General features: G+C 65.2%; 56 protein-coding genes, 2 pseudogenes and 2 riboswitches (1 of these 60 running past the window's edge). Of the genes and pseudogenes, 30 read left to right on the top strand and 28 right to left on the bottom strand.

Annotated elements, in window-relative coordinates; all coding sequences use genetic code 11:
* Together sigE and PCK14_RS05035 are read left to right on the top strand one after the other, a co-directional pair.
* Positions 1 to 198, top strand: partial view of an RNA polymerase sigma factor SigE gene (sigE, locus tag PCK14_RS05040; RefSeq protein ID WP_269937382.1) — the end only. The gene continues 444 nt to the left of window position 1, outside the view; only the last 198 of its 642 coding nucleotides appear in the window; its start codon lies off the left edge, out of view; it ends in the stop codon at positions 196 to 198.
* A 112-nt stretch (positions 199 to 310) separates the two neighbouring features.
* Positions 311 to 742: a Sec-independent protein translocase TatB gene (locus PCK14_RS05035; protein ID WP_269937381.1), complete on the top strand. Its 432-nt coding sequence runs from the start codon at positions 311 to 313 to the stop codon at positions 740 to 742.
* A gap of 151 nt (positions 743 to 893) precedes the next feature.
* Here the strand turns inward: PCK14_RS05035 and PCK14_RS05030 are convergent, their stop codons facing one another.
* From PCK14_RS05030 to PCK14_RS05020, 3 genes are read right to left on the bottom strand one after another with little or no spacing between them, the layout of a single operon-like run.
* Positions 894 to 2,021, bottom strand: coding sequence for an Mrp/NBP35 family ATP-binding protein (locus tag PCK14_RS05030; protein WP_269937380.1), 1,128 nt, complete (start codon positions 2,019 to 2,021; stop codon positions 894 to 896).
* Positions 2,022 to 2,028: 7 nt separating this feature from the next.
* Positions 2,029 to 2,613, bottom strand: a complete 585-nt coding sequence (locus tag PCK14_RS05025; protein ID WP_442864664.1) for a DUF1003 domain-containing protein — start codon at positions 2,611 to 2,613, stop codon at positions 2,029 to 2,031.
* Positions 2,606 to 3,889: a magnesium transporter MgtE N-terminal domain-containing protein gene (locus PCK14_RS05020; RefSeq protein WP_269937379.1), complete on the bottom strand. Its 1,284-nt coding sequence runs from the start codon at positions 3,887 to 3,889 to the stop codon at positions 2,606 to 2,608. The genes PCK14_RS05025 and PCK14_RS05020 overlap by 8 nt, the downstream gene beginning before the upstream one ends.
* 135 nt (positions 3,890 to 4,024) lie before the next feature.
* Between PCK14_RS05020 and PCK14_RS05015 the strand changes: the two genes are divergently transcribed.
* From PCK14_RS05015 to PCK14_RS05005, 3 genes are all read left to right on the top strand, one after another.
* Positions 4,025 to 4,930 (top strand): general stress protein, encoded by a 906-nt coding sequence (locus PCK14_RS05015; protein WP_269937378.1) that lies wholly within the window; start codon positions 4,025 to 4,027, stop codon positions 4,928 to 4,930.
* A gap of 199 nt (positions 4,931 to 5,129) precedes the next feature.
* Positions 5,130 to 5,585: a hypothetical protein gene (locus PCK14_RS05010; RefSeq protein ID WP_269937377.1), complete on the top strand. Its 456-nt coding sequence runs from the start codon at positions 5,130 to 5,132 to the stop codon at positions 5,583 to 5,585.
* Positions 5,582 to 5,887 (top strand): transcriptional regulator, encoded by a 306-nt coding sequence (locus PCK14_RS05005; RefSeq protein ID WP_269937376.1) that lies wholly within the window; start codon positions 5,582 to 5,584, stop codon positions 5,885 to 5,887. Before PCK14_RS05010 ends, PCK14_RS05005 begins: the two co-directional genes overlap by 4 nt.
* A gap of 214 nt (positions 5,888 to 6,101) precedes the next feature.
* On the opposite strand, the gene PCK14_RS05000 is transcribed toward PCK14_RS05005, so the two are convergent.
* Entirely contained in the window at positions 6,102 to 7,676 is a 1,575-nt protein-coding gene (locus PCK14_RS05000; RefSeq protein ID WP_269937375.1) for an aminopeptidase P family protein, read from the bottom strand.
* Positions 7,677 to 7,781: 105 nt separating this feature from the next.
* On the opposite strand from PCK14_RS05000, the gene PCK14_RS04995 reads away from it, so the two are divergent.
* From PCK14_RS04995 to PCK14_RS04985, 3 genes are all read left to right on the top strand, one after another.
* Complete coding sequence (locus PCK14_RS04995) at positions 7,782 to 8,630, top strand: PHP domain-containing protein (protein ID WP_269937374.1); 849 nt, start codon at positions 7,782 to 7,784, stop codon at positions 8,628 to 8,630.
* Between the two features lie 396 nt (positions 8,631 to 9,026).
* Entirely contained in the window at positions 9,027 to 10,718 is a 1,692-nt protein-coding gene (locus PCK14_RS04990) for a sodium:solute symporter family protein (RefSeq protein ID WP_269937373.1), read from the top strand.
* Positions 10,719 to 10,727: 9 nt separating this feature from the next.
* Positions 10,728 to 10,859 carry a putative transporter small subunit gene (locus PCK14_RS04985; RefSeq protein ID WP_269937372.1) on the top strand — a complete coding sequence of 44 codons (132 nt, stop codon included), beginning with the start codon at positions 10,728 to 10,730 and terminating at the stop codon, positions 10,857 to 10,859.
* A gap of 68 nt (positions 10,860 to 10,927) precedes the next feature.
* Here PCK14_RS04985 and PCK14_RS04980 read toward each other — a convergent pair whose 3' ends face one another.
* Both PCK14_RS04980 and PCK14_RS04975 read right to left on the bottom strand, forming a co-directional pair.
* Positions 10,928 to 12,568, bottom strand: coding sequence for a DEAD/DEAH box helicase (locus PCK14_RS04980; RefSeq protein WP_269937618.1), 1,641 nt, complete (start codon positions 12,566 to 12,568; stop codon positions 10,928 to 10,930).
* A gap of 368 nt (positions 12,569 to 12,936) precedes the next feature.
* Positions 12,937 to 14,457 (bottom strand): RNB domain-containing ribonuclease, encoded by a 1,521-nt coding sequence (locus PCK14_RS04975; RefSeq protein ID WP_269937371.1) that lies wholly within the window; start codon positions 14,455 to 14,457, stop codon positions 12,937 to 12,939.
* A 65-nt stretch (positions 14,458 to 14,522) separates the two neighbouring features.
* On the opposite strand from PCK14_RS04975, the gene PCK14_RS04970 reads away from it, so the two are divergent.
* Positions 14,523 to 15,227, top strand: a complete 705-nt coding sequence (locus PCK14_RS04970) for a ferritin-like fold-containing protein (protein ID WP_269937370.1) — start codon at positions 14,523 to 14,525, stop codon at positions 15,225 to 15,227.
* A gap of 92 nt (positions 15,228 to 15,319) precedes the next feature.
* On the opposite strand, the gene PCK14_RS04965 is transcribed toward PCK14_RS04970, so the two are convergent.
* From PCK14_RS04965 to PCK14_RS04935, 7 genes are all read right to left on the bottom strand, one after another.
* Positions 15,320 to 15,814: an AAA family ATPase gene (locus tag PCK14_RS04965; protein WP_269937369.1), complete on the bottom strand. Its 495-nt coding sequence runs from the start codon at positions 15,812 to 15,814 to the stop codon at positions 15,320 to 15,322.
* Positions 15,815 to 15,884: 70 nt separating this feature from the next.
* Positions 15,885 to 17,900 carry an ABC1 kinase family protein gene (locus tag PCK14_RS04960; protein ID WP_269937368.1) on the bottom strand — a complete coding sequence of 672 codons (2,016 nt, stop codon included), beginning with the start codon at positions 17,898 to 17,900 and terminating at the stop codon, positions 15,885 to 15,887.
* A 121-nt stretch (positions 17,901 to 18,021) separates the two neighbouring features.
* On the bottom strand, positions 18,022 to 18,408 hold the full coding sequence (locus PCK14_RS04955) for a RidA family protein (protein ID WP_269937367.1): 387 nt from the start codon (positions 18,406 to 18,408) through the stop codon (positions 18,022 to 18,024).
* Between the two features lie 87 nt (positions 18,409 to 18,495).
* Entirely contained in the window at positions 18,496 to 19,260 is a 765-nt protein-coding gene (locus PCK14_RS04950; RefSeq protein WP_269937366.1) for an amino acid ABC transporter ATP-binding protein, read from the bottom strand.
* On the bottom strand, positions 19,257 to 20,189 hold the full coding sequence (locus tag PCK14_RS04945; protein ID WP_269937365.1) for an amino acid ABC transporter permease: 933 nt from the start codon (positions 20,187 to 20,189) through the stop codon (positions 19,257 to 19,259). The genes PCK14_RS04950 and PCK14_RS04945 overlap by 4 nt, the downstream gene beginning before the upstream one ends.
* Positions 20,190 to 20,201: 12 nt before the next feature.
* Complete coding sequence (locus PCK14_RS04940) at positions 20,202 to 21,113, bottom strand: ABC transporter substrate-binding protein (RefSeq protein WP_269937364.1); 912 nt, start codon at positions 21,111 to 21,113, stop codon at positions 20,202 to 20,204.
* Positions 21,110 to 22,411: an alpha-hydroxy acid oxidase gene (locus PCK14_RS04935; RefSeq protein ID WP_269937363.1), complete on the bottom strand. Its 1,302-nt coding sequence runs from the start codon at positions 22,409 to 22,411 to the stop codon at positions 21,110 to 21,112. Before PCK14_RS04935 ends, PCK14_RS04940 begins: the two co-directional genes overlap by 4 nt.
* Positions 22,412 to 22,530: 119 nt before the next feature.
* Here PCK14_RS04935 and PCK14_RS04930 point away from each other — a divergent pair, with 119 nt between their 5' ends.
* Entirely contained in the window at positions 22,531 to 24,177 is a 1,647-nt protein-coding gene (locus tag PCK14_RS04930; protein ID WP_269937362.1) for a PucR family transcriptional regulator, read from the top strand.
* Here PCK14_RS04930 and PCK14_RS04925 read toward each other — a convergent pair.
* Complete coding sequence (locus tag PCK14_RS04925) at positions 24,174 to 24,677, bottom strand: winged helix-turn-helix transcriptional regulator (protein ID WP_269937361.1); 504 nt, start codon at positions 24,675 to 24,677, stop codon at positions 24,174 to 24,176. The two genes, PCK14_RS04930 and PCK14_RS04925, sit on opposite strands and share 4 nt — an antisense overlap.
* Positions 24,678 to 24,734: 57 nt before the next feature.
* Here PCK14_RS04925 and PCK14_RS04920 point away from each other — a divergent pair, with 57 nt between their 5' ends.
* Together PCK14_RS04920 and PCK14_RS04915 are read left to right on the top strand one after the other, a co-directional pair.
* Positions 24,735 to 26,156, top strand: a complete 1,422-nt coding sequence (locus PCK14_RS04920) for an MFS transporter (protein ID WP_269937360.1) — start codon at positions 24,735 to 24,737, stop codon at positions 26,154 to 26,156.
* A 73-nt stretch (positions 26,157 to 26,229) separates the two neighbouring features.
* On the top strand, positions 26,230 to 27,642 hold the full coding sequence (locus tag PCK14_RS04915) for an MFS transporter (protein ID WP_269937359.1): 1,413 nt from the start codon (positions 26,230 to 26,232) through the stop codon (positions 27,640 to 27,642).
* 27 nt (positions 27,643 to 27,669) lie between these two features.
* Here PCK14_RS04915 and PCK14_RS04910 read toward each other — a convergent pair whose 3' ends face one another.
* A complete protein-coding gene (locus PCK14_RS04910; RefSeq protein ID WP_269937358.1) occupies positions 27,670 to 28,920 on the bottom strand; it encodes an MFS transporter in 1,251 nt (416 codons plus the stop codon).
* 131 nt (positions 28,921 to 29,051) lie between these two features.
* On the opposite strand from PCK14_RS04910, the gene PCK14_RS04905 reads away from it, so the two are divergent.
* The gene (locus tag PCK14_RS04905; RefSeq protein WP_269937357.1) at positions 29,052 to 29,999 is read left to right on the top strand and encodes a LysR family transcriptional regulator; all 948 of its coding nucleotides are present in this window, start codon (positions 29,052 to 29,054) and stop codon (positions 29,997 to 29,999) included.
* Between the two features lie 42 nt (positions 30,000 to 30,041).
* Here PCK14_RS04905 and purU read toward each other — a convergent pair whose 3' ends face one another.
* Positions 30,042 to 30,947, bottom strand: coding sequence for a formyltetrahydrofolate deformylase (gene purU / locus PCK14_RS04900; protein WP_269937356.1), 906 nt, complete (start codon positions 30,945 to 30,947; stop codon positions 30,042 to 30,044).
* A complete protein-coding gene (gene cycA, locus PCK14_RS04895; protein ID WP_269937355.1) occupies positions 30,944 to 32,422 on the bottom strand; it encodes a D-serine/D-alanine/glycine transporter in 1,479 nt (492 codons plus the stop codon). The genes purU and cycA overlap by 4 nt, the downstream gene beginning before the upstream one ends.
* A 156-nt stretch (positions 32,423 to 32,578) precedes the next feature.
* Positions 32,579 to 32,695: riboswitch (glycine riboswitch) on the bottom strand.
* A gap of 204 nt (positions 32,696 to 32,899) precedes the next feature.
* Positions 32,900 to 32,995: riboswitch (glycine riboswitch) on the top strand.
* Positions 32,996 to 33,145: 150 nt separating this feature from the next.
* On the opposite strand from cycA, the gene gcvP reads away from it, so the two are divergent.
* From gcvP to PCK14_RS04855, 8 genes are all read left to right on the top strand, one after another.
* Complete coding sequence (gcvP, locus tag PCK14_RS04890) at positions 33,146 to 36,025, top strand: aminomethyl-transferring glycine dehydrogenase (protein ID WP_269937354.1); 2,880 nt, start codon at positions 33,146 to 33,148, stop codon at positions 36,023 to 36,025.
* 18 nt (positions 36,026 to 36,043) lie between these two features.
* Entirely contained in the window at positions 36,044 to 37,165 is a 1,122-nt protein-coding gene (gcvT, locus tag PCK14_RS04885; protein WP_269937353.1) for a glycine cleavage system aminomethyltransferase GcvT, read from the top strand.
* A gap of 377 nt (positions 37,166 to 37,542) precedes the next feature.
* Positions 37,543 to 37,926: a glycine cleavage system protein GcvH gene (gene gcvH, locus PCK14_RS04880; RefSeq protein WP_269937352.1), complete on the top strand. Its 384-nt coding sequence runs from the start codon at positions 37,543 to 37,545 to the stop codon at positions 37,924 to 37,926.
* Positions 37,923 to 39,245, top strand: coding sequence for a serine hydroxymethyltransferase (glyA, locus tag PCK14_RS04875; RefSeq protein WP_269937351.1), 1,323 nt, complete (start codon positions 37,923 to 37,925; stop codon positions 39,243 to 39,245). Before gcvH ends, glyA begins: the two co-directional genes overlap by 4 nt.
* A 139-nt stretch (positions 39,246 to 39,384) precedes the next feature.
* Complete coding sequence (locus tag PCK14_RS04870) at positions 39,385 to 40,782, top strand: L-serine ammonia-lyase (protein ID WP_269937350.1); 1,398 nt, start codon at positions 39,385 to 39,387, stop codon at positions 40,780 to 40,782.
* A 49-nt stretch (positions 40,783 to 40,831) separates the two neighbouring features.
* The gene (gene lipA / locus PCK14_RS04865) at positions 40,832 to 41,848 is read left to right on the top strand and encodes a lipoyl synthase (protein WP_269937349.1); all 1,017 of its coding nucleotides are present in this window, start codon (positions 40,832 to 40,834) and stop codon (positions 41,846 to 41,848) included.
* Between the two features lie 2 nt (positions 41,849 to 41,850).
* A complete protein-coding gene (locus PCK14_RS04860; RefSeq protein WP_269937348.1) occupies positions 41,851 to 42,675 on the top strand; it encodes a methylenetetrahydrofolate reductase in 825 nt (274 codons plus the stop codon).
* Between the two features lie 67 nt (positions 42,676 to 42,742).
* Positions 42,743 to 43,147, top strand: a complete 405-nt coding sequence (locus PCK14_RS04855) for a LexA family protein (RefSeq protein ID WP_269937347.1) — start codon at positions 42,743 to 42,745, stop codon at positions 43,145 to 43,147.
* 11 nt (positions 43,148 to 43,158) lie between these two features.
* On the opposite strand, the gene PCK14_RS04850 is transcribed toward PCK14_RS04855, so the two are convergent.
* From PCK14_RS04850 to PCK14_RS04840, 3 genes are all read right to left on the bottom strand, one after another.
* Positions 43,159 to 43,716: a pyridoxamine 5'-phosphate oxidase family protein gene (locus tag PCK14_RS04850; RefSeq protein ID WP_269937346.1), complete on the bottom strand. Its 558-nt coding sequence runs from the start codon at positions 43,714 to 43,716 to the stop codon at positions 43,159 to 43,161.
* A gap of 9 nt (positions 43,717 to 43,725) precedes the next feature.
* Complete coding sequence (locus tag PCK14_RS04845; RefSeq protein ID WP_269937345.1) at positions 43,726 to 44,514, bottom strand: type 1 glutamine amidotransferase domain-containing protein; 789 nt, start codon at positions 44,512 to 44,514, stop codon at positions 43,726 to 43,728.
* Positions 44,515 to 44,590: 76 nt separating this feature from the next.
* Positions 44,591 to 44,905, bottom strand: coding sequence for a putative quinol monooxygenase (locus PCK14_RS04840; RefSeq protein ID WP_269937344.1), 315 nt, complete (start codon positions 44,903 to 44,905; stop codon positions 44,591 to 44,593).
* An 80-nt stretch (positions 44,906 to 44,985) separates the two neighbouring features.
* Between PCK14_RS04840 and PCK14_RS04835 the strand changes: the two genes are divergently transcribed.
* A complete protein-coding gene (locus PCK14_RS04835; protein WP_269937343.1) occupies positions 44,986 to 45,498 on the top strand; it encodes a GNAT family N-acetyltransferase in 513 nt (170 codons plus the stop codon).
* Here the strand turns inward: PCK14_RS04835 and PCK14_RS04830 are convergent.
* From PCK14_RS04830 to PCK14_RS04825, 3 genes and pseudogenes are all read right to left on the bottom strand, one after another.
* Positions 45,482 to 45,763 (bottom strand): annotated as a pseudogene (locus tag PCK14_RS04830) (GrpB family protein); the annotation flags it as partial. The gene PCK14_RS04835 and the pseudogene PCK14_RS04830 overlap by 17 nt on opposite strands.
* 18 nt (positions 45,764 to 45,781) lie before the next feature.
* Positions 45,782 to 45,873 (bottom strand): annotated as a pseudogene (locus PCK14_RS19355) (hypothetical protein); the annotation flags it as partial.
* A gap of 3 nt (positions 45,874 to 45,876) precedes the next feature.
* Entirely contained in the window at positions 45,877 to 46,113 is a 237-nt protein-coding gene (locus tag PCK14_RS04825; protein ID WP_269937342.1) for a hypothetical protein, read from the bottom strand.
* Positions 46,114 to 46,227: 114 nt separating this feature from the next.
* On the opposite strand from PCK14_RS04825, the gene PCK14_RS04820 reads away from it, so the two are divergent.
* The 6 genes from PCK14_RS04820 (at position 46,228) to PCK14_RS04795 (ending at position 51,234) form a co-directional block, all read left to right on the top strand.
* A complete protein-coding gene (locus tag PCK14_RS04820; protein WP_269937341.1) occupies positions 46,228 to 47,529 on the top strand; it encodes a Y-family DNA polymerase in 1,302 nt (433 codons plus the stop codon).
* Positions 47,530 to 47,565: 36 nt separating this feature from the next.
* Positions 47,566 to 47,982: a ribosomal maturation YjgA family protein gene (locus PCK14_RS04815; RefSeq protein WP_269937340.1), complete on the top strand. Its 417-nt coding sequence runs from the start codon at positions 47,566 to 47,568 to the stop codon at positions 47,980 to 47,982.
* A gap of 41 nt (positions 47,983 to 48,023) precedes the next feature.
* Positions 48,024 to 49,139 (top strand): FAD-dependent oxidoreductase, encoded by a 1,116-nt coding sequence (locus PCK14_RS04810; RefSeq protein WP_269937339.1) that lies wholly within the window; start codon positions 48,024 to 48,026, stop codon positions 49,137 to 49,139.
* A 113-nt stretch (positions 49,140 to 49,252) separates the two neighbouring features.
* Positions 49,253 to 50,245 carry an LLM class flavin-dependent oxidoreductase gene (locus PCK14_RS04805; RefSeq protein ID WP_269937338.1) on the top strand — a complete coding sequence of 331 codons (993 nt, stop codon included), beginning with the start codon at positions 49,253 to 49,255 and terminating at the stop codon, positions 50,243 to 50,245.
* A 9-nt stretch (positions 50,246 to 50,254) separates the two neighbouring features.
* Positions 50,255 to 50,617: a VOC family protein gene (locus PCK14_RS04800; RefSeq protein WP_269937337.1), complete on the top strand. Its 363-nt coding sequence runs from the start codon at positions 50,255 to 50,257 to the stop codon at positions 50,615 to 50,617.
* 305 nt (positions 50,618 to 50,922) lie between these two features.
* Positions 50,923 to 51,234, top strand: a complete 312-nt coding sequence (locus PCK14_RS04795) for a hypothetical protein (RefSeq protein WP_269937336.1) — start codon at positions 50,923 to 50,925, stop codon at positions 51,232 to 51,234.
* Between the two features lie 84 nt (positions 51,235 to 51,318).
* Here PCK14_RS04795 and PCK14_RS04790 read toward each other — a convergent pair whose 3' ends face one another.
* Positions 51,319 to 51,861, bottom strand: coding sequence for a GNAT family N-acetyltransferase (locus PCK14_RS04790; protein WP_269937335.1), 543 nt, complete (start codon positions 51,859 to 51,861; stop codon positions 51,319 to 51,321).
* 198 nt (positions 51,862 to 52,059) lie between these two features.
* On the opposite strand from PCK14_RS04790, the gene PCK14_RS04785 reads away from it, so the two are divergent.
* Positions 52,060 to 52,617: a hypothetical protein gene (locus tag PCK14_RS04785; RefSeq protein WP_269937334.1), complete on the top strand. Its 558-nt coding sequence runs from the start codon at positions 52,060 to 52,062 to the stop codon at positions 52,615 to 52,617.
* Positions 52,618 to 52,658: 41 nt separating this feature from the next.
* Here the strand turns inward: PCK14_RS04785 and PCK14_RS04780 are convergent, their stop codons facing one another.
* Positions 52,659 to 53,198, bottom strand: a complete 540-nt coding sequence (locus PCK14_RS04780) for a GNAT family N-acetyltransferase (RefSeq protein WP_269937333.1) — start codon at positions 53,196 to 53,198, stop codon at positions 52,659 to 52,661.
* Between the two features lie 311 nt (positions 53,199 to 53,509).
* Between PCK14_RS04780 and PCK14_RS19350 the strand changes: the two genes are divergently transcribed.
* Positions 53,510 to 53,857, top strand: a complete 348-nt coding sequence (locus PCK14_RS19350) for an immunity protein Imm33 domain-containing protein (RefSeq protein WP_442864663.1) — start codon at positions 53,510 to 53,512, stop codon at positions 53,855 to 53,857.
* Positions 53,858 to 53,938: 81 nt separating this feature from the next.
* Here PCK14_RS19350 and PCK14_RS19345 read toward each other — a convergent pair whose 3' ends face one another.
* The 3 genes from PCK14_RS19345 to PCK14_RS04770 form a co-directional block, all read right to left on the bottom strand.
* Positions 53,939 to 54,106: a hypothetical protein gene (locus PCK14_RS19345; RefSeq protein WP_442864662.1), complete on the bottom strand. Its 168-nt coding sequence runs from the start codon at positions 54,104 to 54,106 to the stop codon at positions 53,939 to 53,941.
* On the bottom strand, positions 54,106 to 54,507 hold the full coding sequence (locus PCK14_RS04775) for a hypothetical protein (protein ID WP_269937332.1): 402 nt from the start codon (positions 54,505 to 54,507) through the stop codon (positions 54,106 to 54,108). Before PCK14_RS04775 ends, PCK14_RS19345 begins: the two co-directional genes overlap by 1 nt.
* A gap of 175 nt (positions 54,508 to 54,682) precedes the next feature.
* A complete protein-coding gene (locus PCK14_RS04770) occupies positions 54,683 to 54,847 on the bottom strand; it encodes a hypothetical protein (protein WP_269937331.1) in 165 nt (54 codons plus the stop codon).
* Between the last annotated feature and the right edge of the window lie 136 nt (positions 54,848 to 54,983).

Here is a 54,983-nt window from a genome sequence, read left to right as displayed (position 1 = left end):
CTGTGCGACATGGAGGGTCTCTCCTACGACGAGGTGGCCCACGCCCTGGACATCAAGCTCGGCACGGTGCGTTCGCGCATCCACAGGGGGCGTGCCATGCTGCGCGAATCCCTGGCCGACCGGGCTCCCGGCCGCACCGGTGTCCGCCCTCCGCGCAAGCCGCTGCTGTCGCTGCCGCGCATGGCCGGGGCGCGCTAGACTTTTCCAGCCGGCAGTTTCGCCGTCCGATTGCAAGCCGCCAGCCCAAAAACGTTCGCTCGTTACCTGTGGGAATCGTTGCTTTGAGTCCTGAGAGGGTAATCTTCCTAACGTGTTTGGTATCAATACCCCTGAGCTAATCCTGATTCTTGTCTTGGCAGTTTTGGTGATTGGCCCCTCCCGGCTTCCCGGTTACGTGGAAAAGCTGAAGAACCTCATTCGCGAGGTGCGCAGGATGGCTTCCGGCGCGCGCGAAACCATCAAGGAAGAAGCCGGTGTCGACATTGACGACATCGACTGGAAGAAGCTTGACCCGCGCCAGTACGATCCCCGGCGCATCATCCGCGAGGCCCTCCTTGACGACGACGACATGGAAACCATCAACTCGCTCAAGACATCGCCCGGCGCGGCGATTGCCTCCATGATGGGCAAGGACTCCTCCGAGAAGGACACTGTGCAGCCCGGCGACGCCGCCCCCGAGATGCCCGAGCTGGTCCGCCTGCCCGACGGCGAGCTGGCCCCCTACGACGTCGAGGCCACCTAAATCCCACCTCCTTCTTCCGACGCCGCATCACTTGATGTCGTGTTTTCACCAACGCTCCAGCAATGATTGCTGGAGCGTTGGTGTTTAAGCGACGTTAAGTGATGCGGCGTCCTGGGAAAAGCGACGTTAGGTGATGCGGCGTCCTGGGGGGTCAGGCCGGGGTGACGCCGAGCTTCAGGCCGGACAGTCCGCGGGGGCGCACGGCGAGCTTGCCGGCGATCGCGTCCAGCGCCTGCGCCGCTGCCGAAGACGGGTCCGCCAGCACAATGGGCATGCCGGCGTCGCCGCCCTCGCGCAGGGCCACGTCCAGCGGGATCTGGCCCAGCAGCTCCACGGGGGAGTTCATGGTCTGGCTCAGGCGCTTGGCAAGGATCTCCCCGCCGCCGGAGCCGAACAGTTCCATGGTGCTGCCGTCGGGCAGGGTCAAAAATGACATGTTCTCAATGACGCCGGCGACTTTCTGGCCGGTCTGGACGGCAATGGCGCCGGCGCGTTCGGCCACGTCCGCCGCGGCCGCCTGCGGGGTGGTCACCACCAGGATCTCGGCCTTGGGCAGCAGCTGCGCCACGGAAATGGCCACATCCCCCGTGCCCGGCGGCAGGTCCAGCAGCAGGATGTCCAGGTCGCCAAAGTAAACGTCGGTGAGGAACTGTTCCAGGGCCCGGTGCAGCATCGGTCCGCGCCAGGCGACGGGCTGGTTGCCGGCCACGAACATGCCAATGGAAATGACCTTCACGTCATGTGCCACGGGCGGCAGGATCATCTCGTCAACCCTGGTTGGCGCCTGGCTGGTGCCCAGGAGCCCTGGAACGGAGAAGCCGTAGATGTCGGCGTCCACGATGCCAACCCGCAGTCCCCGGGCCGCAAGTGCACAGGCCAGGTTGACCGTCACGCTCGACTTGCCCACGCCGCCCTTGCCGCTGGCCACCGCATAGACGCGCGTCAGCGAGTTCTCGGCGTTGAACGGGATGCCGCGTTCGGCGCCGGCGCCCTTGAGCCGTTCCTTGAGCCCGGCGCGCTGCTCGGCCGTCATGACGGTGAGGTCCACGCCAACGTCAGTCACGCCGTCGAGCGCTGAAAGAGCGCTGGTGACATCGCGCGTGATGGTCTCGCGCATGGGGCAACCCGCCACGGTGAGACGGACGACGGCGTGCACCCGGCCGCCGTCGAACGCCTCCACCGACTCCACCATGTCCAGCTCGGTGATGGGGCGGCGCAGCTCGGGGTCGATGACCGTGGCGAGGGCGGCAAGCAGTTCGGATTGGGACGGGGCGTTCATGGGTGCCTTAGGGGTTTGCGGTCCGCTTGGGGGAGACCGTCTTCATGCTGGTGGTGGCGGGGTTGCGCTGGCCGTCGCGGGATTCGACGGCGCCGTCCTCGTCCTGGAGTGCGATGAGTTCCTCCAGGAGGCTGCGCAGCTCGGAGCGGACGAAGTCGCGCGTGGCCACCTCGCGAAGCGTGATGCGCAGGGCCGCAACCTCGCGGGTCAGGTATTCGGTGTCGGCCAGGTTGCGCTCGTTGCGGGAACGGTCCTGCTCAATCTGGACGCGGTCGCGGTCGTCCTGGCGGTTCTGGGCGAGCAGAATCAGGGGTGCCGCGTAGGAGGCCTGGGTGGAGAAGAACAGGTTCAGCAGGATGAACGGGTAGGGGTCCCACTGCAGGCCAAACAGGCCAATGACGTTGATGGCAATCCAGACCACCACAAAGATGGTCATGTAGAGCAGGAAGTTGGCGGTGCCCATGTAGCGGGCAAAGCGCTCGGCAAAGCGCCCGAAGAAGTCCGGGTCGCTGGTCAGGTTGGGCAGGAGCCGGGACCGCAGCTCCATGGGCGTGTCAAGGCCGCCGCCCTTGGTGTGGTGCCGCTCAGCCAATGCGTCCTCCCAGCTTCCTGAACGGGGCGCCGTCCTCGTGGGTGCGCCAGTCTTCCGGCAGCAGGTGGTCAAGCAGGTCATCGACGGTCACGGCGCCCACCAGGCGGCCCTCCTTGTTGACCACGGGGAGGGAGTTCAGGTTGTAGGAGGCCATGATGTGGCTGACCGTGCTGATGTCGTCCTGGTCGGACACCGGCTCAAGGTTCTTGTCCACGATGGTGCCCAACTGTTCCGGCGGGGCGCTGCGGAGCAGCTGCTGGATGTGGACCACGCCCAGCAGCCGGCCCGTGGGGGTTTCCAGCGGGGGCCGGCAAATGAAGATGGCTGAGGCCAGTGCGGGGGAGAGGTCCTCGCTGCGGACGTGGGCCAGCGCCTCGGCCACGGTGGCTTCCGGGGGCAGGATCACGGGCACGGGGGTCATGAGCGCGCCGGCTGTTCCCTCGGCGTACTGGAGCAGGCGGCGGACGTCCTTGGCTTCGTCGGGCTCCATGAGCAGCAGCAGCTCCTCGGCCTTGGCCTGGGGGAGATCGGCCAGGAGGTCGGCGGCGTCGTCGGGGTCCATTTCCTCCAGGACGTCGGCGGCACGTTCGTTGTCCAGGGCCGAGAGCAGGGTGACCTGGTCGTCCTCCGGCAGCTCGGACATGATGTCGGCCAGGCGTTCATCCTGCAGCTCGCCGGCAACCTCCACGCGGCGCTGGTCGCTCATTTCCTGCAGGGCATCGGCGAAGTCGGCGGGCTTGAGGTCCTCGTGGGCGGCAACGAATCCCGTGGCGCTCTGCGGTTCCGCGGACTCGTCGGCACGGGCTTCGGCCCAGTCGATGAGCATGGTGTGGCCGCGCCGCAGCCCGCGCAGGCGTGAGGTGGAGGAGCCACGGCGAACGAACAGCTTGGTCACGAGCCAGTCGCCGTTGCGCTGCTGGTCCATGGCGATGTCCTCGATGACGGCAAAGCCGCTGCCGTCCACAAGCGCCACCTTGCGGTCAAAGATGTTGCCCACCACGAGCTGTTCGGCGCCGCGCTGCTCGAAGCGGCGCAGGTTGACCAGGCCGGTGCAGATGATCTGCGACTGGTCCATGGAGGTCAGGCGGGTCATGGGCACGAAGACGCGCTTCTTGCCCGGGACCTCCACGACGATGCCGACTGCGTGCGGGGCCGTGTTGGGGCCGCGGCCCAGCACCACAACGTCGCGCAGTTTCCCGAGCCGGTCCCCAATGGGGTCGAAGACATCCAGGCCCAGGAGTCGGGCGACAAAAATGCGCGTAGTTTGAGTGCTCACAGTTACAGGCTACTTCCCCCTTCGGGCAATATCCCAAACTTTGCCCCGCCGCACGGTGCCGCTGTCATGGGCCGTCCATTTCACCTCCAGCGATACTCCAGCAAATGTGCAGGAACATGGTGAACAATGGGAAGCATGGCAAACCTTTTTGGACGCACCCGACCCATGGACGAGGCCCGCACGGTTCCCACTGGGGAAACCATTGGCTCCTACACCTCCTATCTGGATGCACAGAAGGCGGTTGACTACCTGGCGGATGAGAAGTTCCCCGTCCAGCATGTCTCCATTGTGGGCAACGACCTGAAGATCGTGGAGCGTGTCACCGGCAGGCTCAACTACCCTCGCGTTGCCCTGACAGGCGCCATGACGGGTGCATGGTTTGGTCTGTTCATTGGCGTCATGCTCTCGTTCTTTGACTCGGCCGCCAACGCCGGCCAGGCCCCGCTGAACGTCATGACCTCTGTGCTCCTGGGCGCTGCCCTGTGGATGCTCTTCGCGATCATTGGCTACGCGGCCCAGCGCGGCAAGCGCGACTTCACCTCGACCAACCAGGTCCTGGCCAGCAGCTACGACGTCATTGTCACCCCGGATGTGGCCGGCGAGGCCCGCCGACTGCTGGCCCAGCTGCCCATGAATTCCAACGCGGTCCGCCCCGGACAGAACCACCCGGGCCAGGGCTTCCAGGGCCAGGGCGGCTACCGTCCGCCGGTCCAGCCCCCGGCCGCAGGCCCCGCACCCACCCGCCCCGAAGGCTGGCACGACCCCTATGCGCCGGCCAACCCGGCAGGCGAGGGCGACGCTGCGGGCCAGGGCACCCCGGCCGCGCAGGGCGACAGCCAGGACCGCCCGGGCCAGGCCCCGCTGGACGGTCCGCGCCGCGGCCAGTTCCCCGACCTGCCCGATGGCCGCCCGCAGTACGGCATCCGCGTGGAACCGGCACCGGCTCCCGCCCCGGCTGCCCCGGCCCCTGCCGCGCCTGCAGCGCCGGCCGAGACCGACTCCCCGGCCGCCCCCGCAGCCACGGAGAACCCGGAAAAGTAGTTCACGGCGCAGAAATGCCGCCGTTGCTGGCAATTGCCGCCCATGTGGTGGTGGCAATTGTCAGTAACGGCGGCATTTTCCATCTGCGGGTTGGGGCGGGCAACACCCACATCTGCCGTCCAACGGAATTGCTGGGACGACTCATCAGGCCCCGATGCCGCATTGACTTTCCGGCATGGAAAGTGATTGACTTTCCACTATGGAAAACCAATCGACCAGTGAAGCACACGAAGCCCTCGATGCCATCGCGGGGGCGCGTGGCAAAGCCGCCGACCGCCTCGTCACGCCCTGGTGGTACCACCCCGCACTGGGGCTGCTGGCCGCCGCGTTCGTGGTTGCCGTGACCGCAGGCGGCACAGCTGTGATGATCGGCGTTTCCCTGCTCTACTTCATTGGGCTCGGCATCCTCATGGGCGCCTACAAGCAAAAAACGGGCGTGTGGATCAACGGTCTCAAGGCCGGCAGGGCCAGCTGGTGGACAGTGCCGCTCATGGTCATCATGGTGGCCTGCCTTGTTGGTCCGTACTACCTTCATGCGGCGCACGGCCTCGTTTGGCCTGCGTGGCTGGCCGGGGCCATTGTCTTTGTTGCCGTGAACGTCTTCGGCCGCTTCTTTGACACGGCCCTGCGCGCCCAGCTTCGGTCAATGCCGTGACGCCGGGCCTGAATGAAGTCATCCACGCCCCGAACCGCCTCCGCATCTGCGCCTTCCTGCGCACCCTGGACCAGGCCGAGTTCGGCACCATCAGGGACATGCTCGGCGTGGCCGACTCAGTGGCCAGCAAGCAGCTCAAGGTTCTCGAGGACGCGGGCTACATGGTGCTCAGCAAGCCCACCGGCAGGGGACGGGTTAAGACGTGGGCGGCGTTGACGGCCGAGGGCCGGGCAGCCTACGACGGGCACGTTGCCGCGCTCAAGGCCCTGATTGAAGGGGTCCCGCTCACCGATGAATACTAGCCGAGGTGCTGCGAAGCCCCCCGGACGCGGCATCACTTAACGTCCCCTTTTGCCCAACGCTCCCGCAATGATTGCGGGAGCGTTCCCGAAAACACGACGTTAAGTGATGCGGCGTCGGGGGTTGGTCGGGGGTTGGTCGAGGGGGTAAACGACGGCGGCACCTGCCTTCCGCTTGATGCGAAAGGCGGGTGCCGCCGTTTGGGACTGCAAGAGGCTAGCCGGAGAGGCGTGCCATCCAGGCCTCGACGTCGTCCGGGGTGCGGGGGAGTGCAGCGCTCAAGTTGACCGGGCCGTTGGCCGTGATCAGGATGTCGTCCTCGATGCGCACGCCAATGCCGCGGAACTCGGCCGGGATGGCCAGGTCCTCTTCCTTGAAGTACAGGCCGGGCTCAATGGTGAAGACCATGCCTTCGGTGATGATGCCGTCAACGTACATTTCGGCACGGGCCTGTGCGCAGTCGTGCACGTCAAGGCCCAGGTGGTGGCTGGTGCCGTGCGGCATCCAGCGGCGGTGGTGCTGGCCCTGGGCGGACAGGGCCACCTCGGCGGAAACGGGCAGCAGGCCCCATGCGGAAAGGCGGTCGGCCAGGACCACCATGGCGGCGGCGTGCACTTCGCGGAACGTGCGCCCTGGGACGGCCACGGCGAAGGCTGCGTCGGCTGCATCCAGCACTGCCTGGTAGATCTTGCGCTGCGTCTCGGAGAACGTTCCGTTGACGGGGATGGTGCGGGTGATGTCCGCGGTGTAGAGGGAATCGCCCTCGACGCCGGCGTCCACCAGGAGCAGCTCGCCCTCGTTGACGGTGCCGGTGTTGCGGTTCCAGTGCAGCACGGTGGCGTTGTTTCCGCCGGCGGCGATGGTGTCGTAGCCCAGCTCGTTGCCTTCCTCGCGGGCACGGGCAAAGAATGCACCCTCAACAACACGCTCGCCGCGCTTGTGGGCGACGGCGCGCGGCAGGGACTTCACGATGTCCTCGAAGCCGTTGATGGTGGCGGCAACTGCGCCCTTCATCTGCTCGATTTCCCAGGCGTCCTTGATCAGGCGCAGCTCGGAGAGTGCCTCGGTGAGTTTGCCATCGAGGTCGTCCAGCTTCTCAAAGTCCATCGCGTCCGGGTTTGCCGAGGTGTTGTAGCGGGCCGTGTCCACGAGGGCGTCAATGTTCTCGTCGACCTTGCGCACCAGGCGGATGGACGTGCCACCCACGGAGGTCTCGCCGACGTTCTTGGTGATGGCAACTTCCAGCTCGGTCACATCTGCCGTGGGCAGGCCCAGCTTGGCTTCGAACTCGGGCAGTGTGGGGCGGCGGCCAATCCAGAACTCGCCGCTGCGGGCATCGGCGTAGAACGCCTTGGTGTCGCGGCCGGCCATGGGACGGAAGTACAGGGTGGCGGCGTGGTTGGAGCCGTTGTCGCCCTCGCCCTCGGCCACCGGGTCCAGCACCAGCACGGCGTCGGGCTCGTGGTCCACGCCCAGGCCCGTCAGGTGTGCGAACGCGGAGTGCGGGCGGAAGCGGTAGTCGCAGTCGTTGGAGCGGACCTTGAGCGGGCCTGCCGGGATGACCAGGCGTTCGCCCGGGAACTGCGCGGAAATGGCGACGCGGCGGCGGGCGGCGTGGTCTGCCACCTCGTCGCGGGCGGGCAGTTCGGCCGAGGACGGCGCCCAGTTGGCGGCCATGAACGTGCGGAAGGCGTCCGAGTCGGGGCGCTGTGAACGGTTGTTCACGCGCTCCTCAAGGGGCTGCTCGTTGGAAGGGTCGGTGTGCGCGGAGGTTTGCTCAGTCTGGTTCACCCCTTAAGTCTCCCACCGCAGGCGCCGCGGGACAAAGGACGCAGGCCACAGCCCGGGTGGTGCGCCGCACGGCATGCGGGCATGCAACGGACGTAGGCTTGGGCTGTGAGGATCGATTTGCATGCGCATTCCAATATTTCCGACGGCACGCAGCCCCCGGCCGAGCTCGTGGCCGCCGCCGCGGCAGCACGCCTGGATGTCCTGGCGCTGACGGACCACGATTCCACCGACGGCTGGACGGAGGCGCTCGCCGCAGCCCGGGTGCACGGCGTTGGCCTGCTTCCCGGCATGGAAATTTCCTGCAAGACCAGGCAGGGCATCAGCGTCCACCTGCTGTGCTACCTCCATGACCCCGCCAACCCGGCGCTGTTGGAGGAGATCACCAGGGCCAAGGAAGCACGCATGACCCGTGCCGAGCGCATGGTGGAACGCCTCGCCGAGGACTACCCGCTGAACTGGGACGACGTCAGCGCGCACCTGGCCCCCGGCGCCACGGTAGGCCGGCCGCACATTGCCGATGCCCTGGTGGCCGCCGGGATCGTGGCTGACCGCAATGAGGCCTTTGCCGGCATCCTGACGTCGCGCTCGCGCTACTTTGTCAGCCACTACGCCGCAGATCCCGCGCTGGCCGTGGAGCTGGTCCGGGATGCCGGCGGGGTGCCCGTTTTTGCGCACCCCATGGCCTCGGCCCGGGGCCGGGTGGCGCCGCCGGAGGTCTTCCATGACATGGTCGACGCCGGTCTGCTGGGCCTGGAGGTCGACCACCGGGACAACCCGCCCGAGGGCCGTGCATGGCTGCGCAAATTTGCGCGGGACTGCGGGCTTTTCACCACGGGATCCTCTGACTTCCACGGGCGGGGCAAGCCCAACCTGCTGGGTGAAAACCTGACGGACCCCGCCGCACTGGAGAGCATCCTGGCCGCGGCATCGGGATCCGCCCCGTACCTGCCCTAGTCCCCGCGGACAAGCGGGGCGATGGTTGCACCATCGTTACCCTTGGGCGCCCTTAAAGTGCACAACTGTGCTTTTTTGGGCTGTTACAGTTGAAAGGAATGTTTGGTTCGCGCGGGCAACTGTTGCCTTTGCGAATTATCATGTCCCGTTGCCGGCTGAACGTCAGCCGTAGATTTTCCGGTAGTGAATTTTCGCTTGGATGCGAGTCACTTTGGGCCGCCACCGCAGATGCGTCTGCCTGGGTTTGGCGGCTGGTCCCGGACGGGAAAGTGCGCCTGCTACGGTCCGTCACCGGATTGCCTTATGCCCCGCGAGGGGCTCCTTGGGCCCTTTTGGGCGGCGCACGTCGAAGGGCGGCGGAATGCCGGTGAATTCCGCCCTAGCGAGAGGATACTGATGGTGCCGGATGGCGCAGGACTCCACCAGCTTGGAAGTTGGACTGTAATTGCATTGCTCGTGCTGTTTTATGGCGGCACACTGCTGATGACGGTGTTCATTGGCCGAAAGAATGAGAACGCCGACGGGTACATGACCGCCGGAAACAAGGTCGGGTTTGGCATCTCGGCCGGAAGCATGACCGCCACGTGGATCTGGGCATCGTCGATGTACGCATCGGACACCTCCGGCTACACCTACGGGATTTCCGGACCCATCCACTACGGCCTGTGGGGTGCCTTGATGATCCTGTTCATCTACCCCTTCGGCAAGCGCATCCGCGCCGTGGCACCCAAGGCCCACACCCTGGCGGAGGTCATATACGCCAGGCACGGCAAGTCCAGCCAGCTCATGCTGGCCGGCTCCAACCTCGTGGGCTCGATGGTCAGCATCACCTCCAACTTCATTGCAGGCGGCGCACTGATTGCGCTGCTCTCGCCCTTCAGCTTCACCCAGGGCATCGTGTTCATTGGCGGCGGGATCCTGCTGTACTCGCTGTGGTCCGGCTTCCGCGCCTCCGTGCTGACCGACGCCGCCCAGGTGTTTGCCATGCTGGGCGCCGTGGTCATCATCATCCCCGTGGTGTTCTTCGCCGCTGGCGGGCCCGACATGTTTGTCACGGGAGCTGCCAACCTGACCCCGCAGCAGTCCAACTTCTTCTCCTCCGACGCCTTCCTGAACCAGGGCGCCCCCTATATTGCCGCCGTGCTGGCCTACGCCATTGGCAACCAGACCATCGCGCAGCGGTTGTTTGCAGTGCGTGAGGACCTCATCAAGAAGACGTTTGTGACCGCCACCGTGGGCTACGGTGCCACCATCATCGGCATCGGCATGCTCGGTGTCATGGCCCTCTACGCCGGCGTTGCACCGCTGGACGGGGACACGAACAACCTCATTCCGCAGATGGCTGCGACCTACCTGAACCCCGTGCTGCTGGGCGTCTTCCTCATCATGATCATCGGGGCGCTGTCCTCAACGGCGGACTCCGATTTGTCCGCCATGTCCTCCATCATGATGGCGGATGTGTACGGCCAAAACATTGCCAAGCAGGGTAAGGCCAACCCCAAGACCATGCTGTTCATAGGCCGCATCACCATGGTGGTGGCCACCGGCGCGGGCCTGTACTTTGCCAGCGGCCGGCTGAACATCCTGGACCTGCTGGTGTTTGTCGGGGCGCTCTGGGGTGCCCTGGTGTTCCCCGTGATCGCCAGCTTCTACTGGCAGAAGGTCACCAACAAGGCGTTCACCGTCTCAGTCCTGGTGGCCCTGGCCATGTTCCTGCCCGTGCGCTTTGGCTGGATCTCCATGGCCGGGCCCGCCGGAATTGTGGTGGACGTGCTGTCCGTTGCCGGCATCGGTGTGGTCCTGGGCCTCATGGCGTTCGGCTTCTTCGGGCTGAAAGTGGCCAAGATCGTTGCCGTCGTGGCCATGGTTGCGGCGGCCCCGTTCGCGATCGGCTTCCTGCACGACTACGCGGTGCTCTCGGGCTCGCTCGTTGCCTATGCCGTGAGCACGATCGTTTGCTGGCTCATGTGCTTCCGCAACACCAAAACCTTTGACTTCAGCACCATCAAGGACCGCATCGGCGACTTTGACAACCGGGCAGAAGCCAACCACGGCACGCCCGAACCCCTTCTCGAAACGAAAGCGTAGGAACAAACCATGAGCGAATTTTGGCTGACTCTCTATGTCCTTGCCTGGCCCGTGATTGTTGCCGGCGTGCTGTACGTGCTCGGCAAGGCCTTCATCCAGGAGATCCTTGAGGCCAGGCGCGAGGGCCGCCCGCTGATTTAGCAGACCACAGGCGCAGACAAGAACAGACCCGCAGCCGAGGCTGCGGGTCTGTCGTTTAATGCGTGGGGTTACTCGCCCGTGGCCGTGCCCTCGCCGGTGCGGCGGCGGGTGCGCGTGCGGGTCCGGCGGGCCCGGGGCTCGCCGTCGGCGGCGGGAGCTGCTGCCGGTGCGGATTCTGCCGGTGCGGCACCCTCGGCGGCCGGACGACGGCGGCCGCGGCCACCCTCGCGCCGCTCGCCTGCGGCTGACTCGTCGCGGCGCTTCTCACCGTGGCGTGCGCCCGTGTGGCCGCCTCCGCGGTTTCCGCCGCGTGCACCCTCGCGGGCGCCGTCGCGGCCGCCGGATTCACGGCCACCTTCGCGGCCGCCGGTCTTGGGTGAGTTGCGCTTGCCGGTCTCGCCCAGGTCCTCCAGGACCTCGGCATCGATGCCGGCGTGCGTGCGCTTGTCGCGGGGCAGGCGGCCCTTGGTGCCCTCGGGGATGTCCAGGTCCGTGTACAGGTGCGGCGAGGAGGAGTAGGTCTCGATGGGCTCGGGCACGTTCAGGCCCAGGGCCTTGTTGACCAGCGCCCAGCGGGGCATGTCGTCCCAGTCCACGAAGGTCACGGCGGTGCCCTTGTTGCCGGCGCGGCCCGTGCGGCCCACGCGGTGCAGGTAAATCTTCTCGTCCTCAACGCACTGGTAGTTCACCACGTGCGTGACGTCGTCCACGTCGATGCCGCGGGCGGCAACGTCGGTGGCAACCAGGACGTCGACCTTGTTGTTGCGGAAGGCGCGCAGCGCCTGCTCGCGGGCGCCCTGGCCGAGGTCGCCGTGGATGGCGGCGGCGGCGAAGCCGCGGTCAACCAGTTCCTCTGCAACCTTGGCTGCGGTGCGCTTGGTCTTGGTGAAGATGATGGAGCGGCCGCGGTCCTTGGCCTGCAGGATGCGCGCCAGCACCTCGATCTTGTCCAGGTTGTGGGCCCGGTAGATGAGCTGGCGGATGTCGCGCTTGGTCAGGCCCTCGTCGTCGGGATCGGCGGCGCGGATGTGCGTGGGCTGGGTCATGTAGCGGCGGGCCATGGCCACAACCGGGCCGGGCATGGTGGCCGAGAACAGCAGCGTCTGGCGCACGGCGGGGGTGCCGGCAATGAGGGTTTCAACGTCGGGCAGGAAGCCCAGGTCCAGCATTTCGTCGGCCTCATCGAGGATGACCATGCGCACGCTCTTGAGGTTCAGGTGGCGCTGCTTGAGCAGGTCGATCAGGCGCCCGGGGGTGCCCACAACCAGCTCGACGCCGTTCTGCAGGGCCTCGACCTGGGGCTCGTACGCGCGGCCGCCGTAGATCGTGGCGATGCGGATGCCGCGGTGCTTGGAGGCGGTGGTGAGGTCGCCGGCGACCTGCACGGCCAGCTCGCGCGTGGGCACGATGACCATGGCCTGCGGCGCGCCCGGGGTGGCCAGCTTCTCGAAGCCCTCATCCTTGGGGGACACGATGCGGTTCAGCGCCGGGATGCCGAAGCCGAGCGTCTTGCCCGTTCCGGTCTTGGCCTGGCCGATGATGTCATGGCCGGTCAGGGCGATGGGCAGCGTCATGGCCTGGATGGGGAAGGGGTGGATGATGCCGGCCTCGGTCAGCGAGGACACAATCTCGTGGTGCACGCCGAAGCTGGCGAACGTTTCCTTCTCCTCATGGTGGGCAGGCTCCGTGCTGGTGAGCGTGCCGTCGATCTCAACGTTGTCGTTGCTGTCTTCCGCCTGAAGGAGGGTGTCTGTCTCAATGCTCAAATGAATACCATTCAATTCGTCTATACAGGTGCCGGCTGCCGGGCTCAACGCGGGCTGTGGGCCTCACGGAACCGCAGGACGGCGGCACAATCTTGGGGAAGCCGATCGCGGGCTAACAAAAACGTGCCCTCCCGCGGCCAGAGTGGCAGGTGCGGAAGGAGCTGGAAAGACGCGCGCAGGGGCGGGTTTGTTGAATCAAAACTATTTTCAACGACCGGGCATCCATGTCTACATGCCCAGTCTAGCGCCACGGCGCCGGAAATCGGCTGTCGGCGGGCATGTGGCGGAGCTGCCGGATGCCCGCCCTGGCGTTAATTGTCCGTTTGGACGGGGGCGGTGCCGTTCTCGGGGCTTGTGCCGGGCGCCTGGGCGGAAGGAACAAACCTGAGCGTGCGGGTGGCAATGTCCGCTGCGGCCAGCGTCACCTTGACCACTGTGCCGGGCTGCAGGTCCCCGTCGCAGTATGCAGTGACGGCCGGGACGGCGATCTGGATGGAGCTGCGTGCGGTGGCGGACTTGGAATTGTGGCCGTTCTTCTTGGGCCCGGCAAGCACGACGGCGTCAAACTCGCCTCCCACCTGGTGGCGCAGCAGCGCAGCCTCCACGGTGTCGATGGCGGCGCGGTCCACCTTGGACGCGAGCTGGTTGGAGGCGGCCATGATTTCGGGCAGCTCATCGAGGGCCTCGACCGCCCACGCCGGCGCGGGCTCCCCGGCACACAGTGCGGCGCAGATGGCCAGCACAAAGCGGTCAACGAGCCGCCGCAGCGGGGCAGTGGTGTGGGCGTAGGGTGCGGCAACCGCGGCCTGGATGACCTGTTCCGGCACCGTCCCGTTGAAGGGGGTGTAGCCGGCGCCGCGGAACAAGGTGGCGGCGGCGTGCATGAGTGCCAGGTGCTTGGGGTCGGCTGTGTCCAGGGTGCGCAGGTATTCCCCGTAGGCCATCTCGGTGCCCCACGGCTTGCCCATGGCCACGGTCTGCAGCCGGAACGCGGCAATGGACTCCGCGTCGGGGACCGGCATGGTGCGCAGGATCCCCACCTTTCCCTCAATCATGACCTGGGCCGCGGCCATGCCGGTGAGCAGGGAGATCTGCGCGTTCCAGTCCTCGATGGGCAGGTTGGGCCGGAACTCCAGCACATACCGGCCGTCCACATACTCCACTTCCTGGGCCGGCACATTCAGGCTGGCCCCGCCGCGGGCACGCTCCAGCGCGATGCGCTTTGTCCCGATCTCGGCCAGCAGCGCAAGGGTGCCGGCGAAGGCGGCAGGTGCGTTCCCGGCGTCGTGCATCTCCTGCGCCTGGGCATAGCCGAGCTTGGCAACGCTGCGCACCGTGGCCCGGCGGACGCTGCAGGAGGTCTGCGAGCCGTCGGCGGCCAGGTGGATTTCCCAGACGTAGGCGGAGCGGGGGTCATCGGCGAACAGGCTCGCGGCGCCCTCGCTCAGCGGCGTGGGGTGCAGCGGAATGCGCTGGCCGGGCGTGTAGATGGTCTGGCCGCGGCGGCGGGTCTCGGCGTCGAGCGGGCCGCCGGCGGGGACAAAGGAGGGGACGTCGGCTATGGCGTAGTGGACCACGTAGCCGTCGCCGCTGCGCTCCAGGTGCATGGCCTGGTCCAGGTCCTGCGAGGTGGGCGGGTCAATGGTGATGAACGGCAGCGCGGTCAGGTCCGGGGCGGGCAGCTTGTGGCCGGCAATGACGGAATCAACTTCCGCCAGCACCTCCGGGGCAAAACCGTCGGGCAGCTTGAACTCAACCCCCAGGGCGTCGAGTGCTTGGGCGAGGGACCTCTGCGCGGCGCTGCTTTTGACGCCAATATGGGAGTACGGCACGGTTTCAGCGTAAACGATCCTCGCGGGGGAGCAAGGGCGGCGCGGCACGGACTACCCTTGAACCCATGAGTATTTCCGCGGCCGGGCCCGATGATTCCGTTTCAGCCGGCGAGCTGAGTGCCCGCTACGACAAGTTTGTGGTTGACCTGCTGGGCGGCATTGCCTATGGGGAACTCTCCGCCTTTGAGCACCTGGCCACGGATGCGCGGCATTCGCCGTCGCTGGCGGACCGGGCCGTGCTGGGAAAAATGGCCGTGGCCGAGTACGGGCACTATGAGGCCATGTGCGCCAAGCTGGCGGAGATGGGCATGGACCCGGAGCTGGCCATGGCCCCGTACCAGCGCATGGTGGATGCCTTCCATGACAGGACCCGTCCGGCGGACTGGCACGAATCCCTCATGAAGGCGTACGTGGTGGAGGCCATCACCGAGGAGTTTTACGCCGCCATTGCCGAGCACCTGGATGAGTCCACCCGTGAGGCCATTGCCCGGGTGCGCACCAGCGATGAGCAGGTGGCCGTGCTGACCAAGCTGCTGAAGAAGATGCTGGCCGAGGACCCGCGGCTCTCCTCGCGGCTGGCCCTGTGGGGGCGGCGCCTGGTGGGGGAGGCCCTGACCCAGGTGCAGCGCATCGGTGCCAAGCACAGCTTCCTGGTGGGGCTGCGCCCCGACGCCACGCAGGAGCAGGCCGCGGCGGACGTGGCGGCCATCCTGGTCACACTGACCCGCAACCACTCCAGGCGCATGAGCCAGCTGGGGCTGACCGCTTAGTTTTTGCCTCGAGTTTGAAAAGGGACGGCGTTTGCGCAAAGGGCGGGTGGTGGAACACCCGCTTTAAGCGCAAACGCCGTCCCTTTTCACAGCTAGGCGCCCCGGACGTCCGCCAGGATGCGCTCCACCGTGGCAGCCAGGCTTTCCCCGGCCGTGATCCGCTGCTCCGTGATCCCTTCAAGCGGGTCCCAGCCGTGGTACCAGGACCGCATTTCCTTTTCGCCGAAGTCGGCCTGCTTGTGCGGGCGCGTGGCGTGGCGGCGGAGCGTTTCTTCCAGCGTGAGGTCCCAGGCGTAAAACAGGCTGCGGCCGGAATGCCCCGCACTCAGTGCCTCGAAACAGCCGCTGTACTTCCGGGCGTTGAACATGCCGTCCATGACAACGCTCCGCCCGTGCCGCAGGGCCAGCGCCGCCGACTGTTCAATGAACTCGACCGTCAACGGTGAGTAGTTGCCACTCTCGCCCAGCACCGTGCGGCGGAAGTAGTCCTGCTCAATCCACACCGCCCCGAGCTCCCGCTGCAACGCGCGTGCCACTGTGCTCTTGCCGGAGCCGGAGTTCCCGCGCACCACGATGAGGGTGGACATGCCTCCATCCAAGCACTTTCCGGGAGTGGATGAAGGGGCAGGGCCACAATTGGGCGCCGAGCCCCTGCGGTCAGTCGTCGGCGGTGCGCTTGAACACCAGCATGAGGGCGCGCATGCCCAGCACAAATCCGCCGAACAGCAGCACGAAGCCAAAGAAGCCGTAGAGGTGGATGTCCCCCGTCAGCAGCGGCCCCTCGTTGCTGGTGATCAGCATGATGGCGCCCAGCACGGCCGAGCCGGCCAGCACCGCCACAATGAGCTGCTGGAACAGCCCCGTGAGGAAGCGCCTGTCCGAGGCATGGGCAAGGACGCGCACGTTCATGGAAAAGCGGCCGTGTTCCAGGTCGTCGGTGATTTTGTTGATGCGCCGCGGGAGGCGGTTGACCAGCGGCAGCAGCTGCATCATGCGCTGCTCAAATTCGTCCTTGATGCTGCCGAACTTCAGCTTGCCGTCCACGAGCCGGGCACCTTCGCTGCGCGCGGCGGCGACCAGGTCCATGTCCGGATCGATCACCATGAGGGTTCCCTCGACGGCGGCCAGGGCCCGCAACGCTGCCCCGATCTGGGCCGGGACGGCGAACTTGTGCGCAATGACCAGGGCAAACAAGTCGCCAAACATCCGCTGGCTGCCGCCCGGGCCAAAACCTGTCCGGAAGCGCGTGAGCAACTGGCCCAGCGAACGCTCCAGCGTGCGCTCATCCAGGTCCGCCGGCCGGTCGAGCAGCTCGATCAGGGCATCGGTGGCCCCGGCGGCGTCGTTCTTGTCGATGGCGTAGAGCATCATGCCCAGCGCCGTCTGGGTGGCTGGGTCCAGCCGGCCCACCGAGCCAAAGTCCAGCAGCCCCAGCGACCCGTCGGGGGTGATGAAGATGTTGCCGGCGTGCAGGTCGGCGTGGAAGACGCCGTCGGAAATGATTTGTTCCAGCGTGGCCCCCAGCAGGGTTTCGGCCAGGGCGCTGCGCTCGCCGGCCGACATGCCCGTGAGCAGCGCGCCGGCGGAGCTGACGGGGCGCCCCGGCAGCCTGTCCATGACCAGGAGGCGTTCGCTGGACAGCTCCCGGTGCGCGTGCGGGACCTTGACGGCGAACTTTCCGTTCCGTTGCAGCGAGTGCTCAATGCTGCGCATGTTGTCCAGCTCAACCCTGTAGTCGAGCTCCTCCGCCAGCGATTCGGCGAAGCCGCGCGCCAGTTCAAGGACGCCCAGGGACTTGCCCCACGGCGTGGTCTTGTTCAGCCAGCTGGCCAGGCGCAGGATGATGTCGGTGTCGAGGGTGACCTGGTCCAGCGCGCCGGGGCGCTGGACCTTCAGGACCACGTCGGAGCCGTCCAGCAGGGTGGCCTGGTGGACCTGCGCCACGGACGCTGCCGCCAGCGGCACCGGGTTGACGGTGCTGAACACCTCGGCCAGGGGCCGGCCCAGGCTTCCCTCGATGGCCGCCTCGATGGATGCCCACGGTTCAGGGGAAGCGTTGCTTTGCAGCTGTTCCAGTTCGCGGATGAAAACATCCGGAAGGAGGTCGCGCCGGGTGGAGAGCATCTGCCCCATCTTGATGAACGTGACGCCGGCTTCATTGAGCGCATTGCGCAGCGCCCGGGCAGTCTTGGCGTCCTGGCCGAAGCCGTCGTCGCGGCCAAAGCCGCGCAGCCGCGAACCGAGTCCGTGCCGCACGGCGATGGACGTGACCTCGGCGTAGCGCCGGCCGCGCCGCCGCCGCGCCTTCCATCCTGTGAACAGCTGGCCGGGGCTGGGCAGGGAACCGGTGGGAAAAGCCGCCTCGAAGAACACCAGTGCGCCCACGCCCAGGGCAAAGGTCCAGCACAGGGCCAGGACCAGCAGGAGCAGCGCCACGCCGGCGGTGACATTGAAGCCGTTGGGGTTTCGGCCGGTGCCCGCCAGGAACAGGTATTGGATGGTCAGCCCCATGGCGGCGCTCATGACGAAGCCGACGGCGATCGAGCGTGGCCATCCGACGGGCACACCCACCACGCGCCGGACCACAGTGGCGGCAAGCCACGACTGCAGGGCCAAGAACAGCAGGCTGGCAATGGCCAGCAGGATGACCAGGACTACATCCAGAAAGCCCATCAGGACAGGCTCCTGCCGGCATTGCCACAGACTGCGTTCACTTCGGCTCCCAACGTGCGGCGGATTGTGGTTTCACCTTATCCGCGCGGGGTGGGCGTGCGCCGCAATGACGCCACGGGTGCTACGGGCTCGGGATGACGGCCACGGCGTCGATCTCCACCAGGAAGTCGCCCAGGTGGGAGCCCACAGTGGTCCGGGCAGGGTAGGGAGCGGTGACGAATTCCTTGTAGGTGGCATTGAAGCCGTCAAAATCCCGGGCCGGGTCCTGCAGGTGCACGGTTGCCTTGACCACGTGGGAAAAGTCGAGCCCGTGGGCGCCCAGCACGGCGGCCAGGTTTTCCATGGCCGCGCGGGTCTGCTCCTCGATGGTGTGCCCCACTGTCTGGTCCGTGACGGGGTGGTGCGGCGTCTGGCCGGCCGTGAAGAGGAAGCCGTTGGCGGCGACGGCCTGGGAGTAGGGGCCGGCCGGGACAGGTGCCTTGTCGGTGGTGACTTGTGTGCGGAGCATGGAGTTTTTCCTTCAATGTTCGACGGCGGCTACGGTCCGGCCGCGCTGTTGCTTGGGTGTGCCTGCCGGCAGTGGCAGGAACCAGGGTTACAAAACCTTGGAGAGGAATGCCCTGGTGCGCTCGTGCTGCGGCGCGTCCAGGACGTTCTCCGGCGGGCCGCTTTCCACCACAACTCCCATGTCCATGAAGATGACCTGGTCGGCCACCTGCCGGGCGAAGGCCAGCTCGTGGGTCACAACCACCATGGTCATGCCCTCGGCCGCGAGGTCCTTCATGACCTCCAGGACCTCCCCGACGTTCTCGGGGTCAAGGGCCGAGGTGGGCTCGTCAAAGAGCATCAGCTTGGGCTTCATGGCCAGGGCCCGGGCAATGGCGATGCGCTGCTGCTGCCCGCCGGAGAGGTCCTGGGGGTAGGAGTGGCCGCGGTCGCCCAGGCCAACCCTGTCCAGCAGGACCTGGGCCTCGGCGATGACTTCCTTTTTGGGCCGGCCCAGCACATGGACGGGCGCCTCGATGACGTTTTCCATGACTGTCATGTGCGGGAAGAGGTTGAATCGCTGGAACACCATGCCCGCGGTGAGGCGGGACTTGGCGGTCTGGCTTTCCTTCTTCTCGTACAGGCGGCCGTTGCGTTCGGTGTAGCCCACCAGCTGCTGGTCCACGTAGAGGCGGCCGGCGTCGATCTTTTCCAGGTGGTTGATGCAGCGCAGGAACGTGGTCTTGCCGGAGCCGGACGGGCCGATCAGGCAGGTAACCGTGCCTTGCTCAATTTTCAGGTCAATGCCCTTGAGGATTTCAATGGCCGCGAAGTTCTTGCGAACGCCCTGGGCCTCCACCATTGCTGTGCTCATGATGCTTTCCTTCTCTTGGGCCGGCGAACCAGGCGGGTTGCTGTGTCAAAGCCGCGCCCGTAGCGCCGCTCGAGCTTGTTTTGGAAGTAGCTCAGGACGGTGGTCATGAGCAGGTACCAGAGGCTGGCCACAATGAGCAGCGGGATGGTCTGGTAGTTGAACGAGTAGATGATCTGGGCCGAGTACAGCAGATCGGAGATGGCCAGGACGCTGACCAGCGAGGTGCCCTTGAGCATCGAGATGACCTGGTTGCCGGTGGGCGGCAGGACCACCCGCATGGCCTGCGGCAGCACCACGCGCATCATCAGCTTGCTGCGGTTCATGCCCAGGGCGCGGGCGGCGTCGTACTGGCCCTTGTCCACTGAACTGATGCCGCTGCGGATGATCTCCGCCATGTAGGCCGCCTCGTTCAGGGCCAGGCCCAGGAGTGCGGCGCCGAGCGGGGAGATGAGGACGTTGGCCGAGCCGATGACAACTGAGGGTCCGCCAAACGGCAGCCCCAGCGCAATCACCGGGTAGAGGGCCGCAATGTTGTACCAAAAGATCAGCTGGACCAGCAGGGGGGTGCCGCGGAAGAACCAGATGTAGGCGCGGCTCAGCGTCTTCAGGATGGGGTTGGTGGACAGGCGCATGGTGGCCAGCACCGTGCCCAGCAGGATGCCCACAGTCATGGAGACCACAGTGAGCATGAGGGTCAGCCCGGCGCCGGTCATGATCTCCGGGGAGAACAGGTAGGAGAACACCACGTCCCAGTGGTAGCGCTCGTTGGTGGCCACGTCCAGGGCCGCGCTTGCGGCGATCAGGATCAGGACAACGGCCAGGGCGTTGCGGACGGGGTGGCGCAGGGGCACCACCGGGACAGAATCACCGGAAGCCTGCGTGGGTTCCAGCGGAAGGCTGGCTGTGGATGGGAATTGTTGTTGCTGCATGGTGTTCACCTCCTATTGGGCGAAGTTGACGCGGGGATCGGTGAGGGCGCTGCTTTGCAGGCCGTACTTTTTCAGGACTTGCTTGTAGGAATCGCTGTTGACGATGTCCACCATGGCGGCGGAGACGGACTTGACCAGGCCCGACTCGATGGGCAGGCCCACCCCAACGGGTGTGAAGTCGTACTGGGAGGAAATCTCGATCGCCGGGTTGGCCTTGGCGGCGAAGTCCAGGATGGGGGAGTCGGCCAGCACCGCGTCCAGGCGTCCGCTGGTCAGGGCGGAAATGGCCTGCCGGGTGTCCTGGAACTCGCTGTCCGCAATGGGCTGCTTGCCTTCCGAGACGCATTTCTCGTTGGCGGCCGGCACGTTGGCGGTGAGCTGGTAGGAGCCGATCAACAGGCCCACCTTCTTCCCGCACAACTCGGCCTCCTCGGTGATGGCTTGGGGGTTGCCCTTGCCCACGGCGATTGAGTTGCCCATCTGCAGGTAGTCCACAAAGTCCAGGACCTTCATCCGGTTCTCGGTGGGCGTCATGGAGGACACCGTCATGTCGTAGCGCCCGGCGGCCATGCCCGGAATGATCGAATCAAAGTTGGTGACCTTGATGTCCACCTTCACGCCCAGCGCCTGGCCAATCAGCCGGGCAATGTCCGGGTTGCTGCCCGTCATTTCACGGGTGCCCTCCTTGTAAAACTGGGTGGGTGGCTCATTGGTGGGGATGGCCACTGTCAGCACCCCGGAATCCTTGATGGACTTGGGCAGCTGGGCCACGGCGGCCTGGTTCACGGCCATGGCCTGAACACCGGCGCCGAGTTCGGCCACGCCGTCGCTCGCCGTGGGGCTTCCGCACGCTGCGAGCGAGATCAGCAATCCTGCGGAAAGTGCGACGGCGGCTGCCTTGCCCCTGGCTGTCGGGGCGCTCATCTGGGGGTTCCCAGATCTGCAAGGGAGCGCTGCAGCTCGTTGCTGTCCGCCGTGCGGGTGGGGACAAACAGTTCGCTGCGGTGGCGGATGAGCTCGCGACCGCCTTCCTTCAATTCGGCGATGGTGCTGACGCCCAGCAGGGCCATGGTGCGGCGCATTTCAGCCTTGAACAGCTTGAGCACGTGGGCAACGCCGGCTTCCCCGGCTGCGGAGAGGCCGTAGAGGTAGGGGCGGCCGATGGCGCAGGAGTCGGCACCCAGGGCCAGGGCCTTGATGACGTCGGAGCCGCGGCGGATGCCGCCGTCCACAATGATTTCCATGCGCCCGTCGACGGCCGCAACCATCTCCGGAAGGACGTCCATGGGGGAGGCCATGTGGTCCAGCTGGCGGCCGCCGTGGTTGCTGACCTGGATGGCGTCGAAGCCCATACCGGCCGCAATGGCGGCGTCCTTGGGGCTGACACAGCCCTTGAGAATGATGGGTCCGTTCCAGCGGGCGCGGATTTCCGCCAGGTCGCTCCAGTCGGTGGGTTCGTAGGCGCCGGCCAGCAGCGTGCGCCACATGTCAGGGGTGCTGGTGAGCGGGCCCGTGGGAACTTCCGCGTCGAGGTTGGGGAAGGCAATGGCGTCGCTGGTGATGAAGCCCAGGGCCCAGCGGGGGCGCAATGCGCCTTCAAAAACGGTCTTGGGCTTGATGGACGGCGGTGCCGTGAAGCCGTTGCGGTAGTCGCGCTCGCGGTGGCCGATGTCCCGGCAGTCGATGTTGACAATGAGTGCCTCGTAGCCGGCATTGGACACACGGTCCAGGACTGCCTGGAGCATGGCCGGATCGTTGGTGGGTTCCATGTTGAACCAGCGGCGCAGCCCGGGGGTGGCTTCGGAAACTGCCTCCATGGTGGTGGTGCTCAGGTGAGCCAGGCCGTAGGGCACCCCTGCGGCACGTGCTGCCCGGGCCGCGGCGATCTCGCCCTGCGGGTGGAAGAGGCGGGTTCCGCCGGTGGGGGAGAGCCAGAGCGGCATGGACGCGGGGCCGCCCAGGATGGTGGTTTCCAGGCTGAGGTTTTCCACCGAGCCCCACTTGGGCATAAAGGAGAAGTCATTGAAGGACTCGATGTTGCGGCGCATGGACGCCTCGTCCTCGCCGCCGCCCTCAATGTAGTCAAAAATGCTCTTGGGCAGGGCCTTGGCGGCCATCTTCTGCATGTCGCCCACGCTGTAGCAGCGCCGGTCCAGCCGCTCGGCCGTTGAGCGGGCCGGGCCTTGTACCGAGGCCAGCGCCTTGATGTCCTTGAATTTCATGTGCTGCCTTCTCTGCTGCCGGGTGAACTTCCTTAGCTTCAATGGTGATCCAGATCTCATGCGATCTACATGTGAATATTCACAAAGTATCCAAATTCTTCTTGTGATAACGTCCAAGCATGAATGGTGCGAGGAACGATTCCACTGCGGCGGAACGGCAGCCGGGCATTGTGAGCCTGATTGACTGCATCCAGCTCATGCAGGCAGACCTGGTTCAGGTTGGCACGGATCCGGAGGGCCTGCGGCACCAGGTCACGGGCGTGCTGATGCACGACCCCCTGGACCTGTTGGCCGATGTGGGGAACTGCATGGTCCTGGCCATCGGCATGGCCGTGGAATCCCCGGAGTTTGCTGCCCTGCTGGAGAAGGCCTCACGCGCCAACGCCGCCGCCGTGATCGTCAAGGCCCACGGGGCGTCGATGGAGAATGTGCGTGCCATTGCCTCCGGGCACGCGGTGGCCGTCCTCCTGGCGCCGGACTCCACCGACTGGACCCGGCTCGTGGCGCTGGCCCGGGCCTCGGTGGGCGGCGCCGGTGCCGACTTCGTTTCGGGTGTCCGGTTGGGTGACCTGTATGCGTTCGCCAACGCCGCCGCGTCCATCACCAACGGCGCCGTCAGCATTGTGGATCCGCTGGGCAGGGTGCTGGGCTACTCAACCCTCCCCGGCCAGCCGATCGATGAACTCCGCCGTGTCACCACCCTTTCGCTGGAGGAAACCACGGCCCCGGCTTTCGACGCCGACTTCAAGCGGGTCTACGACTCCGCCCGTTCCGTCCTCATCCCCGCAACAGGGCAGGAATTGGCCAGGCTGGCGCTCGCCGTCCGGGCCGGGGATGAGTTGCTGGGCTCCATCTGGATCATTAACCCCGGAGAAGGATTGCGGGAGATGGCCATGCAGGCCCTGGACCGGATGGCGGCCCTGGCCGGGCTGCACATGCTCCATGCGCGTTCTGCCCTTGACTTTGGCGAGCGCCGCAACGGCGACTTGATCCGAACCCTCATGGACGACACCGCGCACGCCTCGTTTGCTGCGGCCCAGCTGGGGCTCGATGCCGCCAAGGGGCTGGCCGTGGCGGCGTTTTCAATCGTCAGGCCCAAGACCGGCAACCTGGAATCCATCCAGGAACTCCAGAAGCTGTTGCACCTGGTCACCACTGTGTGCAGCGTCCAGTTCAACAGCAGCCACAGCGCCGTCATTGATTCGGTGGTTTACGCCCTGCTGCCCTGCGAGGGAACCTCGCCCAGGTCGGTGCACAGGCGGGTGGTTGCCGAGATAGCAGCCTACGGGCGGACCATCAGCGCCTTCCCCCTCATGGCCGCCGTGGGTGGGATCGCCCTCACCGTGGAGGAGCTGCCCGGCTCCAGGGCCGAGGCGCTGGCGACGTTGCGGCAGCTTCTGCGCCGGCAGTCCGCGCAAGGTGGCGGGAGCCCCGCCGTCGGACTTGTCGAGGACCATCGGATCCCGCTGAACCTGCTGAAGATAGCTGCGTTCATGCAGGAGAATGGCCTGGCTGGCGACGATGACATTGCGGCAATCCAGGCACGCGACGCCGCATCGCAGGGAGAATACCTGGACACGCTGCGGGCGTATTTGGAATGCAACGGCAGCATTTCCGCCATGGCCGCGCGCCTGCATGTGCACAACAACACCGTCCGCTACCGTATCTCCAGGCTCACCGGCGACCTCGGGATTGACCTGGATGATCCGCAGCGGCGGCTGTGGCTGTGGCTTCGGCTGGCCACGCTGGATTTGGCCGGCAATTAGCCGGGCTGGGCCACGGTTTCGGTGAGGGGCCGCGGCAGATGGTCGTCATAGGTGGGCCGGATCCATGAAACATTGCCGGCCGTCAAGGCCGCGCCACAGGCACTGCAGGCCTCGCCGCTGTTGCTTTCGGCACCGCAGCGCCGGCACACGATGGTGAGCCGGCGGGCGTGGCCCTCGCTGGGTGTGTGCTTCTCGGCCCACAGCGTGTAGGCATGCAGGATGGGCAAGGCATCCGCGCCGGCCTGCGTGGGGAGGTATTCGTACCGCGTCCGGCCGCCATCCTGGTAGGGGGAACGGGCCGCCAGCCCGGTCTCGACCATGTACTTCAGCCGCTTGGCGAGGATGTTGTCAGCGGCCTCGACCTGCTCCCGGATCTTCTCGAAGCGGTGCACACCGGAGACCAGTTCCCGGAGGATCAGCAGCACCCATGGGTCGCCGAGCGCATCGATGCCGCGGGCAATGGGGCAGGGCCTTTCGGACCAGTCGGAACGCAGAACCATGGGTCTTCCCTTCACATCTGGCTTGCTTGAGGCAAGCCATGAATCTATTCTAATGCCATGGCTAACTTTTCTAAAGCAAGTTTGAATGCCCGCCGGTGGCTGCTTGCGGCCGCACTGGCTGCCAGTGTGCTGGCCTCATTGGACCTGTTCGTGGTCAACCTTGCTTTCGCCTCCATCAGCGCGAGTTTTCCCACGGCCACCCCGCAGACCATGTCGTGGATTCTCAATGCCTACGGCATCACCTTTGCCGCACTGCTGGTCCCGGCAGGGCGGCTCGCCGACCGGTTTGGGGCGTTGCGCCTGTTCCGCGCCGGCCTGGGACTCTTCACGCTCGGCTCGCTCCTGGCTGCACTTGCCCCGGGCATCGGGTTGCTGATCTTCTCCCGGGGCATGCAGGGCCTGGGGGCGGCCATGGTGGTGCCCACGAGCCTGGCGCTGCTGCTGGCCCGGCACCCGCGCGGGCAGCACAAGCGGATGGTGTCCCTCTGGGGCGCCAGCGGCTCTGTTGCGGCAGCTGCCGGGCCGGTGCTCGGCGGCCTGCTCTCGGAGCATGACTGGCGGTGGATCTTCCTGGTCAATGTTCCCCTGGCAGCTTTTGCGCTGCTCTCCACGAGACGGGTCGAGAAAGACCGGCCTGTCGCCTCCAAGACACCGGACCTGCTGGGGGTGGCCCTGCTCGCGCTGGGGATTGGGGCCCTGGTGACGGCGCTGTCCTACGCCTCCGACTGGGGCATGTCCAGCCCGTGGCTGTGGTTTGCGGTTGCCGTGAGCGGCGGGGCGGCCGCCTGGTTCATCCGCAGGTGCCGGGTGCACGACGCCCCGGCAATGGACCTGGGGGTCTTCCGGGAACGCACATTCAGCGTGGCAGCGTTGGGCATGGCCGGGTTCTATGTTGGCTTTGCCGTCATGCTGCTGGGCGGAAGCTTGTTCCTCACCCATGTCCAGGGGTGGAGCCCCACCGTGGCGGGTCTGGGTTTCGCGGTGGGGCCCGGGACGGCAGTGGTGGCAGCCCTCGCCGCGGGCCGGACCTCCCTGGCGCCGCGATGGCTGGCCGCCCTGGGCGGGGCCTTCTTCGTTGCGGGCGGCACGCTGTGGTACTTCCTGCTGGACGGGCAATCCCCCTATTTTCCCGTCTTCTTCGTGGGCCTGATCCTGACCGGCGCCGGGGCGGGAATCGCGCAGACGGGGTTTCTCTCCGCAGGGGTGGGTGGGTTGCATGCGGAGTTCTACGCGGCCGGAACCGGGGCGCTGAACACCTCGCGGCAGATTGGCAGCGCCCTGGGCGTGGCAGTGCTGATCGTCCTGACCGGCGCCGGGACCGACGGCTCCAGCTACCAGGCCGCCTGGCTGGTCATGGCATGCGCCGGATTCGCCGGGACGCTGTCGGCGCTGCTCATGCGGCCCCGGCCGGGCCGCCGGGAGGGCGTTGAAAACGCCGGGACGGCTGCGGACGTGCGGCCCGCCACCATGGCCCATTGACCTGCATTGCGCAGCGTTGCGCCGCCTGCGTCACGTCGCGGGATTCAGGGCCCTGCGGCACTAGGCTTGCTCCGTGGCATTGAGAAGCACGACGACGACCGGCAACAGTTCCTTCAGCCGCGCCCTGGCGTTGTTGGTGGCCGGGACATATTTCATGGAGATCCTGGACGGCACCATCATTGCCACGGCAGCCCCCGGAATCGCCGCGGACCTGCAGGTGCGCCCCGTGGACATCAACCTGGCCATGACGGCATACCTGATCACCCTGGCCGTGGGCATCCCCATCAGCGGCTGGCTGGCCGAACGCTTCGGCGCACGACGCGTTTTCACCGCCGCCATTGCCCTGTTCACCCTGGCCTCCCTGCTCTGTGCCTTCAGTCCCAACCTGGCCGTGCTGTGCGTGGCCCGGACGCTGCAGGGCCTGGGCGGGGCCATGATGGTTCCGGTGGGGCGGCTTGTGGTGCTGCGCGATGCCGACCGCAAGGAGTTCCTGGACGCCATCGCCTACCTGACCTGGCCGGCGCTCATCGCCCCGGTCCTGGCGCCGGTGCTGGGCGGGCTCTTTGTCACCTACGCGAGCTGGCACTGGATCTTCCTCATCAACGTCCCGCTGGGCATCGTGGCCTTCATTGTTGCCCTGAGAGTTGTTCCGGACATCCGCGCCCGCAAGGTGCCGCCGCCGGACTGGACGGGCTTTGCACTGTGCGGGACGGCGCTTGCCGCCCTGGTGGTCGGCATGGAATTGGTGGGTTCGGCACCCACGCCCTGGACCGCCGTCGTGCTGTGGCTGCTGCTCGCCGCGGTGGCCTCGGCAGCCGCGCTGTGGTGGTTCAAACGCGCGCTGCACCCGCTGCTGGACCTTCGGGCGCTGCGCATCCCCACGTTCCTGGTGGGCAACGCCGGTGGCGCGCTGTACCGGCTGGTCATCAACGCAGTTCCGTTCCTGCTGCCCCTGATGTTCATGGTGGGCTTCGGCTGGAGCGCCTTCCACGCCGGAATCATGACCATGTTTGTGTTTGCCGGGAACGTGCTGATCAAGCCGGCCACATCTCCCATGATCCGGCGGCTGGGTTTCAGGACGGTGCTGCTGCTGAGCAACATTGGCGGCGCCGTGGTCCTCGCCGCCTGTGCCTTCCTGACGCCCGCCACGCCGGCGGTCGTGATGGCGGTGGTGCTGTTTGCCAGCGGGGTTTTGCGCTCCATCGGCTTCAGTGCCTACAACACGCTGCAATTCGTGGACGTGCCCAAGGCCCGCATGGTCGGTGCCAACACGCTGTCGTCCACCATTTCCCAGGCAGCCACGGGCCTTGGCGTCGCAGTGGGCGCCCTGATCCTGCGCGCGGCTGAGGGGCTGCTGCCTGCGGAGGCCGCGCCGCAGTCCGGCTATCAGTGGACGTTTGGCGTGCTCGCGGCCCTCATGCTCTACCCCGTCATTGAGGCCGCCCTGATGCACCGCGCTGCAGGCGACGAGGCCAGGGCACGATAGCGGCTCCCTCTGGGCGTGAACGGCCGCTCAGTGCGTTGGATATTTCCCCGGGAGCATCGCGATGGCAATTGCCGCGGCCAGGGCAGCCAGCACGGCCAGTGCGCCGGCCATGGTGCCCCAGCCGAAATGCTGGAAAACCAGTCCGGCGCCCCACCCGATGAGACTGGACCCGGCGTAGTAGCTGAGGTTGTACAGCGAGGATGCCTGGGCCCGGCCAGTGCTGGCCAGCGAACCGGTCCAGCCGGAGGCGGTGCTGTGGGCACCGAAGAAGCCGGCCGTGAACAGGACCAGCCCGGCCAGGATCAACGCCACCGGTGCTGCGAGCGTCAGGGCAAGGCCGGCCGCCATGACTCCCGTGGAGGCGAGCAGCACTGTGCGCTTTCCCCAACGGGCCGCCAGCCCCGCCACGATGCGCGAGGACACCGTTCCGGCCAGGTAGGCCAAAAACAGCAACGCCACGGCGGACGCCGGAAACAGGTACGGGGGAGCCTCGAGCCGGAAACCGAGGTAGTTGTAGACGCTGACAAAGCAGCCCATGAGCAGGAACGCCTGTGCGTACAGCGCCAGCAGGGGGCCGCTGCGAAACTGCGGGCCCAACCGGCCCAGCACGGCGCCAAATCCTTCCCCGGACACCGCCACAAAACCGCGCGGCCGCGGCGCCAGCAGCAGGAAGAAAACTGCCGCAACGGCTGCGCTCAGCGACACGGCCAAGGTGCCCATGCGCCAGCCCGCCAGGTCCGCCACGGGGCCGGCCAGCAGGCGGCCGAACAGCCCGCCCAGCGTGGTCCCGGCGACGTAGGCGCCGGCGGCAGCCCCGGCATGCCGCGGGCTGACTTCCTCCGTGAGATAGGCGATGGCCAGTGCCGGAATTCCGCCCAGTGCCGCACCTTCCAGGAACCGAAGTGCCAGAAGGATCTCAAAAGTGGGGGCCGCCGGGACCAACAGGCCAAACACCGTGGCGAGGATGACCGCGAGCCCCATGGTGCGCACCCGGCCCCAACGGTCAGAGGCAAAGGACCATGGCAGGACAGCGACGGCCAGGCCCACCGTTGCCACCGACACTGTCAGGGAGGCCTGCGCCGCAGTGACGCCCAGCTCCCGTGAGACCAGCGGCAGCAGGCCCTGGAGCGAATACAACTGGGCAAAGGTGGCCACCCCGGCGCAGGCCAACGCGGCCAGCAGCCGGCGGTAGCCCGGGGTGCCCGGCCGGTGGCCCGCCCATGAGCTGTCCGGTGCATGCCCAGCCGCACCCGCTGGTGCGAGTTTTGCGGGGTTCACAGTGTTTCCTGGTCCATGTCAATCACAGATCCAACCGTAGAACCAGCAAAACAATGCGTCTAATGCATTGAAATTGGTTTATTTATCCATTTTTGGATGAAATGCGGGTGGTGCCCATGGTTCCATGAGACATGGACAATGAGAACCGCGATCTGGCCAAACTGCTGCCGGTCCTGCCCATGCTCGTTGAGCTGGGGGCCAGCCGCCATGTGACAGCGACGGCCGAGGCGCTGGGGATTCCACAGTCCACCGTGAGCCGGACATTGGCACGCGCGTCAGAAGTTGTGGGCACGCCACTGGTCCTGCGCAAAGGGAGGGGCGTTGAATTGACGCCGGCTGCGCTGGCCCTGATCCCGCGGGCGGCGGAGGCCATGGAAACGCTCCGCGATGGACTGGCCCAGGCGCGGGAGCAATCCGGGAAGCAGTTTGGCCGCGTCCAGGTGGCCTTCCAGCACACCTTCGGCGAGGTGGCCCTGCCGGTGCTGATACGGGCTTTTACCCAAATCCATCCGGGCGTTGCGTTCGACCTGCAGCAGGGGAGCCGGGCCCATTGCCTGGATTTGCTGGCCACCGGATCTGCCGACCTGGCCCTCGTGGCTCCGCCTCCTGCCCCCACCCGGACAACGGGGTCCGAGGTGCTGTATTCGGAGCCGTTGAAGTTGGTGGTTTCCAACGGACACCCGCTGGCGGGTTCAAGCGGGGTACGGCTCGACGCCGTTCGGGACGAGCCTTTCATCATGCTGGAACCCGGCTACGGCATGCACTCCATCGTTGAGTCCCTGTGCCGGCGCGCGGGCTTCCGGCCGCGGGTGGCCTTCCAGGGCCAAGATCTGCACACAGTTCGTGGACTGGTCGCGGCGGGATTGGGCATTGCCTTGGCGCCGCCGGAAAGGTTTGCTGCCCAGGCCAGCCCCGGTGGCGGTTTGGGCTGGTGTGAGGTGGAGATTCTTTGGCCCAGCGCGCAGCGGGACGTGGGGCTTGTCTGGCGGAACCGTGCGGATGCGCCAGCTCCGGCCACCCGATTCAGGGACATGGTCCTGGACGAAGGCCGGGAACTGCTGCAGATGGCACGGCGGTGACCCGCGGCTTGTGTCCCAATCCACTGCTGGATTGGGACACAACTAGCGCAGGACCACCGTCCGGTTCCCCGACAGGATGATTCGGCCCTCGGCATGCCAACGCACGGCATTGGTGAGGGCCTTGCACTCCGCATCCTTGCCAACAGCCACCAGGCCCTCAGGGCTGTAGCTGTGGTCCACGTCGATGACCTGCTGGGCGATGATGGGTCCCTCGTCCAGTTCGGCATTGACGTAGTGGGCCGTGGCACCCACAGTCTTCACTCCACGGTCGTAGGCCTGGTGATACGGCTTGGCGCCCTTGAAACTTGGCAGGAAGGAATGGTGGATGTTGATGGCCCGTCCCGACAGAACGGAGGTGAGGTTGTCGCTGAGAACTTGCATGTAGCGTGCCAGCACAACCAGTTCAACCTTGTACCCCTCCACCAGCGCCAGCAACTCGGCCTCGGCGGCCGGCTTGGTTTCGGGTGTTACGGGAATGTGGTGGAACGGAATGCCGTGCCAGTCAACCAGGTCCTTGTGGGTCTGGTGATTGGACACAACGGCAACGATCTCCACCGGCAATTCACCGGTCCGGGCGCGGAAAAGCAGGTCGTTGAGGCAGTGGCCAAACTTCGAGACCATGACCAAGATTCGTTCCTTGCGGTCCTGCGGTTCAAGACGCCACGTCATGCCCCATTGCCGGGCCACCGGCTCGAATTCCTGCCGGAGGTCTTCATGGCTTGGCCCACCCGCGCTGGCCATGAAATGAACTCTCATGAAGAAGTGCCGCACCAACTGGTCACCGAACTGCTTGATGTCAACGATGAAGCAATCGTGGTTCAGCAGGAACTGCGCCACGGCGTGCACGATCCCCGGGGATTCGGCGCAATCGAGGGTCAGGATGAATGCCTCGCCCTCTTGGGGATTCGCGGGGTCAATGGCCGACGGCGTCAGCGGACCGGTGTTCATTTCCCGGCCGAGCGTTCGGGCCCGGGGGCTACCTGCGTGGCAACCCGCTCAGAGTCAAGGTCTTCCTTGAACTTCGCGTAGCGGGCCCGGTGGCTGGGGGTCTTGCCCACCAGGTACCAAACCACCGCAAGGGCAATGAACCAGATGGGTGTCACCAGCAGGGCGATCAAGGTGTCAGGCTGCGTAGTCAAGGCCCAGAGCACAAAGGCAAAGAAGGCGAAGACAACGTAGACCATGGGGATGCCGCCAGGCATCTTGAACTTTGAGGACTCATGCAATTCCGGGCGGCGCCGGCGGAAGGCCAGGTAGCTGGCCAGGATGATGGACCAGACGAAGACAAAGCAGACCGCGGACACGGTGGTGACCATTTCAAAGGCCTTGCTGACGTCCTCGCCGACGTACAGCAACACGATGCTGGACAGGAGCAGGACGCAGGAAAGGAACAGCGCATTGTTGGGGACCTTGCGCCTGGACAGCTTGCCGAAACGGCTGGGCGCATCGCCTTCCTTGGCCAGGCCGTAGACCATGCGGGAGGTGGAGTAGATGCCGGAGTTGGCCGATGACATGGCCGAGGTGAGCACCACGAGGTTGATGATGGTGGCGGCGGCGCCGAGGCCGGCCAGGGAGAACATGGCGATGAAGGGGCTCTTGCCCGCCTCGAACTGGGTCCAGGGGATCACCGACATCAGGATGATCAACGCACCTACATAGAAGAGCAGAACGCGGACAGGGATGGAGTTGATGGCCTTGGGGAGGTTCTTCTCCGGGTCCTTGGCCTCTGCGGCGGTGGTGCCGACCAATTCAATGCCAACGAAGGCAAAAACGGCAATCTGGAATCCGGCAACAAAACCCATGAATTCATTGGGGAAGAATCCGCCGTGGCTCCACAGGTTGGTGAAACTTGCCGTGCCGAAGTCGGACTGGAAACGGCTCAGGATCATGAACAAGCCCACGAATATGAGGGCGGCAATGGCGATGATCTTGATGAGGGCGAACCAGAATTCCGTCTCGCCAAATGCCTTCACTGTGGTCAGGTTCAGCACCAGCAAGATGCCGATGGTGACCAGGCCGGGGACCCACAGGGGGATTCCCGGCCACAGCACATCCGAATACGCGGCGATGGCAATGACATCTGCAATGCCGGTGATGACCCAGCAGAACCAATACGTCCAGCCTGTGAAGAATCCGGCCCAGGGGCCCAGCAGGTCCGCGGCGAAGTCGCTGAAGGATTTGTAGTGGAGATTGCTCAGGAGCAGTTCTCCCATGGCCCGCATGACGAAGAACAGCATGAATCCGATGATCATGTACACAAAAATCACGGAAGGGCCGGCTGCGGAGATGGTTTTTCCGGACCCCATGAACAGGCCGGTTCCGATGGCACCGCCGATGGCGATGAGCTGGATGTGCCTGTTGCTCAGTTGCCGCTCAAGATGGGGCTCGGCATCGGGTGAGGTGATCGATGGGTGGGTGGTCAAAGGAAGGCCCTTCGTTCAGGTGGCAGGGTGCACCACGAAGATTAGCTTCCTCCCCACTCTGTCTTGGACCTGAGAGTTTCCGCGTGTCCTTGAAGATCAAGGGGACGCTTGCACCGTCGGTGAGCCCACATTTTATGGACTGCTTTCCAGAGTTGCCTCGCCACGGCGGTACAGGGGCCTGAGAGATTCCCGGGGAGGGTTTGCTCCTTCGGCGCCCACACGATGTCTGCGCTTCACGCAGATGTACCGGCGGAACTCTCCCGCCGCGGATCATAGGCACTTCAAAAACTTGCTTTTTAGGTGACGCGAGTCACAGGCTATCCTGCGCTGGCACTGCGTGCAAGACAAATCCAATATGTGGTTGGGCGCAGCTGCCGGCGGGCGCACCGGCGATGGTTCGCCGGGCACGGGGTTTGGCAGGTCCCCACCTTTCCGTGTAATGTGTGCTTCGAATCACCCAAACTTTAATATGCCTTTTGAACCATGGCGGGAGAGTCCTCCCAGCAATGTGGCGGCGCCGTAGGAGCAAATCCTCCCCAGGAATCTCTCAGGCCCCCGTACCGTCATGGCGAGGCAACTCTGGAAAGCAGTCCACTCATTGTGGGCTCACCGACGGTGCAAAGTGGTTGAACAAGCCACGGAATCTCTCAGGTCCAAGACAGAGCGGGGAGGAACCCCACTCATGCCGAACCCTCTTGGTCCGGCCGTATCTTGGAGTTCCTCATGACGATTGCGTCCCGCCCCACAGTGTTTGCAGACCGGCATATTGGTGCCCGCCAGCAGCCCCACATCGAGACCATGCTCAAGGCCATTGGCTATGACAGCGTCGATTCCCTCGTGGACACGGCCGTTCCTGATTCCATTCGCCAGGCCAAGCCCCTGGAATTGAAGTCCGCGCTGAGTGAAGTGGAAGTTCTTGCCGAACTTCGTGGCCTCGCCGCAAAGAACATCACGGCCGTGCAGATGATCGGCCAGGGCTACTACAACACCGTGACCCCGCCGGTGATCATGCGCAACATCCTTGAGGCACCGGCCTGGTACACGGCGTACACGCCCTACCAGCCCGAGATTTCCCAGGGCCGCCTCGAGGCGCTGCTGAACTTCCAGACCATGGTGAGCGACCTGACCGGATTGCCGGTGGCCAACGCCTCCCTGCTCGATGAAGCAACCGCCGTGGCCGAGGCCGTGCTGCTCATGCGCCGCGCCAACAAGTCCAAGACCGCCGCAAACGGCAAGACCGTTCTCGACGCGGACCTGCTGCCGCAGACCATCGCCATCGTCAAGGGCCGTGCCGAAGCCCTTGGCTTCGAGGTGGAGATTGCCGATCTGGCCCAGGGCCTGCCCGAGGGCGAGATCAACGGCGTGGTTCTCCAGCAGCCCGGTGTTTCCGGAAGGGTCTTCAACCACGCTCCCGTCATTGCAGAAGCCAAGGAACGCGGCGCGCTGGTCACGGTTGCCGCCGACCTGCTGGCACTGACCCTGATCACCCCTCCCGGTGAACAGGGCGCGGACATTGCCGTCGGAACCGCCCAGCGCTTCGGTGTTCCCCTCTTCTTCGGTGGCCCGCACGCAGCGTACATGGCCGTGCGCAACGGCATGGAGCGTTCACTGCCCGGCCGCATCGTTGGTGTCTCCACCGACAACACCGGCCTGCCGGCCTACCGCCTGGCACTCCAGACCCGCGAGCAGCACATCCGCCGCGAGAAGGCCACCTCCAACATCTGCACGGCACAGGCCCTGCTGGCGATCGTGGCCTCCATGTACGCCGTCTACCACGGCCCCGCCGGCCTGAAGGCCATTGCCGAAACAGTCAACGGCCACGCCCGCACCTTGGCAGCGGCACTGCAGGCATCCGGCGTCGAACTGGCACACACCTCCTTCTTCGACACCCTCACGGTCAAGGCTCCCGGACGCGCCGGCGCACTGGTTGCCCTCGCCGAAAAGGACGGCATCAACCTTCGCCTCATCGATGCCGACCACGTTGGCATTTCCGTGGATGAAACCACGACGGCGGACATCGTGGCCCGCGTCGCCGCCGTGTTTGGTGCCGCACCGGCCGGGGACGGCACGGACCAGGTCGGTGTCTCAGACTTCGCGCTGGCCGCCGACACCGTGCGTGGCTCGGACTTCCTGACCCACCCCGTGTTCAACACGCACCGCTCCGAGACCCAGATGCTGCGTTACATCCGCCGCCTCAGCGACCGCGACCTGGCCCTGGACCGCACCATGATCCCCCTCGGCTCGTGCACCATGAAGCTCAACGCCACGGCCGAGATGGAAGCCATGTCCTGGCCCGGGTTCGCCTCCATCCACCCCTTCGCCCCGGATTCCCAGACCGAAGGCTGGCGTGAACTGATCGGTTCACTGGAAGCCGATCTTGCCGAAATCACCGGTTACGACCAGGTCTCCATCCAGCCCAACGCCGGCTCACAGGGCGAGCTCGCGGGCCTGCTGGCCATTCGCGGCTACCACCTCTCACGCGGCGACGAGCAGCGCACCATCTGCCTCATTCCGCAGTCTGCACACGGCACCAACGCCGCCTCGGCCGTGCTCGCCGGCATGAAGGTTGTTGTTGTGGCCACGGCAGCCGACGGCACCATCGACCACGCCGACCTGAACGCCAAGATTGAAATCCACAAGGACCAGCTCTCGGCCATCATGATCACCTACCCGTCCACGCACGGCGTGTACGACGCCGATGTGCGCGAAGTGTGCGACGCGATCCATGCAGCCGGCGGCCAGGTTTACGTTGACGGTGCAAACCTGAACGCCCTGGTTGGCCTTGCCCAGCCCGGAAAGTTCGGCGGCGACGTCAGCCACCTGAACCTGCACAAGACCTTCTGCATCCCGCACGGCGGTGGCGGCCCCGGCGTGGGCCCCGTTGCAGCCAAGGCCCACCTGGCACCCTTCATGCCCGGCGACGCCAACGCGGCCTCACACGATGGCGCCGGGGTTCCGATCTCCGCCTCACGCTTTGGCTCGGCCGGCGTTCTGCCCATCTCCTACGCGTACGTGAAGCTCATGGGTGGCAAGGGACTGACCGAGGCCACGAAGTCGGCCCTGCTGGCGGCGAACTACATCGCCGCACAGCTCAACGAGCACTTCCCGGTCCTGTACACGGGTGCCGGCGACCTGGTTGCGCACGAGTGCATCCTGGACCTGCGGGACCTTACCGCCAAGACCGGCGTCACGGCAGAAGATGTGGCCAAGCGCCTCATCGACTACGGCTTCCACGCCCCCACCCTGTCCTTCCCGGTGGCCGGCACCTTGATGGTTGAACCGACCGAGTCCGAGGACCTGGGCGAGATCAACCGCTTCATTACAGCCATGATCAGCATCCGTGCGGAAATTGACCAGGTTGCCGAAGGTGCCTTCACCCTGCTGGACAGCCCGCTGCGCAACGCCCCCCACACGGCAGCAGCCGTTGTCGATTCCAACTGGGACCGCGGCTACCCGCGCGAACAGGCCGTGTTCCCCGTGGACAACCTGCGCCAGGACAAGTACTTCCCGCCTGTTGGCCGCATCGACGGCGCAGCCGGTGACCGCAACCTGGTCTGCTCCTGCCCTCCCCTCGAAGACTTCGCCGAAGATTTCGCCAACTAACACCGCAAAGGAATTCCCATGACTGAGAACCACACAGCCCTTTACGGCGAGCACCAGAAGGCCGGTGCATCATTCACCGACTTCGGTGGCTGGCAGATGCCGTTGAAGTACTCCTCCGAGCTGGCTGAACACCACGCTGTCCGCAAGGCAGCCGGCCTCTTCGACCTCTCCCACATGGGCGAGGTTTGGGTCAGCGGCCCCGACGCCGCAGCCTTCCTCGACTACGCCTTGGCCGGCAAGCTGTCAGCCGTGGCGGTGGGCAAGGCAAAGTACTCACTCATCTGCAACGCAGACGGCGGCATCATCGACGACCTGATCTCCTACCGCCGCAGCGATGAGAAGTACCTGGTTGTCCCCAACGCCGGCAACGCCGCAACTGTTGCCGGCCTGCTGGCCGAGCGCGCCGCAGGTTTTGACGTGCAGGTTGAAGACGTCTCCGCGCAGACCTCGTTGATCGCCGTTCAGGGCCCCAACGCCGAAGCCATCCTGCTGACCCTGGTGCCCGCCGAGCAGCACTCACTCGTCACGGAGCTGAAGTACTACGCTGCCGTCGAAGTGACCATCAACGGCCAGGAACTGCTGCTGGCACGCACGGGCTACACCGGCGAGGACGGCTTCGAGATCTACGTCCCCAACGAGGACGCCGCCACCTTGTGGCAGGCCCTCCTGGCCAACGGCCAGGACCAGGGGCTCATCCCGGCAGGCCTGGCTTCCCGTGACTCGCTTCGCCTGGAAGCCGGCATGCCGCTGTACGGGAACGAACTCTCCGTCACCGGACACGCCTACTCCGCAGGATTGGGCCCCGTGGTCTCCCTCGCCAAGGAAAGCGACTTCGTAGGCAAGGCTGCCTTGGCCGCCATCAAGGAAGCCGGCGACGGCGTCTCCACCGGCCGCAGGCTCGTTGGCCTCAAGGGTGCCGGCCGCCGTGCCGCCCGTGGCCACTACCCGGTGCTCAAGGATGGCGTCACCATTGGCGAAGTCACCTCGGGCCAGCCCAGCCCCACCCTCGGCTACCCCGTGGCCATGGCCTACGTTGACGTGGCCCACTCCGAAATTGGAACCCAGCTGGACGTGGACCTGCGCGGCAAGGCCGAACCGTTCGAAGTAGTTGCACTGCCGTTCTACAAGCGCCAAAAGTAACACCCGCACGGTCTGTCGCCGGTGGTCGAGCCTGTCGAGACCCTGGCGCCTGAACTGGCACCGGTGGTCGAGCCTGTCGAGACCCCGGCGACGGACCGGTATTTCCTCGGCTGGGCCCGGCGCTCTCGCGAGATGGGGGCTGGTCCCCACACCCTCCCAACGCTCGCAAGCTCGCGTTGGGTCCCTCGGGTGTGTGGGCCCATCCGCTCCGCGCCACACACGACTTCGTCGGTGTGGCCGCGGCGGCGCCCACCACACCGCCAGCCCCCACCTCGCTGCGCGCCGGCTCCGTCGCCTTGCCTTGACCCTCGCCTTCTCTGCGGGGCAGGCCAAAAACTCTGCAAATAGCCCTCACAACACTTATAGAACGGATTAACATGAGCAAGGTAGCTCCTGAATTGAAGTACTCCGCCGAGCACGAGTGGATCGCCGCCGATGGTTCCGGCCCCTCCACGATCGGTGTCTCCGCTGTTGCAGCCGATGCGCTGGGCGACATTGTCTATGTGGACCTGCCCGAGGTGGGCTCCACCGTCACCGCCGGTGAGGCGTGTGGCGAGATTGAATCAACCAAGTCAGTCTCCGACCTGTACTCCCCGGTCACCGGCACCGTCACCGAGGTGAACACCGCCGTGGTCGATGACCCCGCCACTGTCAACTCCGACCCCTACGGCGCCGGCTGGCTCTTCAAGGTTGAGGTTGAGTCCGAGGGTCCGCTGCTCAGCGCCGAAGAGTACGCAGCTGCCAACGGCGGCGAACTGTGAGCGGCGTAGATTCCGCCGTGGACTACGTCCAGGTGGTCTCGCCGAGCCTCGATGCCCAGCTTTCCGCATTGGACCCCGAAGTGGCCGTCGCGATTGACGCCGAACTGGATCGCCAGCGCACCGGCCTGGAAATGATCGCCTCTGAGAACCACACGGCTGCCGCAGTCATGCAGGCCCAGGGTTCGGTCCTGACCAACAAGTACGCAGAGGGCTACCCGGGCCGCCGCTACTACGGTGGTTGCGAGCACGTCGATGTCATCGAACAGCTGGCCATTGACCGCGTCAAGGACCTGTTCGGCGCCGCGTACGCCAACGTTCAGCCGCACTCAGGCGCACAGGCCAATGCATCGGTCATGCACGCGCTCATCAAGCCGGGCGACACCATCATGGGCCTGAACCTGGCCCATGGCGGACACCTGACGCACGGCATGAAGATCAACTTCTCCGGCAAGCTCTACAACGTGGTCCCGTACCAGGTTCGCGAAGACACCCACCAGGTTGACATGGCCGAGATTGAGCGGCTGGCACTGGAACACAAGCCGGCGTTGATCGTTGCCGGATGGTCGGCCTATGCCCGCCAGCTGGACTTCGCCGAATTCCGCCGCATCGCGGATCTGGTGGGTGCCTACCTCATGGTGGACATGGCCCACTTTGCCGGACTCGTGGCCGCGGGCCTGCACCCCTCACCGGTGCAGCACGCCCACGTGACCACCTCCACCACGCACAAGACCCTGGCCGGCCCCCGCGGCGGCATCATCTTGAGCAACGACGAAGCCGTGGCCAAGAAGATCAACTCGGCCGTCTTCCCCGGCCAGCAGGGTGGCCCGCTGGAGCACGTGATTGCCGGCAAGGCAGTGGCCTTCAAGATTGCGGCTTCACCGGAGTTCAAGGAGCGCCAGGAACGCGTCCTGGCAGGTGCCCGGATTCTGGCCGAACGCCTGATCCAGCCCGATGTCGCAGCCAAGGGAATCTCCGTGATTTCCGGCGGCACCGACGTCCACCTGGTGCTGGTTGATCTTCGCAATTGCGAGCTCAACGGCCAGGAGGCAGAGGACCGCCTCGCCGCGATTGACATCACCGTCAACCGCAACGCCGTGCCGTTCGATCCCCGTCCGCCCATGGTGACCTCAGGCCTGCGAATTGGAACCCCTGCCCTGGCCACCCGCGGTTTCGGCGAGGCGGCGTTTGCCGAAGTGGCAGACATCATTGCCGAGGCGCTCATCACGGACGCCGCGGCGGATCTGGCGGGATTGCGCGCACGCGTGCAGGCCCTGGCCGCCGCCCACCCCCTGTACCCGTCGGTGGGGAACCTTTCCTAGCGGTACAGTTGCTCGCTGCGGTGGATGCCTTGGAGGGTGTCCACCGCAGTGACCGGCCTTGCTTGCACCGACGTGGTGCATGAGGCCCTCCGGCCGATTTCGCGCCGGAGCAGTTTTTGCACTCGAGTGAGGTACTCACATGTCTGTTGGCGTTTTTGACTTGTTTTCCGTGGGAATTGGCCCGTCCAGTTCCCACACTGTGGGGCCCATGCGGGCTGCCGCAGCGTTTGTCCGCGAGTTGGCCGCAAAGGATCTGCTGGCCAACGTTGCGAGTGTCCGCGTTGACCTCTATGGTTCGCTGGCAGCCACGGGCCGGGGCCATGGCACCATGACAGCAGTGCTTCTGGGCCTGGAAGGGCGTGAACCGGAGCTGATTCTTCCCGCCGAGGTGGAGTCCCGCCTGGCCGCCTTTGCCACCGGTGAACCGCTGCTGCTGGGCGGCAGCGTTGCCCTTTCCTATGGTGCCGATGACATCATCTTGCACCCCCTGACCATTTTGCCCAGGCACACCAATGGCGTGAAGTTCAGTGTGAGCGATGATGCTCAGACGGTCCTGCACGAGGCCACCTACTTCTCCGTGGGCGGCGGGTTCATCATTCGCGAGGGTGCCGTCGACGAGGCCGTTGCCGAGCTGGAACATTCCAAGGCCCTGCTGCCTTATCCGTTCCGCACCGCTGCCGAATTGCTGGCACATTGCGAAACCACTGGCGGAAACTTCAGCGACGTCATGCTGGCCAACGAGCTGGTGGAGCGCAGCGAAGATGAGGTCCGCGGCGGGCTGCTGCACATTCGCGACGTCATGGAAGAGTGCAAGGATGCCTCCCTGACCCGTGAGGGTTTGCTGCCGGGCGGTTTGAATGTTCGACGCCGGGCCCCGGGTTGGCACAAGCGCCTCCGGGAGGAGGACACCGACCGGGATCCGAAGTTCTGGCAGGAATGGGTCAACCTCGTGGCGTTGGCCGTCAACGAGGAAAACGCCTCGGGCGGGCGTGTTGTCACGGCCCCCACCAACGGCGCGGCCGGCATCATCCCGGCTGTCATGTTTTACGCGACCCACTACACCGACGGCATGCGCAATGCGCCCAAGGAGGCCATTGACGCCGTCGTGGTCAAATTCCTGCTGGCCGCCGGGGCTGTAGGGGTTCTGTACAAGGAACAAGCCTCCATTTCCGGCGCCGAGGTGGGCTGCCAGGGCGAGGTGGGTTCGGCGTCGTCCATGGCGGCCGCCGGCCTGGCCGAGGTCATGGGCGGCACTCCGCAACAGGTGGAAAATGCCGCCGAGATCGCCATGGAACACAACTTGGGGCTGACGTGCGATCCCATTGGCGGCCTGGTGCAGGTGCCGTGCATCGAGCGCAACGCCATTGCTGCCGCGAAGGCCATCAATGCCGCGAAGATGGCGCTGTGGGGCGACGGCCAACACCGCGTCTCGCTGGATGAAGTCATCATCACGATGCGTGAAACCGGCCGCGACATGTCATCCAAGTACAAGGAAACAGCCATGGGCGGACTCGCCGTCAACGTGGTGGAATGCTAAACCGAACAGCACGTGTTGCTGTCCCAGTTCGGGGCGAAGGAGTTTTCCCATGACGTTGGCACCAGAGGGTCGCAAGTTGCTGCGCATTGAGCAGCGGAACGCCGCGGTTCCGGTGGAGCGCAAGCCGGAGTGGATGAAGGCCAAGGTCGAGATGGGCCCGGAATTCATTGCGATGAAGAACCTGGTCAAGGGCCAGGGCCTGCACACGGTCTGCGAGGAGGCGGGGTGCCCGAACATTTTCGAGTGCTGGGAGGACCGTGAGGCGACCTTCCTCATTGGTGGTTCCGAATGCACGCGCCGCTGTGATTTCTGCCAGATCGATACGGGCAAGCCGTCCCCGATCGACATGTTCGAGCCCACCAAGGTGGCCCGCTCGGTGGTGAAGATGAACCTGCGCTACGCGACCGTGACCGGGGTGGCCCGCGATGACCTGGCCGATGAGGGTGTGTGGCTGTACGCCGAGACGGTGCGCAAGATCCACGAGCTGAACCCGAACACCGGGGTGGAGCTGCTCATCCCGGACTTCTCCGGCAAGCCCGAGCACATCACGGCGATCTGCGAGTCCAAGCCCGAGGTGTTCGCGCACAATGTGGAGACGGTGCCGCGGATCTTCAAGCGCATCCGCCCCGCCTTCCGCTACGAGCGCTCCCTGGATGTCATCACCCAGGGCCGCAACCACGGCATGGTGACCAAGTCCAACCTGATCCTGGGCATGGGCGAAACCCGGGAAGAAATCAGCCAGGCCCTGCAGGACTTGCACGACGCCGGCACCGACTTGATCACGATCACCCAGTACCTGCGACCTTCCGAACGCCACCTGCCGGTGGACCGCTGGGTCAAGCCGCAGGAATTCCTGGAACTGAACCAGGAGGCCGAGGAAATCGGCTTCCTGGGCGTCATGTCCGGCCCGCTGGTGCGCTCCTCCTACCGGGCCGGGCGCCTGTGGGCCACGGCCATGCGCAAGAAAGGCCTGGACATCCCCGAACACCTCGCCCACATCGCAGAAGGCATCGAGGACTCCGGCCACACCCGCCAGGAAGCCGCCTCCCTGATAGTCGGCCACTAGCCATGGCCAGCGCAGGTTTGGGCAGCGGTTTGGGCGGGCAGGCGGAACAGCCTGCACTGCCTTCACGGGCGGAAATCATCCCCACCGCCGGCATTGTGGAAACCGTGGCTGCCCAGCTTCCGGCCGGCACCACCGTCACGGTGACATGCCTGCCACACCACGGGATTGAGCGCACCATGGCGGTGTCGCTTGAACTGGCCGGCCACGGCTACAACGCTGTCCCGCACCTTGCCGCGCGGTCCATTGGATCGCGCGAACAGCTCACAACCATGCTGCGCGATTGCCGCGCGGTCGGGATCACTGAGGTGTTCGCCATTGGGGGCGACAAGGCGCAGGCAGCAGGCCCGTACGGCTCCAGTGAAGCGCTGGTCCGTGACATCGCCGAACTGGGCAGCGGGAGCTTTCGAATCGGCGTGGCCGGCTATCCCGAAGGGCACCCGAACATCAGTGACCAGCAATTGTTGGACTCGTTGCGGACCAAGGCGGAGCTTGCGGACAGCATCGTGACCCAGATGTGTTTCTCTGCCGATCTCATTGGCACGTACGCGGCCATGCTGCGCAGCGAGGGGATAGAGGTTCCTGTCTGGGCAGGCGTTGCGGGATCCGTGCCGCGCACCAAGCTGATCTCCCTGGCCACCAAGATCGGCGTGGGAAGCTCCCTGAAGTTCATCAGCGGCAAGGGTTCATTGGGCTTGCGATTGCTCGGTGGCACCCGCTACAACCCGGACAAGCTCGTGGCGGAACTGACCGCCCTGCCAACGCCACCGGCAGGCATCCACCTCTACAGTTTCAACAACCTGGCCAGCCACGCACAGGAACCCGACTGAGCTGCGGGCCGGCCCGGGGGAGTGCTAAGCTGAACACTCTCGAATCTTTGTACTAGGCGGTGATGGCATGTTTGGCATGGACCTGCCCGTTCCCAGGCCACAGGGCGCGGAACCAACCGGTTTTGCCTCCCCGGCCCGCGACTACTTCGACGGCGGGATCGACCTCAACCGCCACCTGATCCGCGACCGCACCAGCACCTTCATCATGCGCGTCTCCGGGGATTCCATGGCCGGCGCAGGCATTTGCGACGGCGATGAAATCATCGTGGACCGCGCCGTGGCCCCGCGCGACGGTTCCGTTGTGGTGGCCGTGGTGGAGGGCGAGCTGCTGATCAGGCGCATGTCCATGCACGACGGCGCGACCTCCCTGTCCACCCATCCCGCCCACGCCGGGTCCCCGGCCGAGGTGCTCGCCGTGGGTGGAGAAGCGGCCGTGTGGGGCGTTGTCACCAGGTGCCTGCACCACGTCTAAATGCCGGTGGCTTACCCCGACGCCCCGAGGGGGTAGCCTGGCAGGCCGTCGATGCTCCGTGCATTCTTCTCGGCCCGGTAGGCAGACATGCCCTCCGCGCCCTTCTTCTCTGCCTGCAGGCGCAGAAGGTCCCGCTCACCGGTCATCTCCATGACAGGAACGCCCCAGCCGCACGAGTCGCTGATGCGGGTGACGTCCACCGCAATGACAGCCCGGGTGCTCGGGTGGTACGGGTGGAGCGCGATCACTTCGTTGAATGTCGCATCTCCAGGGAGGAACACCGAGCCGCGGCCGTGGAGGCGCACGATGCGCGGGCGGCTGCCAAAAGAATTGAACATCAGGCACACCCGGCCATTCTCTTGGATGTGTGAGATGGTTTCGACGCCGCTGCCGGTGTAATCAACCCATGCCACTCGGTGGGGGCCCAAGACTGAAAACGAGTCATGGCCGCGGGGTGACATGTTCACATGCCCGTCGGCCCCGAGAGGCGCCGTCGCGACGAACCACATGGGCTGCTCGTTGATCCACGCCCTGAGATTCTCATCAATGCAATCGAATATTTTGCCCACAGCCTGAGCCTAGTGCCCCATGTGCCCCGCGTCTGCCGCTGCCTTCTTCTTGGCGTTCTTCTCGGCGTCGTGTTCCGCACGCAGGGCTTGTGCCTCGTGTTGCTCTTCGGCCTTTTCCTGGTGGATGACCTGCGCAAAGAGCTTCTCCATCTCCTTGGCCACGCCAGCAGCCGAGGCGGGGTTTTGCCCGGTCACCAGCCTGCCGTCCACCACAACTTTCTCCTCAAAGGCGTCAGCGAAGACATGGCTGGCGCCCTGTTCCACAAGCCGGTCCGCCAGGAAGAATGGGATGACCTTGTCCTTACCCGCCGCAACCTCCTCGTCGTTGGTGAAGGCAGCAATACTGCGGCCCTGCACAAGGCCGAGCCCGTTGGGCAATTTTACGTTCAGCAGGCCAGCCGGTCCGTGGCAGACCGCGCCCACCAGGCCGCCGGCGTTGTAGACGCTGGACACCAGATTCTGCAGGCCCTCGCTGTCAGGGAAGTCCCACATGGTGCCGTGCCCGCCCACCAGGTAGACGGCGTCGTACTGTTCGGGATCCACCACGTCCACACGGGCGGTGTTGTACAGGCCGGCACGCGTGGCCTCGTCCTGTGTGAAGGCGACTTGGATGGGATCGTGAGTATCCACCTCGTCGCGAGGGGGCTGGCCTCCCTTGATGGAGGCGAAGTCAACAAAATGCCCCGAATCCTTGAAGACTTTCCATGGGTGGGCTGCCTCGGCCACGTTGTAGCCGGTCTTCTCTTTCGTATCGCCGATCTCGGAAACGCTGGTCAGTATCATGAGGATTTTCTTCATGAAATGCTCCTATCGTCCACTTGCCACACTAGGCCAGTGCCCGGGACCCTGCCAACGGGCAGAAATCAAGCTGCTGTCAGCGGGTTTCCTGGTCCCGGAGCGGGGAACCAGCCACGTCGAAGCGGAACCCGCCAAATGACCCCGACAGGAGCGGGCGGGCAGCGGCGATGGCCGCCTGGACCTGTGGCAGGGCAAGCGAGGACTGGTGGGCCTGGGCACTTTCCCAGAGTTCGACGACGAACACCGTGTTGGGCTCCTCGGGATTGGTTCCCACCTCGTAGGCGAGGCATCCGGCAGTCCTGAGCAGCTCGTTGCGTTGAATGAGTGCGGCGACAAGTTCGTCGCGCCTGCCCGGGACTGTGCCCAGCGTTCCCACATTGGCAAAGGTCATGCACTGCACACTAGGGGGCGGGGCCGCGGTGGGCAAGGGCAATGATGGAACGCCCCGAACCGTGGAATAGGCTCGTGGACGTGAACACCCAAGAGTTTTCAATACGACGCACCACGGCCGCCGACTGGCGCGAGATCCGGGAACTCCGCCTGGAAATGATCAGTGACACCCCCACGGCATACGTCGAAACACTTGACGATGCCCTGGGCCTGGACGAGGCCGCGTGGAAGGTCCGCGGGGAGCGCGGCAGTGCCGAGCATGGAATCTCCGTTGTGGCAGTCCTGGCTTCCGGCCGGTGGGTGGGAACCATGGGCGGCTTTGTGCCCGATTCCGGGACCGGTCCGCTGCTGGTGGGCGTCTACGTGGCACCTGATTGGCGGGGCCGCGGCGCGGGCGTGGCCGACGCACTGCTGGGAGCCGTGGAGGATTGGGCCCGCACCGAGGGGCAGCAATTGACCCTGCATGTCCACGAGGACAACGCCCGGGCCAGGGCCTACTACGAACGCCAGGGCTTTTCCGCGACGGGACAGAGCATGCCGTACAGCCTGGATGCCAGCAAGCTGGAACTGGAAATGGTCAAGCGCCTGCCGTGACGGCGGCCGGCTGGTTGGCGGCGCCTGCGCGGGCCTGGGCGAGGAGATCCTGGACCAATGTGGACTTCCGCGCGCCGTATTGGGGCCTGTCGGTGCCGAGCAGGTGGGCCAACTCCAGCTTGAGTGCAGCGTAGCGCGCGGCCTCCACAGGGTGGGACCTCAAGAAATCCCGGAAGTCGATGTGGTTTCTGTGCGGCACGGTTCCGGCCACCACCACGTACAAGTGGTGGCGGCAAGGCCCGGAACGCTGGTGCTGCCCACATGCTCGATGCGATGTTGAATCCCGGCAAGGAAGGGCCGCAGCTGGGCTGCAATGCTGCGAAAATCGTCAGGCCACGATGACTGGTAGGGGCCCACACGGGTTGGGGAGCGCATGCGCTACGGCACCTCGTTGGGGGATTCCTCGTTGGCAGCTGCTTCCACCCAGTCCACTGCGTCATCGGACAGGGCAAAGCCGTCCTCTCCGTCGTCGCCCGCCCAGGATGCACCCTCCGCAGGCCCCGCCACGGCTGTGATCTGCTCCAGCACGTCCGGCCGCACGGCGTCGCCATTGTTCTCGGTTAACCACTCCCGGGCCGCGGGATCCAGCAGCGGCCACCACTCTTCAATGTCCATGGCATCAGTCTGGCACCAAAGCGCTGCAAGAGGCAGGGGTGCCACAGGTCCATGCCGCTAGACTGGACTACTAGAAAGTTTGTTCCAGTCGAGTTGCGGGAGGAGGCAGCGTCCATGGACGGTGCAACAGCGAACCCCACCGACAACAGCCGGATCGCCCTGGTGGATGTCAACAACTTCTATGTCTCCTGCGAGCGGGTCTTTGACCCAAGGCTGGAAGGGCGTCCCGTCGTCGTCCTTTCCAACAATGACGGTTGCGTGGTGGCCCGCTCGGCCGAGGCCAAGGCGCTGGGCATCGCAACCGGCGCCCCGTGGTTCCAGGTCCAGTCGCAGGCCAAGGCATGGGGGCTTGTGGCACGCTCCAGCAACTACGAGCTGTACGGGGACATGAGCGCCCGGGTCATGGAGGTGGTGGGCCGCTACGGCACCTGGCAGGAGGTCTACTCCATTGACGAATCCTTTGTGGGGCTCGTGGGGGACTCCGCCCAGCTGCAGGCCGCCGGGCGGGACATCCGCGCCGCCGTGATGCGCCACGTCGGCGTGCCCGTGTGCGTTGGCGTGGCCCAAACCAAGACGCTGGCCAAGTTCGCCAACCGGATCGCCAAGCAAAACCCAGGGCTTGGCGGCGTCTGCGCACTCGAGGCCATGCCCGCCGGGCACGTGGACGGCATCCAGGCGCGCGTGCCGGCCTCTGGGCTGTGGGGTGTTGGCGGGAAAACCGCCGACCGGCTGAAAATGATGGGCATCGACACGATCGCCGACCTCAAGGCAGCCGACCCTGCCCTGATCCGCAAGAAGTTCTCCGTGGTGCTCCAGCGCACCGTCATGGAACTCAACGGCACCGAATGCATCCCGCACGTGGAGGAACGGGTGGACAAGCAGCAGCTCATGTTCTCGCGCAGCTTCTCCGAACCCGTCACCACGCTGGAGGGCATGGAAGAGGTCATGGCCGTCTACGCCCAGCGCGGCGCCGCCCGGCTCAACGAAGAAGGCCTGCGCGCCTCGATCATGACAGTCACGGCCGGCACCAGCCACTTCACGGCGGGGGAGGGGAGCTTCCCGGCCGCCACGATCCGCTTCGCATCGCCCACCCAAGACCCCATCGTGCTGGTGCGTGCCGCGGTGGCCGCCATCAGGCAGAGTGCCGTGGCCGGTGCCTCCTACCTGCGCGCCGGGGTCATGTTCAGCGGGCTGGAACCAGCCTCCGGCTCCGGCATGCTTGACGTCTTCGGCACCGACAACGGCCAGCCCGACGTGGGCGGCGTCATGGGCCAGGTCCGCAGCAAATTCGGCAGCACAGCCATCGGCATCGGGGTGGGCGGGCTGGCGCAGGCCCCGCAATGGTCCATGAAGCGGGAGCACTCCTCGCCGAAGTACACCACAGACTGGAAGGACCTGCCCGTGGTGCGGGCCTAGCCGGAATGCGGGCAGGCCGCCGTTAGACTCGGCCCCATGGCCATCACCAAAACACCCATGTCCCGGTGCATCGCGCTGTTCATCGCAGCAACTGACGTCGCCATCGTGGGCCTGCTGGTCCACTTCCTGGTCCCCGGCGACTTCGCCAGCCTGGTTGCCGACGCGCTCTACACCATGCTCGTGTACCTGGTGCTGGCCCTGATCCTGCCCACGGCCAAGCGGCACTGGCTGGCGCTCGCAGCCTTTGCCATCAGCGCCGCGATCGAACTGGCCCAGCTGACAGGCATCCCCGAACAACTCGCCGTGAGCTTTCCGCCGTCGCGCCTGGTCTTCGGCACCACCTTCTCCGCGCTGGACCTGGTGGCCTACGCACTGGGGGCCGCCGCGGTCTACTTCGCTGACAAGCTGGTCTCCGAACGCGGCGCCACGTGGCGTCGAACACAAGCGGAATAGCCCTCCGCGGCCGCCCGTTGCACCCCAACAGGAGGCAAAAGATGCTGGATGTTGTGGTTGTTGGAGCGGGCCAGGCCGGGCTTTCGGCCGCGTATTACCTGGCCCGGCACGGACTCGTCCCGGAGACCGACTTTGTGGTTCTCGATGCGAACCCGGCGCCCGGCGGCGCATGGCTGCACCGCTGGCCGTCACTGACCCTGGGCGGCGCGCATGCCATCCACGATCTCCCCGGCATGAAGTTGCCCGCGGCCGACCCCGCCGAGCCCGCGTCCGCCGTGGTCTCGCGCTACTACGGCAGCTACGAGAAAACCTTTGAGCTGCCCGTCCACCGGCCCGTCAAGGTGCAGTCCGTGCACACCCTTGCCGATGACTCCGCCATGCTCTTCCCCAAGGACGACGGCGGCGTCCCCGCCGACATCGCCGGCCCGCCGCTCGTGGTAGAAACGGACCGCGGCGCCTACGAGACCCGCCTGGTCATCAACGCCACCGGCACCTGGGACAAGCCGCACTGGCCGCACTACCCGGGGCTGGGCACGTTCACGGGCAGGCAGCTGCACACCCATGATTTCCAGTCCGTGGCGGAGTTCGCCGGCCAACGCGTGCTGGTGGTGGGCGGCGGCACCTCGGCTGTGCAGTTCCTGCTGCAGTTGGCCGATGCCGGCATGGAAACCGCATGGTCCACCCGGCGTGCGCCGGAATTCACCAGCCGGGAGTTCAACCCCGACTGGGGCCGCGACGTGGAGCGCCGCGTCAACGAGCGGACCGCCGCCGGCCTGCCGCCGCTGAGCGTGGTTGGGGTGACGGGACTTCCGCTGACACAGCAGTACCAAAACGGCATAGCCGCCGGAACACTCGTTTCCCGCGGGCCGCTGCAGCGGCTCACCCCGGACGGAGCCGTGTTTGAAGACGGCAGCACCTTCGAGGCTGACGCCATCCTGTGGGCCACCGGATTCCGGGCCGCACTTGACCACCTGGCCCCGCTGAAGCTGCGCGAACCCGGTGGCGGCATCGTCATGGACGGGGTCAAGGTGGCCCGCGACCCGCGCCTGCTCATGGTGGGCTACGGCGCCTCCGCCTCGACCCTGGGTGCCAGCCGGGCCGGGCGGGCCGCGGCGTTGGCGGCCCTGGACCGCTTGAGGGTCCCCGCAACTGCCTGAGGCGGGCGCCGCCGTCGTGCCTTTTCGGCGAATCCGTGAGCATCGACACGGGCGGAAATATCCCGGGAGGGCCGGAGGTTGGCGCTAGTGAGACCCCATCGAAAGGCAGCACCATGACGCTCCCCATTTCCATCCTTGACCTGGCCCACATTGGCGAGGACGGCATTGCCGCAAGCCTGCACGCTTCAGTGGAACTGGCCCAGGCGGCGGAGAAGTGGGGGTACAAGCGGGTCTGGTTTGCCGAACACCACAACATGCCCTCGATTGCATCCTCGGCAACCAGCGTGCTGATAGCGCACGTGGCCGCGCACACCTCCACCATCCGGCTGGGCGCGGGCGGCATCATGCTGCCCAACCACTCGCCGCTGCAGATCGCCGAGCAGTTCGGCACGCTGGAGACCCTGCACCCGGGACGGATCGACCTGGGGCTGGGCCGTGCGCCGGGCAGCGACCAGAACACCATGCGCGCCCTGCGCCGCGACCCCTCCTCATCGGACTCATTCCCGGCCGACGTGCAGGAACTGCAGGCGTACTTTGAAGGCAACACACGGATTTCCGGTGTCAACGCCTATCCCGGCAAGGACACCCACGTGCCGCTGTACATCCTGGGCTCGTCCCTGTTCGGCGCACGCCTTGCAGCGGCCCTGGGCCTGCCGTACTCCTTCGCCTCGCACTTTGCCCCGCAGGCGCTGGAAGACGCGGTGCGCATCTACCGCCGCGAATTCAAGCCTTCCGCAGCATTGGCCACGCCCTATGTGATTGCCGGCGTCAACGCCATTGTGGCCGACACGCAGGAGGAGGCCGACGCGCTGCTGCTCAAGGCCCGGCGCCGCATGGTGGGGGCCCTGGTGGGCCGTGGCCAGACATTCAGCGAGGCCGAATCGGACCTGCGGCTTGACTCCCCGGCCGGCCAGCAGGTGCAGAACATGTTCCGCTACGCCGCCGTGGGAACGCCGGACACGGCCCGCAGCTACCTGGACGAATTTGCCGTGTTGGCCGACGCCGACGAACTCATCGTGGCGACACAGATCACCAACCCCGCGGCACGGATTCGCAGCTTCGAGCTGTTGGCCGGGGCCATGGAACTTGAAGTGGCGCGGGTGTAGCGTTCTGGCATGGCCATTGCACGCAATCCCGGATTTGTCATCGACTGCCCCGACGCGGCCCGGCTGGCGGAGTTTTACGCTGCCATGCTCGGTTGGGAGGTCACCGCGGAGGACGGCTGGGTGGACATCCGGCCCGACGATGGCAGCAACTGCATTTCCTTCCAGCAGGTGGATTCCGGCTACCGGGCACCTGTCTGGCCGGGCCAGAAGCACCCGCAGCAAATGCACCTGGACGTGGTGGTGGACAGCCTGGACGACGGCGAGGCCGAGGTGATCCGGCTGGGCGCGGCCAAGGCCGAGCACCAGCCCGGTGCCACGTTCCGGGTCTTCCTGGACCCGGCCGGACACCCCTTCTGCCTCTGCCTGTCTTGAGTGTCCCGCCTCATCTAAGTTGGACCACGAAAAGCGCGAGATCTGATGGAATGGTCCGACTGTAGTGAGACAACTTGATCAAGTTCGTCGCACTACAGTCGGACCAAAACGTTGAATCCAACGGCAACGTCCAGCAAGGCCGTTCGATTCGTGTCCAGGGCGTCGGGTGTCCCGTAGGGGGGAACCCTTAACGGGACGTTGGTTGACATGCCACGACCATCGCGGTCTCTCAGTTTCTGGTGCTGAATAGCGCCAATGGGAGTCAGCAACGGGGCGAGTCATGGGAATCGGTTTAGGCTCGTCCTATGGATGATTTCGAAATATCCGTTGATGACGAGCTGCTCCGTATCAGCGAGATGTACCAGCCTGACGGGAGGCTCAGCTACCACTGTTCCTGGATCAATGGGCCTGCGGACGGAACCTACGGGTTCACGATCGCGCGTCGCGGTGGCGAGGCGGCACCAAACGATCCAGACGCTGCGTCACGGATGTCCCGGGAAGCCCTGGTTGAGCAGGCCCGTTCGTTCTTGGATTCGTTCTACGCGGCGGGAGGCATCGGCGAAGAAGACTTCCCGGATCATATTCCAGCGCGGATGCGTGGAACCAGTGGCGGGTAGTAGCTCGGATGTAGGCAGGCCCCTCGGTCATAGAAATGACCAACGAACGAACCTTCATAGAGGAACCTCCTGCGGGACAGGAGTCTAGATCTTGAGGTCGTCCCATTCGAAATGGGTCAGGGTTCCGTTGTCCCAGTCTTGGCGCAGGATCGAGTAGGCGATGGAGGCGACGTGCCCGCCGTCGTTGGTTGGCCATCCCAATCGGTAGTGTGCTTCCTTGAGGAAGCCGGCGCGAAGGAACGTCTTGCGCATGGCGATGTTATCTTCTCGCGTGTGCCCCTCGAAGCGGAGCGTATTCGGCATCGTCTCGAAAACCAGGTCGCAGAGCGCACGAAGCACTTCGACTCCCACGCCTTGGCCGCGCTGGGTCTCGTCGAGGCGCAGGTCGAAGACCGGCGAATCATCTTCCCGCAGATCCTCCAGAGCGGCCATGCCGATACGATGTCCGCCCCTCACCACCCAATAGCCTTGGGTGTCTTCGTTCCAGAAACGTCCATTCTCAATCTTCGCCCGGATGTCCGCGGCCTGTGGGGCTGCCTGAACATGGAACGGGAAACGGCTTGAGGTAAGGAAGCCGACGATATCTTCAGTGTCGGCTGGTGTCATTGGAACAAAGATGATGGACATTCTCCGACCCTACCGGCATCAAAGAAGACTGACCCGCATGCCGAACCCTCTGTGGGACACAGAATTGACTGGTTGACGCATGAGCTGAGAATTCATGGCACTGGATTGGTCCCGGCCAGCGGGTCACGAGTGATCAATTTCTTGAGTGATCGAAGGCAGCAGGCTGCTTTTCGCGTGTTCCGGCGGTAGTGTCGCCGTATGCCCGCGATCATAGAAACGCCAAACGAATTGATTCCCGATCCGGCCACAGTTGCTGCCCTGGTGGCGGAGCTGGTGGAAGGAACATGGCCTAGCTCCGATCAGGAACGCGAGAATCTATTCAAGCGTCTCAACTTCAAAAATGGAGAACGCCTGGATCACGACTCGGACGAATCATTCTCGGCCTCATGCACCCTCCTCACCGAAGTGCCAGGCATTTCATTTGCCTCGTGGGACTCTTTGCGCGGCAAGTTCCTGGGCGTCCACTTCCACCTATATGCCTTCCCTGAGGCGCAGGCCCCTGCGACCCGCCTGGGCCACGACGCCGTGTCGAGCAGGCTGACGGATCTCTATGGCAAGCCAATAAGGCCGTGGGAAGACGAAGACGCGCCGCCTAGTATCTGGCAGGCAAATGGCCGCGAAATAGTCATGCATCTCTTCACCATGCGCGACAGCACACTGATGCTAAGCATTTCCGATGAAGACCTTGCGGAGGCAGCGGAAGCAGAAGCAATCGACAGTTCCCGCACGCCAGGCAAGAATGACCCGTCCCCATAGGGGGAACGGTCTACGGGACAGATTCAGGTGAATCGTACTTCTTAGTCTTCTAGTGGTCGTTTCGCTTGCAACAGCAACCCGACACCACCGGTGAAGCTGGTCGTATGAAATTTCGCAGCCCTGGCAACCTCAGCGAACCCCCACTCACGATGAAGATCGATCGATGCCTGGTTGGATGGGTTGACGATGTACCAGGCCGAGTCCGCTCGTGCCCAGATCCAGTTCAATCTCACCTGGGTCAAGGCCCTGGCTATCCCGTGGCGCCTGAACTCAGGGAGCACAGTCACTCCACCCAAGTAGTGCCCGCCAGGTGCCTGTCCATCAGCGTAAGACCAGAAGTGGGTCTTGCCCCACCCAACAATGTTGCCATCGGCAGAGGCGACAACAACCAGTCGGTTTTCGTCAAGAATTGCCGTGGCCATGGCCGCTATATCTGCTGGTGAGCGACCCGCTTTGGTGTCGATGTCACGTATCGCATCGATGTCACCACTCGTGGCCATCCTGACGTCAACGGGACCATCTAACACTGCTTCATCTTGACGTCGGTTGGGTAGGTATTCAGCAAACCCGCTACCTGTCATCCTTCAATTCACCCCTCTTGCTCAGCCTTTTCCAGTATTGCCGAAGCCCCAGTGCGGTCAAACAAAAAGGACACACGACACGGCACCGTAGCCCCTTTGGGGAACGGTCTACGGGACAGTCCTACGTTGCAGTGCCAACCAAGCCTAATTTGGCATGCTCCTATGCCTGCCAAGAAGAACTCTCCAGGTAGTCGAGAGTCAGTTTGGCCCTGCCCTCCTGCACGGAACCGGACCGAGCCTGCCTCTCGTCGAAATCAACATGGCAAGCTTGGGAATGGAGACGAGAATTTGTATCGAATCGTAAGGATCAGATGAACGGCATATCTAACCAGCAGCTCGATGTTTGTCTACGTTTCGGTGCTGAACCCCTGGCCAGTCCTTCGGACATGAAAGTCGGGATATCCCGGAATGTTCAAGATGGTTTAGTACCGATCAATGGCCTGCGACATGCTCCGGTGGGAGATACGACGTGTTGGTACATCTGGGCTGGCGAGGAGCTGTCGGATGACTGTGACTTCTTTGTTCCCTTACATGTCTCCCACTTGGCGACTTGGTGTCCGCAAGTCATTGACTATCTTGCCCTGCCTCCGGGTTCACGGCTTCTGCTTGCCCCCGGCTACGCGGACATTTGGTTCGATGCAGCGATCGTCCACGACTGATCATCGATCCGTCGGCTATTGGCAGAACATCTGATGCTCCGAGACTATAACGACGTGCGGCGAGCGTCAGACAGGGAACGCTTACCGGACGTTGAGGGCTGCGTGGATGAGTACCAAGCCGGGGCGTCCATCTGGAGCGTCCGGCCCGTATCCCAGGTCCCGGTATCCATAACGCTTGTAGAGCCGCTGGGCAGGCGTGTCGACGTCTGTTGTCTGAAGCCAGTAGGTCGTGGCTCCAGCTGCGATCATCAGCGCATCAAGCAGTGCGGCGCCGAGCCCGCGCCGGCCCGCAGATGGATGGACGGCAGCAATAGTATGGCGAATGAATCATCGATGCGGTCTGCTGAATCCTCGCCCAGGCAATGTTGCAGCTGCCGTGACCACGAGTCAATCTCAGACTCCCACTTCCACGGGTGGCCGTAGGCGAATCCAACAAGCTCGTCGTCGATAAGGGCCCCCACGCCAACCACGTCATCTCGGGTTCGGGCGTAGCCGAAGAGTTGGGCGAATAGCTGTGCGACTTCGGGTGGTTCAGATAGTGGAGGAGGTTTTGAAGCTGCCACGTAGAGCTTTTCGATCATGCCAGCCGGAGGCAGATCTCCGACCGTGTAGGTGCGGATCGAGACTTCTGATTTTGTCTTCCCGAGCATGTGGCTATCTCATCACACGCCTGGTGACATCGAGGGATCCACGCTCGGTGGTTGCCTGCCGCCCCTGGAGACGGTGGCATCCAGCGTCACGTCTTACAGGGAACTGATGTGGTGCAGTCGAGATCTGAACGCTTTGAAGTGGATCGGACTAGAGAAGCCCTCTGTCGCTCGTGGGTCAGTCTGACCACGGCAATGCTGATTTGAGTTCGTCGATCGTGGGACGCATGCCCTGCGCGGGCCGCACGCGCACTGATTCGAGATTCGGCATGCGCAGCAGGGGCGAATAGTCGAGATCATCGACGATGATCGTATGCAGGAGAAGATGCTGAAGATTTGTCATTGATTCCATTGTCAGCGCTGGTCGAATAGTGAGCCGTTTTGTGGGGTGAATTGTGAGCCACGTTGATGGAACTATTCTGCCGTACTCTCGGTTCTTGTCGAGGGTAGTGAGTCGATTTGGTGGTCCTTGAGGCGGT

Source organism: Arthrobacter sp. HY1533 (assembly GCF_027568515.1).
Lineage (GTDB): Bacteria > Actinomycetota > Actinomycetes > Actinomycetales > Micrococcaceae > Specibacter.
The sequence above is the reverse complement of the archived record's forward strand: the minus strand, read 5'-3'. Positions and strand labels throughout refer to the sequence as shown.

Excerpts from the sequence above, each read along its gene's own strand:
- PCK14_RS05030 (WP_269937380.1), bottom strand. The coding sequence starts at position 2,021 with ATGAACGCCCCGTCCCAATCCGAACTGCTTGCCGCCCTCGCCACGGTC.
- PCK14_RS05015 (WP_269937378.1), top strand. The coding sequence starts at position 4,025 with ATGGCAAACCTTTTTGGACGCACCCGACCCATGGACGAGGCCCGCACG.
- PCK14_RS05010 (WP_269937377.1), top strand. The coding sequence starts at position 5,130 with ATGGAAAACCAATCGACCAGTGAAGCACACGAAGCCCTCGATGCCATC.
- PCK14_RS04990 (WP_269937373.1), top strand. The coding sequence starts at position 9,027 with ATGGTGCCGGATGGCGCAGGACTCCACCAGCTTGGAAGTTGGACTGTA.
- PCK14_RS04985 (WP_269937372.1), top strand. The coding sequence starts at position 10,728 with ATGAGCGAATTTTGGCTGACTCTCTATGTCCTTGCCTGGCCCGTGATT.
- PCK14_RS04970 (WP_269937370.1), top strand. The coding sequence starts at position 14,523 with ATGAGTATTTCCGCGGCCGGGCCCGATGATTCCGTTTCAGCCGGCGAG.
- PCK14_RS04965 (WP_269937369.1), bottom strand. The coding sequence starts at position 15,814 with ATGTCCACCCTCATCGTGGTGCGCGGGAACTCCGGCTCCGGCAAGAGC.
- PCK14_RS04960 (WP_269937368.1), bottom strand. The coding sequence starts at position 17,900 with ATGGGCTTTCTGGATGTAGTCCTGGTCATCCTGCTGGCCATTGCCAGC.
- PCK14_RS04955 (WP_269937367.1), bottom strand. The coding sequence starts at position 18,408 with ATGCTCCGCACACAAGTCACCACCGACAAGGCACCTGTCCCGGCCGGC.
- PCK14_RS04950 (WP_269937366.1), bottom strand. The coding sequence starts at position 19,260 with ATGAGCACAGCAATGGTGGAGGCCCAGGGCGTTCGCAAGAACTTCGCG.
- PCK14_RS04945 (WP_269937365.1), bottom strand. The coding sequence starts at position 20,189 with ATGCAGCAACAACAATTCCCATCCACAGCCAGCCTTCCGCTGGAACCC.
- PCK14_RS04940 (WP_269937364.1), bottom strand. The coding sequence starts at position 21,113 with ATGAGCGCCCCGACAGCCAGGGGCAAGGCAGCCGCCGTCGCACTTTCC.
- PCK14_RS04935 (WP_269937363.1), bottom strand. The coding sequence starts at position 22,411 with ATGAAATTCAAGGACATCAAGGCGCTGGCCTCGGTACAAGGCCCGGCC.
- PCK14_RS04930 (WP_269937362.1), top strand. The coding sequence starts at position 22,531 with ATGAATGGTGCGAGGAACGATTCCACTGCGGCGGAACGGCAGCCGGGC.
- PCK14_RS04925 (WP_269937361.1), bottom strand. The coding sequence starts at position 24,677 with ATGGTTCTGCGTTCCGACTGGTCCGAAAGGCCCTGCCCCATTGCCCGC.
- PCK14_RS04920 (WP_269937360.1), top strand. The coding sequence starts at position 24,735 with ATGGCTAACTTTTCTAAAGCAAGTTTGAATGCCCGCCGGTGGCTGCTT.
- PCK14_RS04905 (WP_269937357.1), top strand. The coding sequence starts at position 29,052 with ATGGACAATGAGAACCGCGATCTGGCCAAACTGCTGCCGGTCCTGCCC.
- purU (WP_269937356.1), bottom strand. The coding sequence starts at position 30,947 with ATGAACACCGGTCCGCTGACGCCGTCGGCCATTGACCCCGCGAATCCC.
- gcvP (WP_269937354.1), top strand. The coding sequence starts at position 33,146 with ATGACGATTGCGTCCCGCCCCACAGTGTTTGCAGACCGGCATATTGGT.
- gcvT (WP_269937353.1), top strand. The coding sequence starts at position 36,044 with ATGACTGAGAACCACACAGCCCTTTACGGCGAGCACCAGAAGGCCGGT.
- gcvH (WP_269937352.1), top strand. The coding sequence starts at position 37,543 with ATGAGCAAGGTAGCTCCTGAATTGAAGTACTCCGCCGAGCACGAGTGG.
- PCK14_RS04870 (WP_269937350.1), top strand. The coding sequence starts at position 39,385 with ATGTCTGTTGGCGTTTTTGACTTGTTTTCCGTGGGAATTGGCCCGTCC.
- lipA (WP_269937349.1), top strand. The coding sequence starts at position 40,832 with ATGACGTTGGCACCAGAGGGTCGCAAGTTGCTGCGCATTGAGCAGCGG.
- PCK14_RS04860 (WP_269937348.1), top strand. The coding sequence starts at position 41,851 with ATGGCCAGCGCAGGTTTGGGCAGCGGTTTGGGCGGGCAGGCGGAACAG.
- PCK14_RS04855 (WP_269937347.1), top strand. The coding sequence starts at position 42,743 with ATGTTTGGCATGGACCTGCCCGTTCCCAGGCCACAGGGCGCGGAACCA.
- PCK14_RS04845 (WP_269937345.1), bottom strand. The coding sequence starts at position 44,514 with ATGAAGAAAATCCTCATGATACTGACCAGCGTTTCCGAGATCGGCGAT.
- PCK14_RS04840 (WP_269937344.1), bottom strand. The coding sequence starts at position 44,905 with ATGACCTTTGCCAATGTGGGAACGCTGGGCACAGTCCCGGGCAGGCGC.
- PCK14_RS04825 (WP_269937342.1), bottom strand. The coding sequence starts at position 46,113 with ATGGACATTGAAGAGTGGTGGCCGCTGCTGGATCCCGCGGCCCGGGAG.
- PCK14_RS04820 (WP_269937341.1), top strand. The coding sequence starts at position 46,228 with ATGGACGGTGCAACAGCGAACCCCACCGACAACAGCCGGATCGCCCTG.
- PCK14_RS04815 (WP_269937340.1), top strand. The coding sequence starts at position 47,566 with ATGGCCATCACCAAAACACCCATGTCCCGGTGCATCGCGCTGTTCATC.
- PCK14_RS04810 (WP_269937339.1), top strand. The coding sequence starts at position 48,024 with ATGCTGGATGTTGTGGTTGTTGGAGCGGGCCAGGCCGGGCTTTCGGCC.
- PCK14_RS04805 (WP_269937338.1), top strand. The coding sequence starts at position 49,253 with ATGACGCTCCCCATTTCCATCCTTGACCTGGCCCACATTGGCGAGGAC.
- PCK14_RS04800 (WP_269937337.1), top strand. The coding sequence starts at position 50,255 with ATGGCCATTGCACGCAATCCCGGATTTGTCATCGACTGCCCCGACGCG.
- PCK14_RS04795 (WP_269937336.1), top strand. The coding sequence starts at position 50,923 with ATGGATGATTTCGAAATATCCGTTGATGACGAGCTGCTCCGTATCAGC.
- PCK14_RS04790 (WP_269937335.1), bottom strand. The coding sequence starts at position 51,861 with ATGTCCATCATCTTTGTTCCAATGACACCAGCCGACACTGAAGATATC.
- PCK14_RS04785 (WP_269937334.1), top strand. The coding sequence starts at position 52,060 with ATGCCCGCGATCATAGAAACGCCAAACGAATTGATTCCCGATCCGGCC.
- PCK14_RS04780 (WP_269937333.1), bottom strand. The coding sequence starts at position 53,198 with ATGACAGGTAGCGGGTTTGCTGAATACCTACCCAACCGACGTCAAGAT.
- PCK14_RS19350 (WP_442864663.1), top strand. The coding sequence starts at position 53,510 with ATGAACGGCATATCTAACCAGCAGCTCGATGTTTGTCTACGTTTCGGT.
- PCK14_RS19345 (WP_442864662.1), bottom strand. The coding sequence starts at position 54,106 with ATGATCGCAGCTGGAGCCACGACCTACTGGCTTCAGACAACAGACGTC.
- PCK14_RS04775 (WP_269937332.1), bottom strand. The coding sequence starts at position 54,507 with ATGCTCGGGAAGACAAAATCAGAAGTCTCGATCCGCACCTACACGGTC.
- PCK14_RS04770 (WP_269937331.1), bottom strand. The coding sequence starts at position 54,847 with ATGACAAATCTTCAGCATCTTCTCCTGCATACGATCATCGTCGATGAT.